Origin of the sequence: Variovorax sp. 679 (genome assembly GCF_003952185.1) — a bacterium.
GTDB lineage: Bacteria > Pseudomonadota > Gammaproteobacteria > Burkholderiales > Burkholderiaceae_C > Variovorax.
This window is the reverse complement of the sequence record NZ_RXFS01000013.1, coordinates 1-55,938: the sequence shown is the minus strand read 5'-3', so window position 1 is coordinate 55,938 and position 55,938 is coordinate 1. Positions and strand designations below refer to the sequence as shown.

Here is a 55,938-nt window from a genome sequence, read left to right as displayed (position 1 = left end):
CCGCGCGCGGATCGTGGCTGCTGCCGCCGCATCGCGCGGGCTGGATTCCGCCAGGCGTCCATCACAAGGTGAGCGTGAGCGGCGCCCTGAGCGGCTGGGGCGTCATGCTGCGGCCCGACGTCACCGCCGGGCTGCCGGAAGAGCCCTGCGTCATGGGCGTCGGCGAGGTGCTGCGCGCGCTGGTGCGCCGCGCATCGGGCTGGAGTGGCATCGAGCATCTGCAGCCCGAACAGGAGCGCCTTCTGGCGGTGCTGCTGGACGAGATCCGGCTAGGCCGGCGAGAGCCGCTCGCGCTGCCCATGCCGGCGGAACGCCGCCTGCTGGCGATGGCGAACCATCTGGTCGAGCACCCCGAAGACGAGCGAACGCTCGACCAGCTCGCGGCCTGGGCTGGCTTGTCGGCGCGAAGCGCGCGCAGGCACTTCGTCGCGCAGACGGGGATGAGCTTCGTCCAGTGGCGCCAGCAGGCCCGTCTTTCGATGGCACTGGAGAAGCTGGCCAACGGCGAACCCGTGGCCGTCGTCGCCGACGCGCTCGGCTATGCGACGCCCAGCAACTTCATCGCGATGTTCCGCAAGGCGTTCGGGGAATCGCCGGGCCGCTACTTCTCGCGGCGAGGCGACAGCAGCAGCGGCTGATGCCCGCGGTCGCTCAGGCGAGGATCACCCGCTCGCAGGCCTTGCGCAGCCCCGAGAGCCCCGGCAGCTCGCGCGCTTTTGCGTCAGTCACTACAACGTCGATGTCCGCCGTGCGCGAATAGGTCACGCGGCTGGCCTGGCCGATCTTGGCGTGGTCGGCTAGCAGCACCAGTTGCTGCGCCTGCTCGGCCATGGCCCGTGCCACGGTGGCCTCGTGGTGCTCGAAGCTCATGGCGCCGTGCTTCGCGTGCAGCCCCACCGGCGACAGCAGTGCGACGTCGGCGCGGTAGCGGTGGATGGCCTCCACCGTGGTGTCGCCGAAGGTGGCCTGGGTCTTCACGTCGATCTCGCCGCCCAGCAGGATGGTCTGGTTGCCGGTGAGCCGGCCTTCGCCCGCGCCAGCGAGCTTGAGCGCGATGCTCACCGAATTGGTGATGACGGTCATGCCGCTCAGCGTGGCGATTTCCTCCGCGCAGATCGACATGGTGCTGCCCGCGTCCATGAAGATCGTCTGGCCCGGCTGGAGCAGGGCGACGGCGGCCTTGGCGATGGCGCGTTTCTCGCGCTGCCGTGCCACCAGCCGCACCGCGAGCGGCGGCTCGGGCTCCGCCCTGATCGAGATGGCGCCGCCGTGCACGCGGCGCAGCTCGCCCAGTCCTTCGAGCTCGAGCAGGTCGCGGCGCACCGTTTCGCGCGACACCGCAAGGTCCTGCACGATGCGCTCCACGCTCAGTCGGGAGAAAGTGGCCAGCAGGCTGCGGATGCGCAGGAATCGTTCTTCTTGGAGCATTGGATGCGGCGTATGAAAAATGAAAGGGGCGGCGTCAGTTCGACGGCCGCCCCGGTCTGCATGTGTTTCGGGCAGGCACGGGAAGCCCGCGCCATTTTGCCGTTGCTCGTGCCGCCGGCCAGCGCCCCGATGCGGGCGCTGGCGCGGCCGCCGTGCGGTCAGAGGTCGGCGAGGCCCATGGCCGGGTCGCTCACCGAGTGCCTGCCGGTCTCGACGCGGCCGGCAAAGCGGCGGTAGAAGGCCGGATCGGCATCGCAGGTGACCGCGAAGTCATACCACTGGCCGCTGCTGGCCAGCACCCACGCCTGCTCGGCCTTGCCGCCGCCGCTCACGGTGGCGTTCCACGGGCCGTCGTCGCGGTAGGCCTTGGCGCGCACCGTGAACTTGCAGTTGCCGCTGCCGCCGTTGAGCATTTCCACCGAGACGTTGCCGTTGGTGACGTCGTAGCACACACGCACCTCGGGGTTGGGTGCGCCGCCGGCGCGAAGCCTGTTGAGGTCGCCCTTGAAGTGGCGGTGGAAGCCGTTGGGGCCGAGCACCCACAGGTCGTAGAAGCCGCTGTTGTCGGTCGCCGGGTTCCAGGTGTCGTCGAGCTGCTTGCCGGGCTCGACCATGTAGCGGCGCGGCAGGCGGTCGAGGTTGAGCTTGTCGTACACGTGGAAGACGGCGGCAGCCTTGCCGCTGTTCTTGAAGATCAGCCGCATCTGGCCCTTGATGGCGTCGGTGCGTCCGCTCACGTGCAGTTCATAGGGCAGGGCGCGCGAGGGGCGGGTGCCGGTGACCTGGCGCGGCAGCTGGGGGTCGAGCGGCAGGGGCACCTGCGGCAGCGCTTCCTGTTCGGTGCGCAGCTTGACGGCAGCGTCCTTGGTCGTGCGTCCCGCCAGAGTCGGAGGCGCTTCGTTGTTGGGCGTAGCGAAGTTGAACGCGCTCGTGAGGTCGCCGCACACTGCACGGCGGTAGGGCGAGATATTGGGCTCCTTGACGCCGAAGCACGCTTCCAGGAAGCGAATGACGGAAGTGTGATCGAACACCTGGGAATTGACCCAGCCCCCGCGGCTCCATGGGGAAATCACATACATGGGCACGCGCACGCCGGGGCCGTAGACGCGGCCGTCCGTCGATGGCGTGGAGCCTCCTACCAACGGATAGTTGTGGCGCTCGAAGGCAATGTCGCTATCGGACAGAGTGGTCTTGCCGGCAGCTGTCTTGTCCGGGTTGATCGAAGGTGCCGATGGCGAAGGCATGTGATCGAAGTAGCCGTCGTTCTCATCGAAGTTGACGAGCAGCACGGTCTTGCTCCAGACATCCGGTGCGGCGGTGAGCGCATCCAGTACTTCCTGTATGTACCAGGCGCCCTGCACCGGGCTCGAGGGGTTGGGGTGCTCCGAATATGCCTTGGGGGCCACGATCCACGACACCTGCCGCAGGTTGCCCTTCAGGATGTCCTGCTTGAAGGTGCCGAGAAAGCCGCCGTCCGGCATCGTGTTGGCAACGCCCTTGTAGAGCGGGTAGTTTGCGTCGTCGCTGACGGGGTCATACGCCGTCACCGTGGCATTCTGTGGAAAGTTGTCGCCGTCGTACCCCGCCTTGTTCTTACCCGATGCCCAGCTTGCTGCGCGGTACTGCTTGAACCCCGCGAGCGGGTTATCGGTGTAGTTGTCGGGCAGATTCTGGTAGACGATCCATTTCACATTGGCTTCTTCCAGTCGCTCCGGATAGGTCTTCCAGTCGCAACCGTAGGCGGATGTGTCCGTGTTGGTCGTCACGGGGTACTTGAGGTTCTCCCACGTGTTGTCGATCGACGCCACGCCTGCCAGGGCACCCGTGCTCAATTGACCCGATGGACCGTTGGTGCCTGTCCAGTGGAACAGCCGGTTCGAATTGGTGCCTGTGTGCATGCTGCAGTGATAGGCATCGCACAAGGTGAATGCATTGGCCAGTGCGAACTGGAACGGAACTTCGGCTTCCTTGAAATAGCCCATCGAAGCCGTGTTCTTGTAGCGAGGCCACTGGTAGATGCGCCCACCATCCCAGGCGTCCTGGCCGTCGCTCCACGAGTGCGGCGTGCCGTCCACGCGCTGCGCGTTGCCTGCACGGCCGTCGAGGTGGTAAGGCAGGATCGGCTTGCCGGCGCCGTCACTTTGCTGCCACACGTTCAGTCCCTTCGGCAGCGGAATGGTGAAGCGGTCACCGAACCCGCGCACGCCCAGCAGCGTGCCGAAGTAGTGGTCGAAGGAGCGGTTCTCCTGCATCAGGATCACGACGTGCTCGACGTCCTTGATCGTACCGGTCTTGTTGTTCGCCGGAAGGGCGAGTGCGCGGCGGATACTCGGAGGGAAGGCGCTGAGCGCGAGAGCTGCAGCGCCCGTGGTGGCAGTGCCTGTGAGGAATTTGCGACGCGAGTTCGTCATGGGCTTGTTGTTGTGCTTGGACATGGTGTGTATGGCTCGGCTCAGGGTGCGCAGCTCTTCACGGGAGCGGTGCCAGTGTCGGGTTGCGTCGGCGTGGTCGGCGGCGTCGGTGTGCCGCCGACGAAGCCGCTGCCACCGCCACCGCTTCCGCCGCAGGCGGAGAGGGCGCAGGCCAGGAGGAGCGCGGACGCAAGGCGCGCGCCGGAGAGAGCATTGATTTGCATGAATGGGTCCTCTTGTTTCGTTGTTGCCTCGAGGGCTCTTGGGCTGGGGAATCGGGGTCAGGGAAGCGTCGACAGCGGCTGGCCCGACTTGAAGATGCTGTTGAGCTCGTCGCTGGTGAGCGCACGGTTCCAGATCGCGAAGTCGTTGAATTCCATGGCGCCACGCGGCGAGGAGGTCTGGCGGTTGTAGTAAAGGCCGGAACCATCCTCGTTCAATCCGATGCCGTTCTTGAGGCCGCCGAGCTTGGCAACCAGTGTGGGAGACAGTGCCGCGCGGCCGGTCTGGACACCACGCACCGGATCGAATGCATAGCCATCTATCGTCTGCCCGGTCTTGTCGATCACCATGGCAACGTAGGCCCATTGGCCGGCACTCAGGTAGTGCATTCCCTTGACCTCGCCCCGGACGCCGGCACCGGTGCCGGTGTTGAAGCGGAGTTCGCAGCTGCCGAACAGGCCGATGGCAATGCCCTCGTTGGTGCCGGTGTCGTAGTTCTTGTTGCCGATCACCGTGCCGCCGTTGCTCACGCCCTGGCTGCAGGTGTTGTCGGTGCGCATCCAGAACCCGATGGTGAAGGCTGTGACGGCAGGGTTCGTCGTGACGTCGTTGTTCTGCACCAGGCGATAGCCGGCCATGCCGCTGGCGTTCTTCACCGTGCTGTCGACACGCAATGCCTTGGCCTTGTTGGGTGCCTGGAAGCCGTCATCGACCAGCGATCCACCGTTGGCGTCGGCCGCCCAGGGGGCGAGCGTCGAGGCATTCTTCGCGTCGACCGCCGGCAGCGCGTCGAGCGTGTAGTAGTTGACGAGCCCGTTCGCCAGCGTGGGCGCAAGCGTTACCGGAGCCTCCGGCTTGACGTAGGCGATCTGCGCGGGAAGCGCCACGCTGGCCTCGCCGGCGACGACCGTGTACTGGTAGGCGTAGACCCCGTCGCTGTCGGCGACGATGGGGTCGGTGTAGGTGGTGGTGCCGGCCGGCAGCGTGGCCACCAGCTTGCCGTCGCGCAGCACCTGCACCTGCGCGGTGGTTGCTCCGGCGAGCGTCCATGACAGCACGATGCTGCGCTTGTCCGCGCCCGTCTTCGCCGAGAGGCTGCGCAGCGAGGTGGAAGCCTGCAGGGCCTGGCCGCTGAAGCGGTAGTCGGCTGCGGCGGGCAGCGCGCCGAGATGGCGCAGCACGGTCGGCGCGATGTCGGTGGCTGACGCGAGCGTGAGCAGCGTGGCGTCGGCGGGAGCGGCCGCGCCGACGCCCGGTTGCGCCGCGAGCGTCTTGTTGCTGGCGATGAAGATGGTCTTGCCGTCGTTGTCCTGCAGGCCGGAGGCGCTGCCGAAGGTGTCGAGGCCGTGGCCGGTCGTGAGGATCACGAGCCAGTCTTCCTTCGAATCGTTGGCGGTGCGCTGCGCGATGCGCGCGAGCAACTGGCCCACGCCGGTGGCGGTGTCGGTGATCGCGCGCTGGTAGGCATCGCTCCTGAAGCCGCTGGCTGCTGCCGCGGCCGGCGCGCCGTACTGCGCCACCAGCAGGTCGTAGCCGGCATCGATGAGCTGTGCGGCGCGGTCGGTGACGCAGGCGTCGGCACCCGCGCAGTCGACGGCGCTGTCGACCGTGCCGGTTTCGTTCGCGAGCAGCAGCGGATAGAGCGCACCCGCCGTGACGGACGCCGTCTTGTAGCCGGCCGCCTTGTTGTTCTGCCTTGCGAGCGCGAAGACCGAGGGCGCGAGCTTGACGTCGATGCGCTGGTCGTTCGTGTCCCAGCGAACGCCGTGGCGCTGTGCCCATGTACCGGTCATCAGCGTGGCCCAGCCGGGGCCGTCGGTGGTGCGCTGTTCGCTCGGCGTGCCGTTGGCGCCGCCCGTCCAGGCCGGCGAGAGGCGCAGCGATTGCAATGCCGGCACCTTGTTCTGCGCCATGGCATCGCGAAGCGCCGCATGCGTGAGGCCGTCGATCTCGACGACGAGAGCCTTGGGCCCGCTCTTGCCCTGGTTGACGCTCGGCGCCGGAGTGTTCCCGCCACCTGGCGAAGGCGTGTTCACGGGTGGAAAGCCGATGCCGCCGCCGCCACCTCCACCGCCGCAGGCCGTGAGCAGCAGCAGGGCGCACATGCTTCCCCCTGCCAGCACGCGGTGCGTGTTCGTTCCTCTGATCATGTTTTCCCTCGAAGTCTTGAGTTGCCTGCCCTTCGGCCATGCCGAAGTACCGTGGGTATTCATCTGCGTTTTTGCAAACAAGTGCATTTGCAACAAAACGCACAAATACTCTGAATGCCTCAGATGTTGAGGTTTCCGGGTGACAACGGTTTGACAGATTCGTGAAGTTCGAGAGCCATGAAAAACGGGGCCCGAAGGCCCCGCGAGAGAGAAACAAATGAAAGAAAGGAAGAAGGAATGCGTGGGTTCAGCGGATGTGCGCTTCGTACTCCTTCTCGATCGCGGCGAGATTCGTCCAGAAGCCCTGCGGCTTGTTTCCCTCAAGGATCTCGATGAGCACATCGACATGCGCATGCCAGCCGCTCGCCACGCTGAGCATGTCCTTGCGGCTGGCCAGCCTCGTGTGCGTGAGCACGAGCTGCGTGGTGTCGCCCTTCGGCGTGAGCTCGAACGTGACCTGCGACGGTGCCGACCCTCCTTCGTCCCAGCTGATCGAAAGCAGCGTGGGCGGCTCCATGCGCAGCAGCCGCGACTTCTGCAGGATCGGCTCGCGACACTCGGCGAAGCGGTCCGGTGCCACTTCGCCGGTGAGCTTCGTGTGTTCGAAGCGCAGCTCGAAGAGCTCGCCGGGCGCTCGAGGCAGCGCGCCGCCGGCCAGCCATGCAGCGCGCTTGTCGGAGTCGGCGAGATAGGCCCATACGCGCTCGATGGGCGCGGGCAGCGTGCGTTCCATGCGAAGGGTGTCGGGCCCGGTCTGATTGCCCAGGCTGTGCTTGATCGTCATTTGCTGTTGCTCCTTGGGTTGGCTGAGAGGTGGTGGGGGCGGAGTGATCGGGCTCACTTGCGGGATGCCGCATCGCGCCGCAGTTCCTGCTCCAGCGCGTCGAGGCGATTGCTCCAGAAGCCTTCGTAGTGGCGCAGCCATGCGTCTGCCATGGCCAGCGCGGTGGGCTCGAGCCGGCAGACGTGCGCGCGGCCCTGCACGGTGCGAGACACCAGGCCCGCGCGCTCCAGCGTCTTCACGTGCTTGGATGCCCCTGCGAACGACATGTGGAAAGGCGCGCCCAGTTCGCCCACGCTGCATTCGCCATGCGACAGAAGCCGCAGCATCGTGCGGCGCGTGCTGTCGGCCAGGGCGTGGAAGACGGCATCGAGCCGTTCGTCTTCGAGTTCAAGTTCAACCATGAGGTTGAATATAGATGGAATCCGCTTGATATTCAACTGAATGGTTTAATTATCCTGGCGGTTACACCGGATACACCCGGGACGCGGAACGCCGTCGTGAGGCTGGATCGTCGGCAGTGGCACTCCTAGGATTCGCTTCGTCCATCCACTCGCAGAAAGAAAGAGAAAACGAAATGACCTCTCCCGTCCAGCGTCGCACCCTGTTGCTCGCCGCCTCCGTTCTGCCGCTTGCCGGCGCATGCACCGCGTGGTCCGGCACGGGCTCGCAGTCTTCGGCCGAGGCGCAGCTTGCGGCGCTCGAAAGCGCCTCGGGCGGACGCCTGGGCGTGGTCGGCTTCAACACCGGCAGCGGCGCGCGCATCCAGCACAGGCCGCACGAGCGCTTTCCGCTTTGCAGCACCTTCAAGCTGACCCTGGCGGCAGCCGTGCTCGAACGCAGCACCAGGGACAGCAGCCTGCTGTCGCGCCACCTGAACTACAGCAAGAGCGACCTGATCGCCTACTCGCCGATCACCGAGAAACATGTTTCCACCGGCATGACCGTGGCCGCGATGTGCGCGGCCACCATCCAGTACAGCGACAACGCGGCCGCCAATCTGCTGCTGAAGGAACTGGGCGGCCCGGCGGCCGTCACGGCCTTCGCGCGCGGCATCGGCGATCAGGTCTTCCGGCTCGACCGCATGGAGCCTGAGCTCAACACCAGCATCCCTGGCGACCCGCGCGACACGACCACGCCCGCCGCCATGTCCGACAGCCTGCAGCGCCTCGTGCTGGGCGACGCGCTCGGCGCGGCACAGCGCGAGCAGCTGAAGACCTGGCTTCTCGGCAACACCACCAACACCGAGCGATTCCTGGCGGGCGTTCCCACTGGCTGGAAGGTGGGCGACAAGACCGGATCAGGCTCGTACGGCTCCACGAACGACGTCGGCGTGCTGTGGCCGCCGGCCGGCGCGCCGATCGTGCTGTCTGTGTACCTGACCTTTCCGCAGAAGGACGCGAAGGGGCGCAACGACGTCGTTGCGTCGGCGACGCGCATCGCAGCGGCCGCGCTGGCAGCCTGACGACCGGCCGGCCCCTGCGGCGCGTGCTCAGCGCAGGCCGAACAGCGTGGCAGCGTTGCCCCAGGCGATGCGCTGCGCCACGTCGTCCGGCAGGTCGCCGAGCCAGGTCCGGTAGCCGCGCATCGTCTCGTCGTAGGCGCTCCAGCGCTGGTTGACCCAGGTGTCGGAGCCGACCATGAAGCGCCCCGGGTACATGAGGATCAGCGCGCGCCATTCGGGGCACAGCCTGCCGCCTTCGCAGGTGAGCCCCGGCCGGTAGGAGAGTTCGCCCATCAGCAGCGGATAGCGTTCCAGCAGCGCCCGCACCCGCTCGACCGGTGGGCCGCCGATGCCGGTATGAGCCCAGATCAGGCGCAGGGCCTGTCCCTTCGACGGGGCATTGGCCATCAGCAGGTCGATCGCCACGTCGTCGACGTGCGCGAGCACCGCCAGCTTCTTCTGCTCCGCCAGCACGATCAGTTTCTTCGCGACGGGGCCGTTGGCATCGGCGCTGTCGTACAGGTGGAACTCCCCGAGCCCGCGATAGGGACCGCTCGCGGTTCCGCGCGCGAGTTCGGCCTGCACCATCTCGTAGATGGTCTCGTCGCGGAACCAGTTGGTGTAGTCGTCGCGGTTGCGGTAGAGGCGCACGAAGGGCACGACAGTCACGCCTGCCTCGCGGGTCTCGCGTGCCGCAGCCAGCGTCTGGGTGCCCGCATTCGGGCGCGAGTTCGCGATGATCGCCCTGACGTCATTGCGTTTCATGCGCGCGAGCGCCTCGGAGGGAGGGAAGGGGCCCGTGTTGCCGTCCCAGGCTTCCTGGTTGTAGTGCAGGTGGGTGTCGAACAACGGGCCCTCGTATTGAGCCGGCGTTGCCTGCGCGACGGTTGAGAGGACGGCCAGAAGCATGGCGGCGGCAGGCGCGGTTGTTTTCATGCGGACCCTCTTGATGATCGAGCGATTATCCGGAGGGCGGAGATGTTCGCCGTCCGAAGCCTGATAAGACAGACCTATCAAGCGGTCGAATCAAACGATTGGCACCCGGAGCTTCATCCGGGAAACATGCGTTCCAGGCAGCTGCACTGCTGCCGAACCCGGTGCGTCATCCGGCGCGCCATTCAAACCAGGAACCAAAGACATGGCCAAGATTGTTTGTGTGCTTTACGACGACCCCGTCACCGGCTACCCCAAGACCTACGCCCGCGACGACCTGCCGCACCTGGAGCGTTACCCCGACGGGCAGACGCTGCCCACGCCGCGGCGCATCGACTTCCAGCCGGGCACGCTGCTGGGCAGCGTCTCGGGCGAGCTGGGCCTGCGCAAGTACCTTGAATCGAACGGCCACCAGCTGGTGGTCACCTCCAGCAAGGACGGCGCCGACAGCGTGCTCGACCGCGAACTGCACGATGCCGAGATCGTGATCTCGCAACCCTTCTGGCCCGCCTACATGACGGCCGAGCGCATCGCGAAGGCACCGAAGCTCAGGATGATCGTGACCGCCGGCATCGGCTCGGACCACACCGACCTGCAGGCCGCGATGGACCGCGGCATCACGGTGGCCGAGGTGACCTACTGCAACAGCAACAGCGTGGCCGAGCACGTCGTGATGATGACGCTGGGCCTGGTGCGCAACTACATCCCCTCGTACAACTGGGTGATCAAGGGCGGCTGGAACATCGCCGACTGCGTGGCCCGCTCGTACGACCTCGAGGGCATGAATGTGGGCACCGTGGCCGCGGGCCGCATCGGGCTGCGTGTGCTGCGCCTGCTCAAGCCCTTCGACGTGAAGCTGCACTACCTGGACCGCCACCGCCTGCCCGAGTCGGTGGAGAAGGAGCTCAACCTGACCCACCACACCAGCCTGGAGAGCCTGGCGAAGGTGTGCGACGTGGTGACGCTGAATTGCCCGCTGCACCCCGAGACGGAGCACATGATCAACACCGACACGCTGAAGAAGTTCAAGCGCGGCGCCTACCTGATCAACACCGCGCGCGGCAAGCTGTGCGACCGAGACGCGATCGCCGCCGCGCTGGAGAGCGGCCAGCTCGCGGGCTATGCGGGCGACGTGTGGTTCCCGCAGCCTGCGCCGGCCGACCATCCGTGGCGCACGATGCCGCACCACGGCATGACGCCGCACATCTCGGGCACCAGCCTGTCGGCGCAGGCGCGCTACGCGGCGGGCACGCGGGAGATCCTGGAGTGCTATTTCGAGAACCGGCCGATCCGCAACGAGTACCTGATCGTGCAGGGCGGCAAGCTGGCTGGCGTGGGAGCGCACTCGTACAGCGCGGGCAACGCGACCAAGGGGTCCGAAGAGGCCGCGCGCTTCGCGAAGAAGTAGGAAGAGAAGGACGCCCGCGTGCCTCTTCTTTCCTCTTCAGCGACGACTAAGGCCGCGCGCGTGTCGCGGCGTACCCGGATTGCCGGCATCCTGCTGGCGGGCCTTGGGGCGTTCGCGGCGCTGGCCACGGTGGGGGCGCTGGCGGCGAGCACGGGCCATGCCTGGGTGCTCGGCTCCTTCGGGGCATCGTGCGTGCTGCTGTTCGGTTTTCCGGATGCGGCGTTCTCGAGGCCCAGGAGTGTTATCGGCGGGCATCTGCTGTCGTCGACGGTCGGCCTGCTTTTCCTTCACTGGCTCGGACCGGGGTGGATAGCGATGGCCGCTGCGGGGGCCTGCGCCGCCATGCTCATGATGGCGACGGACACCGTGCATCCGCCCGCCGGCAGCAACCCGGTCATCGTCTTCCTGTCGCAGCCGGGCTGGGACTTCCTGGTGCTGCCGACATTGGCCGGCGCGTGCTTGCTGGTGGTGATTGCCCGGCTCTACGGCAAGTTCGTGCGAAGGTGAGTGTTCAGGGCGAAGGCAGGAAGCCGTCCACCCAGCCCTGCAGATCGAGTTCGCGGAACTGGCGCATGGCCGCATCCAGCAGCGGCGCGCGCGGCAGCTGCCCTGAAAGCACCAGGCCGATGTCGCGCTGGAGCTGCGGCGCCATCGGCACCGAACAGAGCTGCTGCGCCGGCTCCGTCAGGCACAGCACGCTGTGCGGCAGGATGCTGTAGAGGCCGGCCCGGCGCACATGCGCCCACAGCGCGGTCATGGAGTCGGTCTCGACCTGGGGCACGGCCTCCACACCCGCGGCGGCGAAGGCGGCATCCATGCCGCGGCGGCATTGCATGTTGGTGGTGAAAAGGCACAGCGGGAAGCCCGCCGCCTCCGACCACGACATCGACGTCACGCCTTCGAGCATCGACTTTTCGGCTGCGACGAACACATAGCGCTCGCGGAAGATGGGCAGGGTGGCGAAGGCGTCGAGCCGGTCGTCGTCGAGGTAGCTGAGGCCCAGGTCGAGTTCGAAGCCCTCGATCTTGCGCAGGATCTCTGTCGCCGACAGCGTGAAGATCTCGTGCCGCATGCGCGGGTACCGCTGCAGGCAGCACTGCGTGAGCATCGGCACCAGCGGCAGCGAGGCGGGAATCACCCCCATGCGCAGTGTGCCGACGGGGTCGTCCTCGCTGGCGCGGGCGTCCTGGCGCAGGTTCTCGCAATCGGCCAGCACGCGGCGTGCCCACGCGAGCACGCGTTCGCCGTCCTTGGTGAAGCCTTCGAAGCGCCGGCCGCGCTGGACGATGACGACGCCCAGTTCCTGCTCGATGCCACGGATCGCGCCCGAGAGCGCGGGCTGCGACACATTGCACGCGGCGGCGGCGCGGCCGAAGTGCTTTTCCTGTGCGAGCGCGACGACGTAACTCAGCTGTCGGATGAACATGGGTCGGGCGAGAGTGCCATCACTGTATTCTTGCGAATATAGCGAAATGAGAATATCCGGATAGTCGCGATACGCAAAAGTGGATCGCGCCGCGCCGGTTCCTGTCGCAATATCCGCCAACCTCCCGAAAGAATGGAAGCGACGATGAATCCTGATGCCGTTGCAAGCGCCGCACTTGGCGAAGTGCCCGGAAGGGGGATGTTCCCTGTCGGGAACAGCGTGCTGGAGATCCTGGGCCTTGTGCCACGGCCGGGCCTTTTCACGCTCGATGCGCTCGAAGGACAGGCCCGGCACGACCTGGGGCCCACGCAGGTGCTGTGCTATTCGGGCCGACCTGTCGCGCAGGTGGACAGCTATGCCGGTGCGCGGCTCGTCGATCTGCTCGACGCCTGCGGGCTCTCGGAGAGGCCGCGTTCGGAACTCAAGCGCTGCGTGGTCGTCGCGCGCGGCGACGACGGCTACCAGGCCATCTTCAGCTGGAACGAGCTCTACAACAGCACCATCGGCGAGAAGGTGCTGGTGCTTTACGAGAAGAACGGTGAGGCGCTGGATGCGCACCTGGGCACGATCTGCCTGATTTCCGCCAGCGATTCGCGCCTTGGGCCGCGCCACCTGCGCGGGCTGTCGCAGGTGACGGTGAAGATGCTCTGAGCCAGCGCAGGCTGGTGCTGGCCCCGCTCAGGTCTGTATGTACCCGGTGGGCCCGGCCGCTTCGGCCGATGGCTCCGGCTGGGGCTCGCCCAGCATCTCGCGCAAGCTCGACTCGATGGCGCGCGACATCGCGTCCAGGGCCAGGTCGTTGGGCTCGGTGCCGAAGGGCTCCTCGATCTCGGCGCCCAGCGCTTCCAGCGCGAAGAACGTGTAGGCGATGAAGGCGACCACCACCGGCGTCATCGCGCCGATCGCATCCACGAGCCCGAAGGGCAGCAGCATGCAGTACAGGTAGATGGTGCGGTGGATGATGACGGAGTAGGTGAACGGAATGGGTGTGCTGGCGATGCGCTCGCAGCCGCCCAGTGCTTCGGTCAGGCGCCCCAGCGGAAGCTCCATGGCCTGTACCAGCGCCGGGTCGAGCCGGCCTTGCCTGCGCTCGTCCCGCATCCATTCGCCCACCATCAGCAGCAGAACCGCCGGCTTGAAGCGCGCAGCATGCAGGCGGGCTCGGTCTTCGTCGAACAGCAGCCGGGCCAGGTCGGCCGCGGGATCGGTGCCGCGAAGCTGGTGGCGAAGCGCATGGACGAAGGCGATGAGGCGCATCGCGACCGTCCGGGCTTCGGAGGGGGCTTCCGTCAGGGTCAGCGCCTGGCGGACCAGCGTGCGTGTTTCGTTGAGCAGCGTGCCCCACAGCGTTCGGGCCTCCCAGAAGCGCGAATAGCTGGTGCTGTTGCGAAAGCCCAGGAAGATGGCCAGCGTCAGGCCGATGAGCGAGAAGGGCACGAAGTTGAGCGGCACCTTCCACTGGAACAGCCTGCCATGCAGCACCGTCACCAGCACCGCGAAGGCGGTGGTCCACAACAGCTGCGGCGCGATGTCCGACAGGACGGAGCCGCGCCATATGAAGAGCATGCGCAGCCAGTGGGGGCGGGGTCGGACGATCATCGGTCGGCGATTATCCCTGCGACCGGTGGCGCAGGGGCTGCTACAGCACGAACCAGCCCACCGCGACGTAGTGACTCGCCGTCCCGGCCAGCACGAACAGGTGCCATGCCCCATGCGCATGCCGGAAGCCCTGCCGGTTGCTATAGAAGACGGTGCCTGCCGTGTAGAACGCGCCGCCGACCAGCAGCCACACGAGGCCTGCCGTGTCGAGCCGTGCGGCCAGCGGCACGGCCGCCAGCACGCCGAGCCAGCCCAGGCCGATATAGAGCGGCAGCGAAGGTTTCCTGGGCGCGCCGTTCTTCGCCGGCATCAGCTCGCGCCATATGCCGAAAAGCGCCGCGCTCCAGATCGTGGACAACAGCAGCCAGCCCCACAGGCCTTGCAGCGTGACCAGCGCGAAGGGCGTGTAGGTGCCCGCGATCAGCAGGTAGATGGCGCAATGGTCTGCGCGCTCCCACACGCGCTTGAGGCGCCCGCGCGTGCTGTGGAAGAGAGTGGAGGCCGCGTAGAGCGCCACGGCCGAGAGCGAGAACACCAGCGCCCCCGCGATGCGCGCGGGGTCGCCGGTGGGCACGGTCTTCACGAGCAGCAGCGCCATCGCTGGCAGCGCCAGAAGCAGGCCAAGCAGGTGGCTGTAGCCGTTGAGCCGTTCGCCCGGGTACATCGCGCCTCGCTTCGCCTCCGGCGCCTCAGCGGCCGGTTTCCTTCAGGTACGTAGCACGGGCAGCGAATGCCGTGTTCGCGAAGTCCGAGAACACGCCGTCGATGCCAGCGCGGAAGTACGCGAGGTACTCGGCCGTCGGGTCGCCCTTGTAGACGCCGGCAAGGTACTTCGCCTCGTTGCGGAAGGTGTAGCTGTGTACGAAAAGGCCGGCTTTGTGCGCGTCGGCGATCAGGCTGGTGGGCTTGATGGTGTTCACGTCGGCCAGGCCCTTGTTGACCGCGACGTAGGGCACGATGGTGTGCGCCATGACCTGCGGCTTCCACGGGCCGACGCCGTCGGCGTAAGTCTTGATCTCGGCCAGTCCGGCGGGCGTGAGCATCTCGCCAAAGAACTTCGGATTGCCGGCCAGCGTCCAGCTGTAGGGACGGCCATCGATGAAGGTGTATTCGTCGTTGGTGACGTAGATCATCTCGCCGGTCTGGTAGTTGACTTCGTTGCCGTCCACCAGTTGTACCGCCCGCGCCTTCATGCCGGCAGAGCGCAGGTACTTCAGGCTCTCCGGCTCGAAGCTCTGCACAAAGATCGGCGCGTCCTTGCGGTTGAGGTCGTTGAAGTTCATGACCTTCAGCAGCGCGTCTTCTAGCGGATGGCTGCCCGCCGGGCCGCAACCGTTGGCGATGGCTTGCGCGTTGTTCCAGATCGGATTCTTGGTTTCCGGGTACACGGTGAGCTTGCGGCCGGTGGAGGCGCTCTTGGCCTTCGCGATGTCGAGCAGTTCCTGGAAACTGATGATCGGTAGCTTGCCGTTGAGGTCGGTGGGGCGTTGGTCCTTGGCGTCGTAGGTGGTGCCGCGGATCCACTGGCGCAGCTCGTCCATCGTGAAGTCTGTGATGGACCAGTCGCCAGTGTGGTCCTGTCCGTCGACGATGAGCGACTTGAGCACGGACTTCGGATCGTTCGGATCGGTCAGGTCGCTCCAATATTGAGCGGGGCCGTTCTCGGGCGTGACTGGATACTTCACGTTGACCTTCACGCCCGGCACAGTGCGTTGGCGCGAGGCCACGGTGGTGTTGGTCTTGGCGACGTCGGCGATGTTGGTGTTGTCGCTCAGCCAGGGGTTGTGGCGCGCGACGAGCACGCAGTCCTTGGTGAGGTGCAGGTCGGTCTCGAGCGAATCGGCGCCGGCATCGGCCGCGGCTTCGTAGGCGGTCTTCGTTTCCTCGGGGTACAGGCCCGGCAGGCCGCGATGGCCGATGACCAGCGGCACGGAGCCGTCGAGCGTGCCCAGCGGCGCGGGAGCGGGAGGAGCCGGCGCGGGGGCGGGTGCCGGCGCGGGGGGAAGGACCGGAAGCGAGATGCCTCCTCCGTTGCCGCCGCCGCAGGCGGCTATCACCAGGCTGCCGCCGATGGCTGCGATGGTGGCGAGAACGGGACGGGGCGCGGGCGCGGGAACGCTCTTTTTCATATGTGGTTCTTGGGTGTTTGGTGAAAGAGACACGAAAGCGGCCGGATGCTAGGTTTGCCCCGTGACGGGACAGTGACCAGCCCCGGGGTCCTGCTGCCTGCTGCGCCGGAAGCGGCCTTGCCTAAGTACCGGTGTGGCCGCCCGTACGGCTGGTGCGCGCGAACGAGCTCGGCGACTGCCCCACCGAGCGGCTGAAGGCCGTGCTGAACGCACTTGCCGACTGATAGCCGATGGCATGCGCTACCTCGCCCAGCGAAAGACCGTCGTGCCACAGCATGTCCCTGGCGAGAGCCATGCGCCATCGCAGCACGTACTCCATCGGAGGCACGCCGAGGATCCGCGTGAAGTGCGCGGCAAACGCGGCGCGCGACATCCCCACTTCCTTCGCAAGATCCTCGATGGTCCAGCGCCGTGCCACGTCCTCGTGGATGAGCCGCAGCGCCGGTGCCATTCGCGCGTTCGCCAGGCCCGCCAGCAGCCCGGAGCTCTGCGCTTCTTCTTGCGCGGGCTGCCAGCGCAGCGCCTCGATCAGCATGATCTCGACGAAGCGCTGCAGGATGGCATCGCCGCCTGGCCTCGGCGTGGTGTTCTCTTCATCGATGGCGCGTGCGATCCAGCCCAGGCGCGCCGCGCCGCTGTCGGTGGCCTTGATGCGGACCACCTCCGGCAGGAGCCCGACGAGCAGCGGGGCGCTCGTCGGGTCGAACAGGAAGTAGCCGCCGAGCATCCTGACTGCCGCCTCGTCCTCCTGAGTGCCGTGCCGGATTTCTCCCACGGGGCTCGCGTCCGCGACGCGCATGGTGGGTCGCTCCATGGCCTCTAGGTCGCTGCCCATGCGGAATCCGGGCGTCGCGGGCAGCAGGATGTAGTCGCCGGACTCCATCAGGAAGGGCTCCGCCGAGCCAAGGCTCAGCCAGCAGGAGCCCTTCAGCATCAGGCAGAAGCTGGGGTGTCCATGGTTCGGGTACTGCACCGCCCAACTGCCCGCGCCGCTGATGAATTTCGACAGCACGGTCCGCGGACGGAGCAAGGCCACGATGGAAGCCAGTGGGTCGGGGTTGAGACGATCGCGCATGAAATAGAGATTGCACGCTATGGATCGTCTCTGTCAAGAAACCTAGCATCGCCCGGTCTTGAAAGGAAATCGAACTTGAAAACCGCACTCATCACCGGCTGCTCCTCGGGCTACGGCAAGGCCACCGCGGAGCACTTCCTGAAACAGGGCTGGAACGTCGTCGCGACGATGCGCAAGCCCGACCCGGCACTGCTGGGCGAGCCATCTGAGCGCCTGCGCGTGGTCCGCCTCGACGTGACGGACGCCGACAGCATCGCGCAGGCCATCGGCCAGAGCGTGGCCGCCTTCGGCCACCTCGACGTGCTGGTGAACAACGCCGGCATCGGCCTGTTCTCGGCCTTCGAGTCAACGCCGATGGACACCATCCGCGAAGTGTTCGAGACGAACACCTTCGGCGTGATGGCAATGACGCAGGCGATGGTTCCGCTCATGCGCGAGCGCGGGGAGGGGGCCATCGTCAACGTGACTTCCAGCGTCTGCTTCGCGGGCATGCCGCTGGTCGCGCCCTATGCGGCGAGCAAGTTCGCCATCGAAGGCTTCACCGAGGCCCTGTTCTTCGAACTCGAATCGGTCGGCGTGCGCGTCAGGCTCGTCGAGCCCGGCTACGGCCCCGGCACGGCCTTCACGGCCAACGGCATGGAGCGCATGAACGGTTTGATCTCACCGCCGTACCAGGCCTACGCGGGGCAGCTCATGGCGCAGTTCGCAAATGCCGGTGCGGTGACGACGCCGGATCAGGTCGCAGCGGCTGTCTTCGCCGCGGCGACGGAAGAGTCGGAAACGCTGCGCTTCCCGGCCGGACCGGACAGCGCCCACCTGGCGAATGCGCGCTGGAACAGCACCGACGAGCAGTTCCTGGCTGGCATGCGCTCGATGCTGCGCATGAAGAGGTGAGCCGGGTCCGAAGGCTCAGCGCCGCGTGCCCACCAGCACCGGCTGGAAGAATGCATCGTCGATGCGTCGCACGTCCTGAAGCCCCGCCTCCCGCATGAGCTCGCACAGCCGCGTCGTCGTCACGGCGTAGTAGCGCGAGCGCATCACGCGCGTGCTCACGGCCTGCGTGGCGAGGTCTTCCGTGACGAAGAAGAAGCCCAGGTCGTAGTGCTCGCCGGTGCCGCCGTTGTCGAAGTCCCAGACCTGGAACAGCACGTGGCGCTGACCGTCGGCCACGCGTGCTCCGTAGTGCTTCACGATGTTGCTGCCGCGCTCTTCCTTCGCGTAGTCGCGCACGCTGACCACGCAGCCGCCGCCTGGGCGCAGGCAGTCGGTCATCTGGCGCAGGGCCGTCAGCAGGTCGGCGTCGGTCTGCAGGTGCGGCATCGAGTTGTCGCACGAGATGACGATGTCGAAGCCGCCACCGTGGTGCGTGTGCGCTTCCCTCATGTCGCACACCGAGAGCGCGACCTCGAGGCCGCGCTGGCTCGCCTCCCGGCGCGCGCGCTCGACCTCGTTGGCCGACAGGTCGGACGCCGTCACCGCATAGCCCAGCGCCGCGAGCCCCAGCATCTGCGTGCCGATACCGCACGACACATCGAGCACCTTGCGGCGGGTGCCTGCGCCGGGCCATTCGGCCTCTACGAGCTGCGAGAGCTTGTCGCCCTGTACGCGAATGCTCTCGTTCCAGTCCGGATAGATCAGGTGATAGAGCGGTGCGAGTTCGTCGTAGAAGTCATCGGTCATGCGTGCATTGTGCAGAAGCGGCGCATGGCCCTTCGCATCAACGTGGCACCTTGCCCATGGTGTCCGGTGCGCGGAGGAAGTCGAAGTCGACGCCCTTGTCGGCCTGCGTCACGGTCTGCAGGAACAGCTTCCTGTAGCCGCGCTCGGCCGTGGGCTCGACCATCGCGGTCTCCTTCGCGCGGCGCGCCAGTTCGTCGTCGGCCACCAGCAGCGAGATCTCGCGGTTCGCCACGCTGAGCCGGATGCGGTCGCCGCTGCGCACGTAGGCCAGCGGTCCGCCGATGGCCGACTCCGGCGTCACGTGCAGCACGATGGTGCCGAAGGCGGTGCCGCTCATGCGGCCGTCGGAGATGCGCACCATGTCCTTCACGCCGGCGCGCGCGAGCTTGCGCGGGATGGGGATGTAGCCTGCCTCGGGCATGCCAGGGGCGCCCTTGGGGCCGATGTTCTTGAGCACCAGCACGTCCTGCGGCGCGACGTCGAGCGTGTCGCTGTCGATGCGCAGGGCCAGGTCCTCGGCGTTCTCGAAGACCACGGCGCGGCCCTCGTGCTCCATCAGCGCCGGGTCGGCGGCCGACTGCTTGATGATCGCGCCGCCCGGCGCCAGGTTGCCCCAGAGCACGGCGATGCCGCCTTGCGGATAGATCGGCTGGCTGGCCGGGCGCACCACGTCCTGCCTGAAGCCCGGCCCGGCGCGCTCGATCTCCTCGCCCAGCGTGCGGCCCGTGACGGTGAGCGCATCGAGGTGCAGCAGCGGCTTCAGTTCGCGCAGCAGCGTGGCCATGCCACCAGCGGCGTGGAAGTCTTCCATGTAGTGCTGGCCCGAGGGCTTCAGGTCGAGGAGCACCGGCGTCTCGCGGCCCATGCGGTCGAGCGCGAGCAGGTCGATGTCCAGGCCCATGCGCCCGGCGATGGCCGCGAGGTGCACGATGCCGTTGGTCGAGCCGCCGATGGCCAGCAGCACGCGCATCGCGTTCTCGAAGGCCGCGGGGGTCAGCACCTTGTCGATGGTGAGGCGGTCGCGCGCGATCTGCACGGCCTGCGCGCCGGTCTGCTCGGCGATGCGGATGCGGTCGGCCGTCACCGCCGGCGGCGAGGCCCCGCCCGGCACCGTCATGCCAAGCGCCTCGGCGATGCAGGCCATGGTGCTCGCCGTGCCCATGACCGAGCAGGTGCCCACGCTCGCCACCAGCTGGTTGTTGACGTCGGCGGTTTCCTCGGCGTCGATCTCGCCCGCGCGGTACCTGGCCCAGTAGCGTCGGCAGTCGGTGCATGCACCCACGCGCTCGCCACGGTGGCTGCCCGTGAGCATCGAACCGGTGATGAGCTGGATAGTGGGCAGGCCGGCCGATGCGGCACCCATGAGCTGCGCCGGCACGGTCTTGTCGCAGCCGCCGATCAGCACCACGGCGTCCATGGGCTGGGCGCGCACCATCTCCTCGGTGTCCATGGCCATCAGGTTGCGCAGGTACATGCTGGTCGGCGCGGCGAAGCTCTCGTGCACCGAGATGGTCGGGAACTCCATCGGCAGGCCGCCCGCGAGCATCACGCCGCGCTTCACCGCATCGATGAGCTGCGGCGCGTTGCCGTGGCAGGGGTTGTAGGCGCTGCCGGTGTTGGCGATGCCGACCACCGGGCGGTCGAGCGCGGCGTCGGTGAAGCCCGCGCCCTTGATGAAGGCCTTGCGCAGGAAGAGCGAGAAGCCACGGTCGCCGTAGCTGGTAAGGTCCTTGCGCATGCCGGCGTTGCCGTCGGCTGCACTGTCGTCGGGCTCGAAGGGGGAATCGGACATGGGGTGTGGGGCTCGTTGTGGATGTTTTTTGCAGGTGGCGCTTGCGTTAGGCCAGCGCCGCCTCGTAGACCGCGAGGTCGCCCGGCGAGAAGCAGCAGAAGACGACTTCTTCCACTGTCGTGGTGCCCGCCAATGCCTCGCGCACGGTGTCTACGGTAACCTTCGCCGCCAGCTCGACGGGGTAGCCGTAGATGCCGGTGCTGATGCTCGGAAACGCGATGCTGCGCACACCTTGCGCGGCGGCCAGCGCCATCGAGCGCCGGTAGCACGACGCGAGCAGCTCGGGCTCGCCCGATTCGCCGCCGCGCCACACCGGGCCGACCGTGTGAATGATGAAGCGCGCGGGCAGGCGATAGCCCTTCGTGAGCTTCGCATCGCCCGTCTTGCACCCGCCCAGCAGCCGGCATTCATGCACCAGCTCGGGCCCGGCCGCGCGGTGGATCGCGCCGTCCACGCCACCGCCGCCGAGCAGCGAGGAGTTGGCGGCGTTGACGATGGCGTCGACCTGCAGCGTCGTGATGTCGGCGCGGATGGCACGCAGTGTGGCTGTCATGGTGCAGTCGCACGGCCAAGTTGAATCGCGGCCAGAGTGAACGACAGCGTGGCGGCAATGGAAGCCACCGTGCGCACATGGTTCCAGCGCAGCCAAGGCTCCACATACGCCGGCCACTGCACCGCGGCGACGGCCGCGGTGGCGTCGGCCCGCGCAAGCGCGTCGTTCATCGGCACGTTGACGATGCGCGTCAGCGCGAACGAGCCCACCACATAAGCGAGCGCGCCCACGATGAGCCAGACCGAGGTCCAGCCGGCAGGCGCCAGCACCGCCCGCAGCCCCAGCACCACGCCCAGCAGCGCGGTGCCCACGAAGACGCCCAGGAACACCGGGTTGAGGATGACGACGTTGATGTGCTGCATCGCGGCCATGCCCTGCTCGGGCGGCATGCGCGAGAGCGCTTTCATGATCGTGTTCGAGAAGGCGAAGAACAGGCCCGCGATGAGGCCCGATCCGAGGGCGGCGAGCACGGTGAGCGGAAGCAGGTAGGCATTCAGGAACGACATGCGGGGTCTCCTCCGGTTCTGGTGGTCTGGTGGGCAGGCATCGTAGGCGCGCGGGCTGGAGTCGGGCAAACCCGCTCCCGATGTTTGTATCAAATCCTTACGATTCCCGCGCCGGACGAATTCGCCCGGTGTCCGCCCGCAGCCATGGCGCCGATCTTGCATACGGCCGGACTGTTTTCAACCCGAGGGAGAGTCGATGAAAAGCTTGTTGCCGTGGCGCCGCGCCGGTCTTCTTTTTTGCGTGGCGCTCGCCGCAGCGGTGCCCGCTCATGCCCAGGTCCTGCAGTTCAAGTGGGGCCATGTCTACGAGCCCACGAGCATCTTCCACCAGCAGGCCGAACTGGCGGCGCGCAAGATCGCCGAGCAGTCCGACGGCAAGATCAAGATCGAAGTGGTGCCGTCCTCCAGGCTGGGGCAGGAGGGCGACTTTCCGCTGATGCTGGCGAACGACTCGGTGCAGATCGCCTACGTCGGGCAGGCCACGCTGGCCGAGGGCTATCCGCCGCTGAGCCTGGGGAGCTATCCCTTCGCCTTCAAGGACCTCGACCACATGCGCAAGTACCTGGCGAGCCCGCTGCTGGCCGAGCTGATGAAGGGCTACAACGAGAAGAGCGGCAACCGCATGGTCGCTTCCGTCTACTACGGTGCGCGCCAGGTCACTTCGGCGAAGCCGCTGGCCAGGCCCGAGGACTTCCGCGACCTGCGCCTGTACGTACCCGCCGCCGCGGCCTACCAGCTCTTCGCCACCGCGCTCGACGCCAAGCCGGTGACGCTGCCCTTCATGAGCCTCTACGGCTCGCTCAAGAAGAACGAGGTGGAGGCGCAGGAAAACCCGCTGGACATCGTCAAGTCGAAGAAGCTCTACGAAGTGCAGAAGTACGTGCTGCTCACGGCGCACGTCTACGACACGCTGGGCGTCGTCATCGGCAAGGCCGCGTGGGGCAAGCTGACGCCGCAGCAGCAGACGATGGTGGAGAAGGTGCTGGTCGAAACCGCGAAGTGGACCAACGTCGGCGTGATCGCCGGCGAGTTGGAAGACGAGAAGTTCCTGCGCGACAAGGGCATGACCGTGTCGCCGGCCAACCGGCAGCTTTTCCTGGAGCGGGTCGTCAAGCGCTCCACGCCCGAGCAACTCGGGGCGCGGCCGGGCGACTACGCGCGGCTGCAGGCGCTGACGAACTAGGGCGTTTCGACGAAGGCGCGCTGCAGCGCCACCGACAGCTCAGCCACCAGCGCCTCGCGCTGCGGCGACGGGCGCCAGAAGCTGCGCGTGGCGATGCCGCCGGCCTCCCACTCGGGATGGTTGCGCGCCGGTTGCGCATCGCGCACTGCGGCTGCTGCGGCCCGCGTGGGAGCGTCGCCGTCCCTGGGCGACTCGGCGGCGATGCGCTGCGTGGCCGCATGGCCGCGCTGCTCCAGCGCCTGCGTGAGCTTCAGCTGCCACGCGACCAGCGTGAACAGCACGCCGTCTTCCACCGTGAGCTCGTGCACGTCGCGCAGCTTGTTGGCCAGCTTGCGGCCCAGCGGCCCCCAGCCTTGCGACACCGCACCGCCGATGGCACCGCCGAGCGCCGCGCCCGCGCCGAGCGAGATGCCGGCCACGGCCAGGTCGGCCACCACGCCCACCGCGGCACCGATGACCGCGCCCTTGCCGAGGCGCAGGCCCGCGTCCTTCATGGCCTCGGGGCTGAAGAAATCGAGCGTCCAGCGGCCTTCGATGATCGGCAAGGGTGCTTCGTCCGCATCGCCCTGGCGAAAGCCGTAGAGCGCGAGCAGGTCGTCGGTGCAGCGCTGGGCCTTGTCGAACACTGCCTTCCGCAGCGCGGCGACGAGCGTCTTGCGGCGTGCCTCGTCGGCGAATTCGGTGGACGACACCGTGCGCCGCACCGCGGCGGCATCGACCAGCAGGGCGGCGATGCGCGTGCATGCCGACTGCCGGCGCTCGGCAGCTTCGGCGGCCAGCGCATCGACGACGCCGCGCAGCAGCTCGCGGCGATCGCGCAGCAGCGTGGCAAGGTCGTCGTACAGGTCCTGCTCGGCGCCGACGAAGGGCGCCGCCGCATCGAAGCGCACCTGCACGTGCAGGCCGTAGGCCGAGAGCAGTTCCTTCCATGCCGGCTCGCGGCTCGCGGCGTCGCGCACGAAATTCAGCACCGGCAGAACGGGGCGCGCGCAGGAGTTGAGCAGCTCTATTTCGTCGCGGAACTTGGGCAGCACCGGCTCGCGCACGTCGATGACCAGGAAGGCGGCGTCGATGTCGAGCATGGTGCGCAGCACCTTGGCCTCCTGCTCGAACACGCCGTGGGCCTCGGGGCCCCGCAGGAACTGGCGGATGCGCTCCGGAGGCGTCGCCTGCGCGTCGAAGCCGGCGAGGTGCTCGCGCAATGCGACGGCGTCTTCCAGACCGGGCGTGTCGAAGAAGCGAACGGCGGCTTCACCGTTCACGTCGAGATCGGCCGACTCGACATGGCGCGTCGTGCCGGGGCGCTGCGACACCTCGCCGAAGTCGACGCGACGCGTGAGCGTGCGCAGCAGCGAGGTCTTGCCCGCGTTGGTGTGGCCGACGACGGCGATGCGGATGGGTTGCTGCTGCTGCGTCATGGGGCAATGTCCAGGCGGTCGCTGGCGGTGATGCGCTCCAGGCCGGTGTCCTGCAGCCAGTCGAGCCAGCGTTGCGCGGCGGCAGTGCTGGGCGCATCGGCGAGCCACAGGCGGCATTCGCCGCAATGCATCAGCACTTCGCGCAGGAAGCGCTCGGTGCCGCGGTCGGGGCTGGATGCGGCGTGGCAGACGAGCAGCACGGTGCGCGGACGGGCCTGGGCCAACTGGTCGAGCAGGGCACGGCGCGCTGGGGCGCTTCCGTCGATGCGCTGCGCCTGCGCCGCGAGGTCGGCGGGGAGCGCGGCCGGGGGCCAGGGCATGTCGGGCGGTAATTCGAAGCCGACGACGAAGAGGGTGTCCCGCAGTTGCGAGGCCGGCAGGCTCGCGGGCATGGCGCCACGCAGGCGGCCCGGATCGGCGTCGACGATGGCCGCCGGCGCCATCGCGGCGAAGCGGGCCAGCAGCTTGCGGTAGTAGGGCTCGTGCCAGTCTGGCTGCAGGGCCTTGCGGCGGCTGCGCAGGACGGCTGCGCTGAGAAGCACGAGCACAAGGCGCGGCAGCAATCCGTAGACGACGATGCAGCCGGTGAGCCACAGCGCCCACGTGCGCTGGCCTGCGGCGCCGGGTGAAGCGGCCAGCACGGTGGCGGCATCGGGCACGGGAAAGCCGAGCTTCGCGGGCGCCCAGCCCAGCGCCTGCACGGCGCGCACGAAGAACTCCGGATCGAGGATCGTCGTCTCCCAGCTCAGCGTGTAGCTGCGGAATGCGAGCGCGAAGAGCATCGCGGCCAGCACCACCGCGAACGACAGCGACCAGATGCCGTGGCTCACGAGTCCGAAGGCCCATGGCAGCAGCTTCGCGCGCGACAGCAGGCCCGTGGCCGCGCGCACCAGCGTCGGCGCCTGTCCGCGCTTGCCGCCCGCCACGCGCGCGGTGAGCGACAGCCAGATCCAGCCGAGCGATGCGGTGTTGAACGAGCCGAGCGGCAGCCACAGGCCGGCGAGCCACAGCACCAGCGTGAGCGCATGCAGGCCCAGCAGGCTCGCGAGCGCGACGATCACGTTGATGTGGCGCTCGCCGCCGCCGACCACGTTGCCCGCCAGCCCGAGGCCCGCAACCACGATCAGCGCCGCGAGCCCGAGCAGCACCCAGGGTGCCCATTGCCGGGCGCGCGCGAGTTCAGGTTGAAGGCCGATGCGCTCGCCGAGCAGCAGCGCGCGTTCGGTGATCTGTCCATGCGCATCGGCTGCGCGGGAAGAGGCCAGGCGCAGGGCCTGCGCGTCGTCGAGCGGACCGTTCTGCTCGGTCCATCGGATCGCCTCGGTGATCACCGCATCCGGGAAGGCAGGTTCTCGCAGCGCGGTGTTGGTCAACAGGTTCCCTTCGCAGCCAGTCGTTGTCGCTCAATGAGGCCCCGCGTGGTGCGGGGGCGCGCAAATTATGCCCCGCACATTCCGGCGGGCCACGATGAGGAACGGGGCCGCGAAGGGCCCCGTTTCGTGGGATGCGCATGGACCTAGCGAAGGCCGAAGAACGAAAGCACGGCCACCACGACCACGACCAGGCCGACGATGTAGATGATGGAATTCACGCGGGGACTCCTCTGCTGTGTTGAAGACGAGTCCAGCATTGCGCCGCCTTCGCGGCGGCACTGTCGGCAGGAGGCGGCGGGCGTTGTAGGCGCGTGCGAAGCATCGCCCCACGACATGTCCCGCATCGTCAGCGCTTCCGGGCCGGGCCGAGCGTGCGTTCCAGCAGCCACAGCATTGCCGCGCGGGTTTCCTCCAGGTTCGCGCCCGCGTCGATGGCCAGCGCGGCCCGGTCGAAGGCAGCCGCGAGCAGCGGGGTGAGCGCGTCGAGCGACGCCTCGTCCTTGCCAACGCCCGCGCGCGCCAGCCCTTCGCGAAGCGAGGCGGCCGAAGTCGCGTTGTCCATGGCAACGATTTCTTCCATGCCCAGCACCGCGGGCCCGTCGATCAGCAGCAGCCGCGTGCGGCCCGGCGCCGTCATCGCGTTCAGGTAGGCCTTGCTGCCTTCGAGCAGGGCCTCGCGCGGCGCGAGCTGCTCGGGCGCGGCCGCCTCGATGTCGGCGGCCACGGCCTGGCCCTCGCGCAACAGCACCTGCCGGAACAGGTCGCGCTTGTCGGTGAAGTGGTGGTACAGCGCGCCGCGCGTGATGCCCGCCGCGAGCGCGATCTCCGGCGTGGATGTGTCGCCGTAGCCCTTGCCGACGAAGAGGGCACGTGCCGCCTCGATCAGCGCGAGGCGCGTGGTCTCGGTGCGTTCGCGGTTGGTCCTGACCGTTGCCGATGTGGTCTTGCTCATTTACATGCAGCCTGTCTGTAAGTTATATTCAATTTACATGCAGTCTGTATGTTAAATGAAAGGACTCATCGTGAAAGTGACGAGCTACTACCCCGTTCTCATGACCAACGACGTTGCAGGAACCGCGGATTTCTACAAGACGCACTTCGGCTTTGCGCCGCTCTTCACCAGCGACTGGTACGTGCACCTGCAACTGGCGGACGAGCCCTCGGTGAACCTCGCCGTGCTCGACGGCCGGCACGAAACCATTCCGGCCGCCGCGCGCGGACAGGTGGCGGGCGGCACGCTGCTGAACTTCGAGGTGGACGACCCTGATGCGGTGCACGACCGGCTGAAGGCCGCCGGCCTGCCGATCCTGCTGCCGCTGCGCGACGAGGCCTTCGGGCAGCGCCACTTCATCACGCGCGACCCGAACGGCGTGCTGATCGACATCATCAAGCCGATCCCGCCGAGCGGGGAGTTCGTTGCGCAATACGAGGCCGGCGCATTGCCGACCTGAGGGCCGCTCAGGCGCGCAGTGCCTCGTCTCCCTCGAGGCTGTCGCCCAGGAAGCCGCCGCTCTGGTGGGCCCACAGTCGCGCGTACAGGCCACCTTGCGCCATCAGCGTGCGGTGGTCGCCTTCTTCCACCACGCGGCCTTCATCGAGCACGATGAGCCGGTCCATCGCCGCGATGGTCGACAGCCGGTGCGCGATCGCGATCACGGTCTTGCCTTCCATCAGCGCATAGAGGCTCTGCTGGATGGCGGCCTCCACCTCGGAGTCGAGCGCGCTGGTGGCCTCGTCGAGCAGCAGGATCGGCGCGTCCTTCAGCATCACGCGCGCAATCGCCACGCGCTGGCGCTGGCCGCCCGAGAGCTTCACGCCGCGCTCGCCCACGTGCGCCTCGTAGCCGCGCCGGCCGCTCGCGTCGCCCAGCGTCTGGATGAAGTCGTGCGCCTCGGCGCGCTTCGCCGCCGCCTCGATCTGCTCCTTCGTGGCGTCGGGCCGGCCGTAGGCGACGTTGTCGGCCACCGAGCGGTGCATGAGCGAGGTGTCCTGCGTGACCATGCCGATGTGGCTGCGCAGCGAGTCCTGCGTGACGTGCGCGATGTCCTGCCCGTCGATCAGGATGCGGCCGCCTTCGAGGTCGTGGAAGCGCAGCAGAAGGTTGACCAGCGTCGACTTGCCGGCGCCCGAGCGGCCGACCAGGCCGATCTTCTCGCCGGGCTTCACCGTCAGGTTCAGGTCGTCGATGACGCGGCGGCCCGCGTCGCCATAGCGGAAGCTCGCGTGCTCGAAACGCACTTCGCCGCGCGGCACTTCGAGCGCCTTTGCGTCGGCCGCGTCGAGCACTGTGCGCGGGCGCGACAGCGTCTTCATGCCGTCCTGCACCGTGCCGATGTTCTCGAACAGGCTGGTCATCTCCCACATGATCCAGTGCGACATGCCCTGCAGCCGCAGCGCCATCGCCGTGGCTGCTGCCACCGCGCCCACGCCGACCGCGCCATGCGACCACAGCCACAGCGCCACGCCCGCCATGCCGGCCGTGAGGCCCATGCTCAGCGTGTGGTTGACGATCTCGAAGGCGCTCACCAGGCGCATCTGGCCGTAGCCCGTCTTCATGAACTCGCGCATCGCGTCGCGCGCGAAGCCGGCCTCGCGCTGCGTGTGCGAGAACAGCTTGACGGTCGCGATGTTGGTGTAGGCGTCGGTCACGCGGCCGGTCATCAGCGAGCGGGCGTCGGCCTGCTCCTTGCCGACCTTGCCCAGGCGCGGCACGAAATACACGAGCGAGCCGATGTACAGCGCAAGCCAGATCAGGAAGGGCCAGACCAGCTGCGCGTCGAGCACGCCCACCAGGATGATCATGGTGGCCACGTACACGCCCATCGCCACCAGCACGTCGGCCAGCACGAACACGGTGTCGCGCACCGCCAGCGCGGTCTGCATGACCTTGGCCGTGATGCGGCCCGCGAACTCGTCCTGGTAGAAGGCCATGCTCTGGCCCAGCATCAGCCGGTGGAAGTTCCAGCGCAGGCGCATCGGCAGGTTCACCGCGAGCGTCTGGTGCTTCACGATGGTCTGCAGCGCCACCACGAGGATGCTGATCACCAGGAAGACGCCCAGCCACGTGAGCGTGGTGCCGCGGTCTTGCCAGAGGCGCGACGGCTCCTGCCCGGCGAGCCAGTCGACGATGCGGCCGAGGATCGCGAACAGCGCCGCCTCGAAGATCGACATGGCGGCGGTGAGCGCCGCCATCGCCGCGATCTTGCCGCGCACGCCATGCGTGCAGGCCCAGAGAAAGGCGAGGAAGCCCTGCGGCGGCATCGCAGGCTCGGCGGCAGGGTAGGGATGAAGGAGTTTTTCGAAGAAGCGGAACAAGGGCGGTGTCTCCCGGAGTGCTCAGGACTTTAGCCGTGCATGCATGACCTTGCCCCGAAAAGGTGCGTTCTTCAGGAAGCCTTCAGCGGGCTCCATGCCGCCGAGCCGCTCGCCCAGGAAGTCGATGAAAGTACGCAGTTTGGGCGACATGTACTGCCTGCTGGTGTACACCGCGAAGAGCGTGACGGGCGTGGCCTCGAACTCGGGCAGCAGCCGCACCAGCCGGCCCTGCGCGATGTCGTCGTCGATCAGCCACGTCGGCATGTAGGCGATGCCCATGTCCGCGCGCACCGCGTGCAGCGTGAGCGTGGTGTCGTCGGAGCGCATGGCCGGCACCAGCCGCAGCGGAAACATCCGCCCGCCCGGCCCCTTGAGCGCGAGGTTGTCCAGGTTCACGTAGCTCGGCACGATGGCGCCCAGCTTCGCGAGATCGGCCGGCACCGCGGGCACGTCGCCCATGCGCTCCAGGTAGGCCGGCGTGCCGGCGAGGAAGAAGGGCACGCGGCACAGCGGCCGGGCGATCAGGGCGGGAGAGGGCTCCTGCGTGGCGCGCAAGGCCAGGTCGTAGCCGTCGGCAGCGAGATCGACCTTGCGGTTTTCCAGGTGCATGTCGACCAGCACTTCCGGGTACTTCTCGCGGTAGTCGGCCAGCACCCGGGCGAAGCGCGGCGTGGCGCACCACACGGGCGCGCTCACCTTGAGCTGGCCGCGCGGCGTGTCGTTGGTCTGGCCGATGGCGGCTTCGGCCGCGTCGAGCAGGTCGAGCGCGCGACGGCTCTGCTCGTACCAGGCGGTGCCGGCCTCGGTCAGGCTCAGGTGGCGACTGGAGCGGTGCAGCAGCCGCGCGCCGAGCGATTTCTCGAGCTGCGCCACATGCTTGCTGGCCATCGGCGGCGACATGCCCAGTCGGTCGGCCGCCGCGACGAAGCTGCCGGCCTCCACCACTTCGCGAAACACCCGCAGGCTGGTCATCCGGTCCATGTGAACGTCCTTGAAGCTTTCTTGTGAGGAACTGATTCGATGCATCGTAGCCTGTCGATTTCTTCCAGGGAAATGTCTAGAGTCGATGCAACGCTTTCAAGGAGCATCGACTTGACCCACGACAACGCCACCAACACTTCTCGTTTGCCCACGTACTTCATCTCGCACGGCGGCGGCCCCTGGCCCTGGATGAAGAAGGAAATGGGCCCGACCTACGACCAGCTCGCAGCCTCGCTGGCCGACATGCCGTGCCAGATCGGCCGCAAGCCGAGCGCCATCCTCATGGTGTCGGCGCACTGGGAGTCGCCGGTCTTCACGGTGCAGGGCAACCCCAGGCCGCCCATGATCTACGACTACGGCGGCTTCCCGGCCCACACCTACGAGGTGCACTACGACTCGCCGGGCTCACCCGAACTCGCACAGCGCGTGCAGTCGCTGATCGCCGCCGCCGGCCTGCCGGTGCAGATCGATCCCGAGCGCGGCTACGACCACGGCATGTTCTCGCCCATGGCCGCGATCTACCCGAAGGCCGACGTGCCTGTGGTGCAGCTGTCATTGCGCCGCGGGCTCGACCCGGCCGAGCACCTGGCGCTGGGCCGCGCGATTGCGCCACTGCGCGACGAGAACGTGCTGATCGTCGGCAGCGGGCTGAGCTATCACAACCTGCGCAACTTCGGCCCGCAGGCACACGGCGTGTCGAAGGCTTTCGACGATTGGCTCGACGCGGCGGTGGTGAAGAGCTCTGCCGGCGAGCGCAATGCGCAATTGCTCGACTGGGAGTCAGCCCCCGCGGCGCGCATGGCGCATCCGCGCGAGGAGCACCTGATTCCGCTGATGGTGGCGGTTGGTGCGGCCGAGGGCGAGGGCGGCGAGCGCGTGTATCACGAGGATGCGTTCATGGGCGGTTTGGTGGTGTCGAGCTTCCGCTTCGGGGCTTGAGGCTTCAGCCCCGCCGCACCCCATCAGCATCCACCAGCCCCACGCGCGTCTGCCTTCCCCAGGTGCCGCGCCCGGTCAGGAACATCCACCATCCCCACGCAGCACCCGTGTGCCGCAGGATCTGGAAGGTGAAGGGCTCGACCAGCGCGGCCGCGAAGGCCTGTGCGAAGCCGGCCTTGCTGCTGCCGGAGCCGATCCAGCGCCGGTACAGGTACACCGACCACAGATGGAAGGCGAGGTCGAGCACGATCTTCGCGCCGATCACTCCGGCCACCGGTGCCAGCACGCCGAGGTTGCCGCGCACCAGGTACACCAGCAGCAGCCCGAAGGCCGCGAGGCCGTAGAGCGGCTGCAGCGTGTCGACTGCCTTCACGGGCAGCATCGCGACACCGAGCCAGCCGTAGCGCCGGTCGCCGACCATCGATCGGTACCAGAACTGCGTCTGCAGGAAGCCGCCGAACCAGCGGCGGCGCTGGCGCAGGAAGGCGCCGGTGCTGCTCGGCGCGTCGGTGTGCGCCTGTGCGTCGCCGAGCACGCGCACGGTCCACGGCAGGCCGTGCGCCTGGGCGTGGCGGTGCAGGCGGTGGATGAGTTCGTAGTCTTCCACCAGGCAGTCGGTGTCGAAGCCGCCCACGGCGCGCACCGCCTCGGTGCGAAAGCCGGCGAAGGCGCCCGAGATCAGCAGCAGTCCGTTGACCCGCATCCATGCATAGCGCGAGAGGAAATTGCGGATGTACTCATACGTCTGGAACCACTGGAAGCAGCGGCCGGCCAGCGTGCGACTGCACACGGGCGTGATGACGCCGGTGGCGGCGACGAGTTCCGGCTCTTCGGAGAAGGCGCGGCGGACGGCGCCGATGGCGTGGCTGTCGAGCAGCGTGTCGCCGTCGACCGTGAGCACGGTGTCGGTGTCGATGCACAGGACGGCCGCGTTCAGCGCGACGGCCTTGCCGCCGTGCGGCAGGCGCAGCCAATACAGGGAAGGATGCGTGGCGCTGGGTGCGCTCAGTTCACCGAGGCCCGGTGCGACGAGACCGTATTGCGTGACCAGCAGCCCGGCCGTGCCGTCGGTCGATCCGTCGTCGGCGATCACGATGCGGTCGGGTGCGTCGGTCTGGGCCAGCAGGGCGGCCAGCGTCACGGGCAGCACGGCCGCCTCGTTGTGCGAGGCGACGATCACGCCCAGCGTGTTGCGCCGCGTCGCGGTCGCAGAGGAAGGCGAGGGCCGCAGCCGCAGGATCGGCAGCGTCATCCACGCGACGAACAGCAGCAGCACGGTGTCGTAGAGCACGTAGGCCACGCCCACCGACCAGGCCCCGACGTCCACGGCCTTGAAGGCCATGGCGAAGAGCAGTGCCCAAAGCACGAGCACGCTGCCGTGGATGAGCCAGCTTCGCAGCGGGGTGCCGGGTGGAGACAGGCGAGGCGATGCGGCCACGAAGGCGCTTTGGAGAGGATCGTTCAAGGGATGTCGTCCGGGCGGCTGTCGGTCGGTGGTTCGCTGGTACGTAAAGACTCGGCCTGCGGTTTCGAAAAGCCCGGGGAATGCCGGGACAATCGCACGCGCTCCCGACTGAGTCGGCCCACGCCCGAAAATTCCCCGCATGCTCGCACAAACCCGCTACACCCGGACCGCGATCGCGCTGCACTGGCTGATTGCCGTGCTCATGATCGCCAACATCGCCCTGATCCTGCTGGTCGACCAATACCCTGACGACTGGGTGCGCCCCGCCATCGATACCCACAAGTCGATAGGCATCACGGTGCTGGGCCTGGTCATCATGCGCATCCTCTGGCGCGCCACGCACAAGCCGCCGGCGATGCCGGGCTCCTTCGGCGCGCTGGAGCGCTTCGCGGCGCATGCTGCACACGGCGCGCTGTACCTGTTGATGATCCTGCTGCCGCTGTCGGGCTGGATGCACGACTCGGCCTGGAAAGACGCCTCCACTCACCCGATGCAGCTGTTCGGCCTGTTCGAATGGCCGCGCATCGGCTGGATCATGGCCATCGAGCCCACGCTGAAGGAAACCTTGCACACCGTGCTGGGCGGCGTGCATGCCTGGGCGGGCTACGTGCTCTACGTGATCTTCGCGCTGCACGTGCTGGGCGCGCTCAAGCATCAATTCTTCGACGGCGAGCCCGAGCTGCAGAGGATGTGGCCATGACGACACGTCAGGAAGCCGAGGCCCGCGAGGCCATCGCGCGCATCGATGCGCTGTCGACTCATCTCGACCCTGTGCACGACGGCGTGCGCGTGCGCTGGCGCCGATTCGGTACGGACACGAGCCAGCCCCCGCTGGTGCTGCTGCACGGCGGTCACGGCAGCTGGATGCACTGGCTGCGCAATGCAGAGGCACTTTCGGCCGGCCGCACGTTGTGGCTGCCCGACATGCCGGGCTTCAACGAATCCGACGCACCGCCGCGCGTGGCACCGGGTGAAGACTCGTTGCAGCCGCTGCTCGCCGCGCTTGGCGGAACGCTCGACCAGCTCGTCGGCGCTGGCACTCCGATCGACCTCGGCGGCTTTTCCTTCGGCGGGCTGACCGCGGCGCGCTTCGCCGTGCAGCGTGGTGCCATTCGCCGATTGGCGCTGGTGGGCAGCGGCGGCCACGGAACGCTCCGGCGCATGACGGCGCAGATGATCAACTGGCGCGCCGCCCCCGACCGCGAGACGGAGCGCGCCGCGCTGCTGAACAACCTGGCCGCGCTGATGCTGCACGACCCTGCCGCCATCGATGCGTTGGCCTTCGAGATCCACGACATCTCCTGCCACGGCACGCGCTTTCGCAGCAAGGAGGTGTCGCAATCGGGCGGGCTGCAGCAGGCGCTCGGCACATTGAATGTGCCGACGCTGCTGCTGTGGGGCGAATTCGACGTCACCGCCGACCCACGCCCGCTGGTCGCGCAACTGGCTGTTGAAGGGCCTGCGCGCGAGGGCGTGGTGGTCGACGGTGCCGGCCACTGGGCGCAGTACGAGCGCGCCGACGAGGTCAACGCGCGGCTGCAGGCGTTCTTCCGCTGAGTCCTGTCACTGCTGCTGTTTCACCAGCCCCAGCTTCCGGATGATGTCGCCCCACTGGTCGTAGGTCGCGCGCGTCAACTCGGCAAGTTGCTGCGGGCTCGACGATTCAGCCTCGTACGCGCCCTGTCGGAAGAAGTCGCGCGTGGCCGGCATCGCCAGCACCTGCGCCAGCGCGGCGTTGAGCTTCTCGACCACCGGCGCCGGCATGCGCGCCGGTCCGTAGAAGCCCAGCCAGCTCGGCATGTCGACGCCGCTCACGCCTTGCTCACCCATGGTGGGCACGTCGGGCAGCATCGGGCTGCGCTTCGGCGCCGCCACGGCCAGCATGCGCACCTTGCCGGTGGCTGTGTTCTGGATGGCGTTGGGTGCGGCGTCGAAGTAGTACTGCACGCGGCCCGCGAGAAAGTCCTTGGCCGCATCGGCGCCGCCCTTGTAGGGCACGTGCACCACGTCCAGCCCGGCCTGCCGCGCGAAGGCCTCGCCGTAGATATGCGACGAGGTGCCGGTGCCGAAGGAGGCGTAGCTCATCTTCCCCGGGTTGGCCTTGATGTACGCCACCAGCTCCTGCACCGTGCGCGCCGGCACGCTCGCGTGCACGGTCAGCACCAGCGGGCCGCGAGCGCCGAGGGAGATCGGCGTGAGGTCCTTGAACGGGTCGTAGCGCACCTGCGCCAGCGTCTGCGGGTTCTGCGCCACCACCGAGGAGGGCGCGTACATGAAGGTGTAGCCGTCGGGCGCGGAGCGGATCACTTCCTCGGTCGCGAGGATGAAGCTCGCGCCCGGACGGTTCTCGACGATCACCGGCGTCTGCAGCACCTCGCCGAGCTTGTTGGCGACGAAGCGCGCCTGCGCATCCGACGCGCCGCCGGCCGCAAGGCCCAGCACGATGCGGATCGTGCGGCCCTTCTCCGGAAATGGCGCGGCGGCGTGCGCTGCCAGCCATGGCGTGGCGGCGCCGAGTGCAAGCCAGGCGGCGAAGCGGCGGCGATGAAGAGGGGCGCGCATGCCGCTCACTGCTTGACCAGTCCGACCTGCTGCACCATCGCGCCCCAGCTGTCATAGGTCGATCGCGTGATGCCCGCGAATTCCTCGGGCGTGGTGGCGCCGGCCTCGTAGCCGCCGCTTCGATAGAACTCCTGCACCTGCGGCATTGCCAGTACCTTCACCAGCGCTGCGTTGAGCTTCGCGACCACCGGCGCCGGCATGCGCGCCGGCCCGTAGAAGCCCAGCCAGCTCGGCAGGTCGAGCCCCGCGTAGCCCTGCTCGGCGAAGGTGGGCACGTCGGGCAGCGCGGCGATGCGCGCGCCGGCGGCCACCGCGAGGATCTTCACCTTGCCGGTTGAGGCGGTGATGATGGCCGACGAGGCCGAGTCGAACATGTACTGCACGCGCCCGCCGATCAGGTCCTTCGCGGCATCGGAGCCGCCCTTGTACGGAATGTGCACCGCGTCGATGCCCGTCTTCTTCACGAAGGCTTCGCCGTAGATGTGCGAGGAGGTACCCGCGCCGAACGAGGCGTAGCTCACCTTGCCAGGGTGCGACTTCACGTAGGCCACGAGCTCCTTCACGTTGTTGACCGGCACGCTGGTGCTCAGCGACAGCACCAGCGGCCCGCGCCCGCCCATCGAGATGGCGGTGAAGTCCTTGAACGGGTCGTAGGGCACCTGCGCGAAGGTGTGCGGGTTCTGCGCCATGGTGGACGAGGGCGCGTACAGCAGCGTGTAGCCGTCGGGCTGGGCGCGCGACACCTCGTTGGCCGCCAGCATGGTGCTGGCGCCGGGCTTGTTGTCGACGATCACGCTGGTGCCCAGCACCTCGCCGAGCTTCTGCGCAACGATGCGCGCCTGCGCGTCGGTGCCGCCGCCGGCAGTGAAGCCCACGACGATGCGGATGGGTTTGCCGCGCGCCGGGAAGTCCTGCGCCATGGCCAGCGGCGCAAGGCCCAGCAGGGCCGCGGCGCTGAGGGCCGAGCCGAATGCACGGCGGGTGCCGTGAAGTTTCTTCATCGATGTCTCCGTTGGAATGCTTCTTCCAATATTGATCTTGAAATCCATAAAAATCCATATTCACTAGGGAATACCCCAGATATTTGTCTTTTGAGTTTGACAAAATGGAAAGTGAAATCAAAATACAGCGAAACAAGCCAAGCCAAGAACGCATTCATGAAAACTGTCGTCCGTACCGACGAGCGCATCCTGTCCTCCGACATCTTCGACCGCGACAGCCGCGTCAAGCGACCTGATCACGGCAGTTGGGCCGAGCCCGGCAAGAGCATTCCGGTCTATCACCGCTGCGGCGTGCTGGTGGTCGGCGGCGGCCCGTCGGGCACCGCCGCCGCCGCGGCCGCAGCCCGGGCGGGTGCCGACGTGGCGCTGCTCGAGCGCTACAACCACCTGGGAGGCCTGTCGACCGGCGGCCTCGTCATCTGGATCGACCGCATGACCGACTGGGAGGGCAAGCTGGTGATCCGCGGCTTCGCGGAAGAGCTGTTCGACCGCCTGCCGGCCGAGGCCATCGCCGGTCCGGTGCGCGAAGACTGGGGCTCGCAGGACACGGCCAAGGCCGCGCACTGGTCGCAGCGCACCGCCGCCTACCACGGCATCGTCACCTGGTCGCCCACCATCGACCCCGAGCGGCTGAAGCTGCTCTCGCAGGAGATCGTGCTGGAGCGCAAGGTCAAGCTCATCTACCACTCGTGGGCCGCCATTCCCATCGTGCAGGACGGCGCCGTCAAGGGCGTGGTGTTCGAGAGCAAGGAAGGCCGCATGGCCATCATGGCCGACGTGGTGGTCGACGCCACCGGCGACGGCGACCTGTTCGCCCGCGCCGGCGCCGACTACGTGAACGACATCGAGGAGGCCGACGTGCATCACTGCATGAACACCTCCTGGCTCTTCGGCGGCGTGGACATGAACCGCTGGATCGAGTTCAAGGCCGGCCAGCCCGAAGCCTTCACCGCCTTCATGGCGGGCGGGCGCGAGCAGTGCGGCCTGTTCGAGCGGCCCTTCGTCTCGTGGCGCAACGACGTGGCCCTCTTCATGGGACCGCGCCAGTCGGGCTACTCGGCGCTCGACGTGGACGACCTCACCGCCGTGGAAGTGCGCTCGCACCGCGCCATGGCCGCGCACCTCGACTACTTCCGCGCCCACGCGCCGGGCTTCGAGGACGCCTACCTGATGCTGAGCGCGCCGCAGATCGGCGTGCGCCATGCGCGGCGCCTGAGCGGCGTGGGCGCAGTGCTGCGCAGCCAGTGGCCCGACGGCGTGCCGCTGGCGGACGAGGTCGGCGTGTCGCCAGCGGTCTCGCCCAAGTTCCCGAACATCTCCATTCCCTACGGCGCACTGGTGCCGCGGAAGCTCGACGGCCTGCTGGCCTGCGGCCGCCACATCTCCTGCGACCGCAACTCGCACGGCTTCATGCGCGAGATCCCGCAATGCTGGATCACCGGCCAGGCCGCGGGCGTGGCGGCGGCGCTGGCCTCGCGTGGCGGCATCGAACCGCGCTTCATCGACGTGGGCGCGCTGCAGTCCGCGCTGCTGGAGCAGGGCGTGTATCTGCGCGCCGGTGCCGGGCAGAGCGCGGCGACCTCGCTCGCCACGGCCGAGGCCGGCACCTGAGCCATCGGCCATGAGCCCGGACGCCCTCTCTTCGCAAGCCTCTACATTGGAGCGTCTTGCAAAGGGTTCCTCCATGTCCACTGACAAAAACGACACCTCCTTTTCCGCGGCCGAGCAGGCCGACGCGCGCGGCGAGCGCTCCGACACCGTGAGCGCGCTGGAGCGCGGCATCTCGGTGCTGCGCTGCTTCAGCGAAGAACGCCCGGTGCTGGGCCATGCCGATCTGGCGCGCATGACCGGCATTCCTCGCCCCACCGTCAACCGGCTGGTCGCCACGCTGCTCTCGCTGGGCATGCTCAAGCCGGCGCAGGCGGCCGACCGCTTCATGCTCGGGCCGGGCGTGGTGTCGCTGTCGCGCGTGTTCCTCGGCAGCCTCGACGTGCGCGCTGCGGCGCGGCCCAGCATGCAGGCGATGGCGGAGGAGGTCGGTGCCTCGGTCTACCTGGCCGTGCGCGACGGCATGGAGATGGTGCTGATCGAAGCCTGCCGCCCGCGCTCGTCGATGCTGTCCGCCCGGCTCGACGTGGGCTCGCGCGCGCCGCTGGCCAATTCGGCGCTCGGCCGCTCCTATCTCTCGGCATTGCCCGAGGCCCAGCGCAACCAGTTGATCGATTCGATGCGCCTGCTGCGCGGCCCCGAGTGGGACAGCATCGCGCCGAACATGAACCGCGCCATCGGCGAATCCAAGCGGCTGGGCTATTGCCTGTCGCTCGGCGAGTTCCACCGCGAGATCAACTCGGTGTCGGTGCCGCTCATCGGCCCCGATGGCGAGGTAATGGCGCTCAACGGCGGCGGCGCCGCCTTCGTCTTCACCGAGGAGCGCCTGCGCAACGAACTCGCACCGCGCCTGCACGACATCGCGCTGAGCATCGCGCGCGACATCGGCGGCCACGTACCGACACCCTCGCCGGGCTAGCAGTCCCGGCCGGGGTTCATTCCCCACGACACAGAAGAACGGAGACACAGGTCATGCACCTGAGCGATGAAGAAAAAGCCATGTACGACGGCCGCGACGGTCCCGCCGTGCAGAAGGCGATGGACCTGCTGATGCGCTACGGCGAAGCCTTGGGGGCAGAGCGGTTGGTCGAGACGCGCAACGTCTGCGCCACCATCACCTCGACCACGCCCTTCCAGCGCGACTTCGCGCTCGCCAAGGGCGGCGGCATGGACGCGGTGTTCTCCGAATTCAGCCTCGACAGCCAGGAGACCGTCGAGATCCCCAAGTTCAAGGTCTTCACCAGCCACCTGCAGCTGGGCTTCGACCCTGGCCAGCCCGAACGCATGGGCGTGAGCGAGGAGATCGTGCGCTTCTACGAGAAGAGCGAGCGCCACGCCGCCGGCCTCGGCGCGCAGATCATGAACACCTGCACGCCCTACCAGGTCGGCAACATCCCGACGCGCGGCGAGCACTGCGCGTGGATGGAATCGTCGGCGGTGGTGTATTGCAATTCGGTGCTGGGCGCGCGCACCAACACCGAAGGCCGCGAGAGCACCGGCGCCGCCATGCTCACCGGCCGCATTCCGTATTGGGGCTACCACCTCGACCAGAACCGCCGCGCCACGCACGTGGTCGAGCTCGAAATCGAGGTCGAGTCGGTGCAGGACTGGGGCCTGCTCGGCTATTACATCGGCGAGCACGTGCAGGAGCGCGTGCCGGTGGTGCACAGCCGGCGAGGCATCTCGCGGGTGCCGAACCTGCCGAGGCTCAAGCACTTCGGCGCCGCGGCGTCGTCTTCGGGCGGCGTGGAGATGTATCACATCGCCGGCGTCACGCCCGAGGCGCTGACGCTCGAACAGGCGCTCGGCGGAAAGGCGCCCGTGGAGGTGCTGCGCTACGGCGAGGCAGAGCGCCGCGCCACCTACGAGAAGATCAACACCACGGGCAAGGACGCCGAGGTGCAGTACGTGATGCTGGGCTGCCCGCACTACACCATCGAGCAGATCTGGGAGGCCGCGCAGCTCATCGAAGGGCGCAAGGTGCATCCGAGTTGCGAGCTGTGGATCTTCACTCCGCGCGCCATCAAGTCGCTGGCCGACCGCAACGGCTACACGAAGATCATCGAGGACGCGGGCGGCATCATCATGGGCGACAGCTGTTCTGCCATGAGCCGCGCCATGCCCAAGGGTACGAAGACTGTGGCGCTCGATTCGGCCAAGCAGGCCCACTACCTGCCCGCCATCCTCGGCGTGCAGGCCTGGTTCGGCAGCACCGCCGAATGCATCGACGCTGCCTGCACGGGCCGCTGGAACGGAGGCTACGCATGAGCGACGCAGTCATCACCGAGCAAACCATCGTGATCCGCGGCCGCAAGGTGGTGGGCGGCGTGGCCGAGGGCGAGGCGCTGGTCACGCGCGACCGCATCTCGGGCTGGGGCGGCATCGATCCGCGCACCGGCACCGTCATCGAGACACGACATGAACTGCGCGGCCGGAGCTTCGCGGGCAAGGTGCTGGTGTTTCCGGGGGCCAAGGGCTCCTCGGGCTGGTCGGCGATGTTCCACATGACGCGCCTCATGAACTCGGCGCCGGCCGCGTTCCTGTTCAACGAGATGACGACCAAGATGGCGCTGGGCGCCGTGGTCACGCATTCACCCGCGATGACCGACTTCGAACGCGACCCGCTCGAATGCATCGAAACCGGCGACTGGGTGCGGGTGGACGCCGATCGCGGCGTGGTCGAGATCACCAAGAAAAACAAATCCGGAGACGGCCCATGACCCGCCCCCTGCGCAGCAACTTCCCGCGCGGCTCCTACCTCTGGTCGGTGCGCAACGCGCACTGGCGCGCGCTCGGCATTCCGGAGGAGGACTGCGAGAAGCCCAAGATCGCCGTCGTCAACAGTTCCTCGGAGCTGGCTGCCTGCTTCAGCCACCTCGACCGCGTGGCTGTGGAAGTCAAGGCCGCCATTCGCGCCGCGGGCGGCGTGCCCTTCGAGATCCGCACCGCCGCGCCCAGCGACTTCATCACCGGCGCGGGCGCGCGCGGCGCCTACATGCTCGGCGCGCGCGACCTCGTGACCAACGACATCGAGGTGGCGGTCGAAGGCGCGCAGCTCGACGGCATGGTCTGCCTCACCTCGTGCGACAAGACGGTGCCGGGTCAGCTCATGGCGGCCGCGCGGCTCAACATCCCGACGCTGCTGGTGCCCTGCGGCTACCAGCCCAGCGGCGAGTACAAGGGCCACCACATGGACATCGAGGAGGTGTTCATCGGTGCGATGCATGCGGTCACCGGGAATCTTCCGGTGGAGGAACTCGTGGGCATGAGCCGCGAGGCCATCCGCGGCCCCGGCGTCTGCTCGGGCCTGGGTACCGCGAATTCGATGCACATCGTCTGCGAGGCGCTGGGCCTGGCCCTGCCTGGCAGCGCGCCGGTGGCGGCGCTGAGCCCGAAGATGATGGCCGACGTTCGCGCGGCCGGCTCACGCATCGTGCAGATGGTGCTCGACGACCTGAAGCCGCGCGACATCCTCAGGCGCGGCGCATTCGTCAACGCTGTGCGGGCGGTGCTGTCCATCGGCGGCTCGCTCAACACGGCCAAGCACCTGCAGGCGGTGGCGACCGAGGGCGAGTGCGGCGTCGATGTCTACGGGCTCTTCGAAAGCCTCGGCCCGACGACGCCCGTGCTGGCCGGCGTGCGGCCCATCGGCGGGCATTCCATCGAAGCCTTCGAGGCTGCGGGCGGCTGCCGTGCGCTGATGAAACAGCTCGAGCCGCTGCTCGACACCGGCGTGCTCACCGTCACCGGCGGCACTGTCGCTGACAACCTGCGCAACGCCGAAGTGGCAGACGCCGAAGTGATCCGCCCCGTCGACCGCCCCGTCGCGCCGCTGCCGGCCATCGTGCTGCTGCGTGGCAACCTCGCGCCCGAGTCGGGCCTCATCAAGACCGGCATCGCCGAGCGCAAGGTGCGCCGCTTCACCGGACCGGCCGTGTGCTTCTGGACTTCGGACGCAGCGATTGCCGCGCTGAAGAAGGGCGAGATCGTGCCCGGCCAGGTGATCGTGATGCGCGGCGCCGGTGCCTGCGGCGGCCCGGCCATGGGCGGGGGCGCATCGCGCGTGGTCTTCGCGGTCGACGGTGCGGGGCTGGGCGACCAGGTCGCGCTGCTGACCGATGGGCACCTCTCGGGCCTCGTCTGCAAGGGCCTCGTGGTGGCCGAGGTGTCGCCCGAAGCAGCGCTCGGCGGCCCGCTCGGGCTGGTGCGCGACGGCGACACGATCACCATCGACCTCGACGCGCGCCGCCTCGACATCGACCTGGCCGATGCCGAGCTCCAGGCCCGTCGCGCCGACTGGCAGGCACCGCCGCCGGCCTTCGACACCGGCTGGCTGCAGCAGTACCGGCGCAACGTGAGCCCGCTTTCCAAGGGCGCGGTGCTCGTGCGCACCGAACGCCCCGAGTCCCCGGGCTAGGCCCTTTTTCACCCCGGCTTTCGCCAACCGGTGCGGACTCCCGTTCGCACCCGGTGGCGCAGCCCTGCGCGGTCGTTCCGAGTTTTTCAACCCAAGAGAAGAAGCAGGAGACAAGAAACCATGAAGAGACTTTTGATGTGGTCGGCGCTGGGACTGGCCGGCACCGGCGTGGCGCATGCGCAATCCAGCGTCACCGTTTTCGGCGTGATGGACCTCGGCATCCAGTACACCAACGGCGTCGGTGGTGGCTCCGTGAAAGCGCTGTCGAACGGCGGGCTCTCGACCAGCCGGCTCGGCTTTCGCGGCACGGAAGACCTGGGCGGCGGCCTGCGCGCGGGCTTCTGGCTCGAAGGCAGCCTGAACCCCGACACCGGCACCGGCCGGCCGAGCAATTCCAACAACCAGACGAGCGGCGCGGGCACGGCGGGGCCGATCACCTTCGACCGCATGTCCTTCGTGAGCCTCTCGTCCGACACGCTCGGCGAGGTGCGGCTGGGCCACGACTTCATTCCCACGCACTACAACAGCATCTACTTCGACCCCTTCAACGCCAACGGCGTGGCGCGCGCGGGCAACCTCACCTTCGCGGGCGCGGGCACCGGGCCGTTGCCCACGGCCATCACCGGCAGCAACACCGTGAGCTACTGGCTGCCGCCCAACCTCGGCGGCTTCTACGGCATGGCGATGATCGGCACCGGCGAGAACGACTCCACCGCAGCGAACCGCGACGACGGCAATTTCGGCGGTGCGCGCTTCGGCTTCGCCTCGGGCGCGTTCGACATCGCGGCGGCCGTGACGCGCTCGCATTTCAAGTCGACCGCCACCATCGGCAACTACACGCACGCCAACATCGGCGGCTCGTGGGACGCGGGCTTCGCGAAATTCTTCGCGCTGTACAACGCGGTGACGGTGAAGCTCGCGACCGGCACGGTGCGCAAGAACACGACGGAGATCGGCGCGCACATCCCGGCCTTCGAGGTCGGGCGCATCCGCATCAGCTACGCCTACCTCGACGACCGCAGCGACGAGAGCCTGCGCAACGCCAACGGCATGCCGCGCAACCGCGACGACGCGCGGCAGTTCGGCATCGGCTACGTGCACAACCTGTCGAAGCGCACCGCGCTCTACGGCACCTACGCGCGGCTGATGAACAGCGGGCAGGCGCGCTACGTGGTCAGCGGCGGCGTGGCACCGGCGGCCGGGCAGCGCTCATCGGGGTGGGAATTCGGCGTCCGGCATCTCTTCTGAAGCGGAGGCTCGTCATGCGACGCAGAACCCTGACCCTGGCGGCCCTGGCCGCGACGACGCTGCCCGGCACGGCGGCATGGAGCGCCGACGCGTATCCGAACAAGCCGCTGAAGCTGATCGTCGGCTTCGCCGCGGGCGGCGGCGCCGACGTGCTCACGCGCATCATCGCGGAGGGGCTGGCCAAGCAGCTCGGCCAGCAGGTGATCGTGGAGAACCGCCCCGGCGCCGACGGCGTGCTCGCCGCGCAAGCCACTTCGTCGGCCAGGCCCGACGGCTACACGCTGCTGATGGGCACCAACACCGCGATGGTGGCCGCGCCCACGCTGCGGCCGACACCGCCCTACGACCCTTTCAAGGCCTTCACGCCGATCAGCTCGGCCGGGCAGTTCTCGATGTTCCTGGTGGTGCCGACCAGCCTGCCGGCGAAGAGCGTGAACGAGCTGCTGGCGCTGGTGGCGTCGAAGCCCGGGGCGCTCAACTCGGCATCGAGCAACAGCGCCTCGGAGCTCGCGATGCTGCAGCTGCTGGGCGACCGCAAGGTGGTCAACGCGCGCTACAAGGGCGACATGCAGGCCATGACCGACCTGCTGGGCGGGCAGATCCAGATGATGTTCACCACCGGCACGCTGGCGCCGGGCTTCGTGAAGGAAGGGCGCATCCGCGCGCTGGTGACGCTGCTGCCGCAGCGCAGCGGCCTGTTGCCCGACGTGCCCACGGGCGGCGAACTGGGGCTGGGCAAGCTCACCATCACGCCGTGGGCCGGCTTCTTCGGGCCGCCGGGGCTGCCGCAGGCGATCACCGACCGGCTTTCGCAGGAACTGCAGAACACGCTGAAGCGCCCCGAGGTGCATGCGCAGCTGGTGCAGCAGGGCTTCGAGGGCTACGGCATGAGCCCCGCGAAGTTCGCCGAGTTCTTCCGCACGCAGTACGACGCCTTCGGCGCCACCGTGCGCGAGCACAACGTCAAGTTCGAATAGCGTCGGCCTCACGGCGCCAGAAGGCCGCGTCGGGAAAGCTGCCCGAGCCGGCCGCCGCGTTGTCCGCCATGTGCTCGCGGCGGCTGGTGCCCGGGATCGTGCAGGTCACGGCCGGATGGCTCAGCACGAACTTCAGCAGCACCTGCGCCCAGCTCGCGCAGCCGATCTCGCCGGCCCAGGCGGGCAGCGGCTTGTCGCGCAGCCGGCGCAGCAGCCCGCCGCCGCCGAAAGGCATGTTGACGATCACCGCCACGCCGCGCTCGGCGGCCAGCGGCAGCAGGCGCTGCTCGGCCTCGCGCGCGTCCAGCGAGTAGTTGATCTGCAGGAAGTCGAGCTTCTCGGCCTTCAGCACGGCCTCGACTTCGCCGTAGGCCGAGGCGGTGTAGTGCGTGATGCCGACGTAGCGCACGCGGCCCTGTTCCTTCCAGCCGCGCAACGTGGCGAGGTGGGTGCGCCAGTCGACGAGGTTGTGCACCTGCATCAGGTCCATGCGCTGCGTGCGCAGCCGCGCGAACGACTGTTCCATCTGCGCGATGCCGGCCTCGCGGCCCGAGGTCCAGACCTTGGTGGCGAGGAAGGCCTTGCCTTGCTGCTGTTTCGACGCGGCCAGCAGCTCGCCGGTGGTTTCCTCGGAGCGGCCGTACATCGGCGAACTGTCGATCACCGTGCCGCCGGCCGCGAACAGGGCGTCGAGCACGCCGGGAAGGCGCTTGTACTCCTCGCTGCCGGGGCGCTGGTCGAAGCCGATCCAGGTGCCGCAGCCGATCATGGGCAAGGCTTCCTGGGTGGAGGGGATGGGGCGGGTGTTCATCGTCTTCGTCGGCGTGGGCTTGAGCGGCGGTTGCTGCTGCTGCGCGAAGGATGGAACCGCGGCGCCCACAGGCAGCGCCGCGAGGAGCCGCAGGAATCGGGCGCGGGAGAGACGCGGAACAGGCGCAGAGGGCAGGCCGGTGGATGTCATGGCGCGGAGCAGCCACCATACACCGCACCACCGGATTCGCCAATCGAGGCCGCGGCGCACCGGGTGCAGATGGCCGCCCGGTCGCCGGCTGGTTCAGGTGCCGCTGGGCCGGTTCATGTACGCCAGCGTGCTGCCCACCAGTGCGCGCACGCCCACCCGCATCGCCGATTCGTCGATGACGAATTCCGACGAGTGGTTGGGCGCGCCGTGCTTGTCGCCGAAGGGCGAGGCGTTCAGATGCCAGAACACCACCGGGATGTTCTTGCCGAACGAGCCGAAGTCTTCCGAGCCCATGCTGGGCTGCGACTCGCGCGCTTTGCCCGCACCGGCTGCGGTTTCCAGCGCCTGTGCCACCACCTGCGTGGCCGCAGGATCGCTCACCAGCACCTCGTAGCCGGTGTCGATGGTCACCTCGGCGGTCAGGCCGTGGCTTTCGGCGATCTTCTGCGCCTTCAGCCGGATGTTGTCGTGCGCGATCTTCTGGTTCTTCTGCGACAGCGAGCGCACGGTGCCGGCAATCTCCGCCGTGTCGGGCAGGATGTTCACCCGGTTGCCGCTTTGCAGCAGCCCCACGGTCACGACGGTGGGGCCGTCGAGCGGGTCGATCTGGTGGCTCACGATGTTCTGCAGCGCCAGCACGATCTCCGCGGCCGCGATGGTGGGTTCCTTGGCTGTCCAGGGCGACGAGCCATGCCCGCCCTTGCCCTTGAGCGAAATCCTGAAGGCGTCGCCGCTGGCCATGAAGCCGCCCCGCCGGTAGCTGATGGTGCCCGAGGGGCCGCGCGCATTGATGTGCTGGCCCATCACGATGTCGACTTTCGGGTTGTCGAGCACGCCGGCCTTGACCATTTCAGGCGCACCGCTGAGCACCGGTCCCGGGCCTTGCTCCTCGGCCGGCTGGAACAGGAACACCACGGTGCCCGGCAGTTCCGCGCGCATTTTCGAGAACGCCTGCGCCGCGCCCAGCAGCATCGCGACATGGGTGTCGTGGCCGCAGGCGTGCGACACGGGCACTTCGCTGTTCAGCCAGGGCGCCTTGTCGGTCGACTTGAAAGGCAGGTCGTTGCGCTCGAGAACGGGAAGCGCGTCCATATCGGCGCGCAGGGCGACCACCGGGCCCGGCTTGCCGCCGCGCAGCACGGCCTTGATACCGGTCTTGGCCACGCCGGGCTGCACTTCGATGCCCGGCATCTTCGCAAGCGCGGCCGCGATGTAGGCGGCTGTCCGCACCTCCTGGTAGGAGAGTTCGGGGTGCTGGTGAATATGGCGGCGCCATTCGATCACCTGCGCTTCGGAGGCATCGGCCAGGGCCAGCGCGCGCGTAGCGAGCGCGTTGCCGCTGTCCGGCGCGGTTTGGGCGAAGGCGGCACCGTTCAGGAAGCTGCCGGACAGCATCAGCAGGGCGAGGCGGGAGCGGATGTTCATGGGAGGCTCGTGCAAGGAATGTGAAAGAACCGCTGCGGACCATAGCGAAAGCAGGGGTGAAGGAAAAGATCCTGAAAACTGCAGAGCGATCAAAATTGCTGATCGCACATCCGCCATACCCTTCATGAACCTGAAGCACCTCAAGATCTTCGAAGCGGTCGCCGAGGCCGGCAGCATTCGCGCCGCGGCACGCGGCTCCGCGCTGACGCAGCCCGCCATGACCTACGCCATTCGCGAATTGGAGCAGAGCGTGGGCGCGCAACTGCTGGTGCGCAGCGCCAAGGGCGTGGTGCCGACCGAGATCGGGCAGGCGTTGCTGCGGCGTGCGCGGCTGCTGTCGAATGAGGTGCGCCGCGCCGAAGAAGAAATTGCCCAGTTGCGCGACCGCGCGGGCGGCCTGTTGCGCGTGGCATTCAGTTCGTTCGCTATGGAGCAATTGCTGCCGAGCGCGTTGCTGGACTTTCGCCGCCAGTGGCCCGGCGTGGCGCTTGAACTGCAGGAGCTCAGCGGCGCCGACGTGAAGGGGCTGTGGGACCGCGGCGACTTCGATTTCGCGATCCTCGGCGAACTGGAGCCGGCGGCGGACGACGGCCTTCACCGCGAGGTGCTGCTGAACTTTCCGCTCACGGCCATTGCCCGCGCGGGCCATCCGCTGGCACGGGTGCGATCGATGGCGCGGCTGCAGGAGGCGATGTGGGTGGTGCCGCCGTATGGCGCCGAACTGCTTAAACGAAACTTCGCGGCCCTTGGCATGCCGGCACCGCGCGATGTCGTGATCTGCCATTCGTGGCAACTGGGCGCCACGCTCGTGCGCAAGGCCGATGCGCTGACGCTCGCTTCGGCGTCGCTGTTCGCGCGCTCGACGGCGCGCAAGGGGCTGGTTGCTCTGCGGCTGGCGGACAGGCTGCCCAATGTGCACGTTTCGCTGCTCATGCGCGACCGTGCCTCGCTCACGCCCGCGGCGCAGGCTTTCTCGCAGGGGCTGCGTGCGGTGGCGCACGCGGTGCAGCCGCCAGGGCGCTGAACAGGATCGGAGGCGTGCAGGCCGGCGCAGGTGGCGCCCGTCGCCCCTGAAAGCCGCTTTCTTGCCGCGGCCTGTGGAATACTGTATAAAAACACAGTTAACAGTCTTCACCATGGGCCTTCCTTTCCTCGACTCCTTTTCCGCTGCCGCTGGCCGTGGCGTCTGGCATGCCGACGAACTCGGCCTGGCCGACGCGCAGGTCGTTGCCACCGGCCACGCCGCGCTCGACGCCGAGTTGCCGGGCGGCGGCTGGCCGGTCGGCGCGATGACGGAACTGCTGCTGCCCGCGCCCGAGGCCCATGTCTGGCGGCTGCTGCTGCCCGCGCTGGCGCAGGCGGTGCAGGCACGGGGCGGCCCGGTGGTGCTGATCGGCGCGCCCTACGAACCCTGCGGGCCATCGCTCGCCGCGCAGGGGCTGCCGGTGGAAGCTCTGATGTGGGTGCGCAGCGAGGCCCCGGCCGCGCGGCTGTGGGCTTGCGAGCAGGCGCTGCGCTGCGCGGACATCGCCGCCGTCGTGGCCTGGCTGCCGCAGGCGCGGGTGGGCGAGCTGCGGCGGCTGCAGCTGGCGGCCGCGCAGCACGAAGTGCTGCTGTTCGTGTGCCGCGGCGAATCGGTCGCGCAGTCGGCCTCGCCGGCGCGGCTGCGCATTCGTGCCGATCGCAGCGAAGCCGATGCGTCGCAGATCGAGCTGCACATCCTCAAGCGGCGCGGCCCGCCGCTGGCCGCGCCGGTGATGCTGTCGGCGCGCAACGAGCGCATGACCGCATTGCTGGCCGCCGCCCGGCTGCGGCGCAAGCTGCGCCTGCAGGCGCAAGGCACGGTGCCTGTCGGCGGGGTATCGGCAGCGTCGGCCACGGTGGTGCGCATCGACGCATGGAAAGGAGGCCCGGATGCACTGGATCGCCTTGCAGTGGTTGCCTGAAGCAGATACGCCCGACACACCTGGTGCCCCGACGACGCTGCCCACGCCCGAAGCCCTGGGCTGGTGGGCACTGCAATACACGCCCCACGTCGCCTGGCAGGACGAGGCGCTGATGCTCGAAGTCTCCGCCTGCGAGCGCCTGTGGGGTGGGCGGATGCAGCTGATGCGCCTGCTGGTGGCCGACAACCCCGCGCCCGATGCGCGCATGCTGGGTGCGCAGGGCGCCACGAGCCTGATCGCGCTGGCGCGGCTGCGCCTGTTCGCGCGCGACGAGAAGCGGCCGAAGGACGTGCCGGCCGGCCTGCCGCTCTACACGCTGAGTGCCGCGCACGAGCATCTCGACCTGCTGGAGCGCCTCGGATGCCGCACCTGGGGCGAGGTGGCGGCGCTGCCGCGCGGCGGGCTCACGCGGCGCTTCGGTGCCGGCCTGCGCGAGGCGCTCGACATCGCCTGGGGCCTGCGTCCCGAAAGCCATGCCTGGCTAACGTTGCCCGACGTGTTCGAGCAGAAGCTGGAACTTCCCGCGCTGGCCGAGACCGCGCCCGAACTCATGTGGTCGGCCAACCGGCTGCTGACGGCACTGCAGTTCTGGCTGCGCGCCCGCCAGCGCGGCGCGCGCGCGCTCGAGCTGCAATGGACGCTCGACCTCAGGCGACTCAACGGCGTGAACCTGCCGCCGCACGAGCAGCTCATCGTGCGCACGGCCGAGCCCACGCAGGACATGGCGCACCTGCGCCGCCTGCTGTCCGAAAAACTGGCCCTCGCCACGCTGGCCGCGCCCGCGAGCTGGCTCAGCCTGCGCACGCTCGAAACCGATCCGTGGGCCGGCGCCAGCACCAGCTTCCTGCCGGAGGACAACCGCAAAGGCGACAGGCTGCACGAGATGGTCGAGCGGCTCAGCGTGCGGCTCGGGCCACAGCAGGTGGTGGTGCCTGTGGCGCAGGCCGACCACCGGCCCGAGCGCAAGCAGGCATGGCGGCCCGCGCTGCAGAAGCAGGCCAGGCTGGACGACAAGGCCCGAAAGGAAGCGAAGGCCGCCGCGGCCGCAGCCTCGCAGCCCGATGCCGTCTACCCGCCGTGGCTGCTGCCGGAACCGTTGCTGCTGGAGATGGACGGCGAGCGCCCGTGCTATTGCGGCCCGTTGAGCAGATTGGTTGGCCCGCAGCGTGTCGAAACGGGCTGGTGGGGCGACAAGGAAGACGGCGGCCAGCCCGCGATGCGCGACTACTACGTCGCGGAAAGCCCCGAGGCCGGGCTGGTGTGGATCTTTCGCGAGCGGCCAGCCGCGCGCTTTTCTTCCGGCGAGGTGCGCTGGTACCTGCAGGGGTTCTATGCCTGACCTGAGCGGCAAGCAGAGCCGGGCCCGCATGCCCGCCAATGTGCATGTGCTCCCGCAGCGGTCAAGGCCGGTGCCGGGCCTGCCGGAATATGCCGAGCTGCACAGCCTCACGAACTTCAGCTTCCAGCGCGGCGCATCGATGCCCGAGGACATGGTGGAGCGCGCGTACCACCTGAGGTATGTGGCCCTGGCGATCACCGACGAATGCTCGGTCGCGGGCATCGTGCGTGCCCATGTCGCGCTGCGCGATCTGCCCGCGAAGCTGGACGAGTACGAACGCAAGCACCCTGAAAAGCCGCCGATCCCACGCAATCCGGATTTCCGCCTGCTGTTCGGCAGCGAGTTCCAGTTCGAGCGCTTCAAGCTCGTGGTGATCGCGAACGACACCGAAGGCTGGGGCAATCTTTGCGAGTTCATTACCGTCGCGCGCAACACCGAATTGCCCAAGGGCGAGTACCGCGTGAGCTGGGATGGCAGCGACGTGGCCTCGCTGCAGCACTGCCAGGTTCTTTTCGCGCCGGACCGCAACCCCGGCGGCGCGATGGACACGGCCACGCTGCACGAAGACCTGATGGCCGCCAAGGCGCTGTACGGCGAGAACCTCTGGCTGGCCGTGGAGCTGTTCAACGAGCTCGACGACGACCTCTGGCTCGTCACGCTGATGCAGGCGGGGGAGGACATCGGCGTGCCGCTGGTGGCTGCCGGCGACGTGCGCATGCACATGCGGTCGCAGAAGCCGCTGCACGACGTGCTGACGGCCGTGCGCGAGGGGAAGACGGTGGCGGAGTGCGGTTTTGCATTGCAATCGAATGCCGAGCGGCATCTGAGGCAGCGGGTGCGGCTGGCCGAGCTTTATCTGCCGCAGATGCTGGCGAACACGCTGGTGGTGGCGCAGCGGTGCAGGTTCGATCCGAATGTGATCCGGGAGAACTACAAGTACCCGCTGGAAAGCGTCGGCAGCCATGAGACACCGGCGCAGACGCTGGTGCGCAAGACGTGGGAGGGGGCCCGAGGACGGTATCCGCAGGGTGTTCCCGAAGTGGTGCGGGCGCAGCTCCAGAAAGAGCTCGACCTCATCCTTGAGCTCGAGTACGAGATGTTCTTCCTCACGGTGGAGGACATCGTGCGCTTCGCCCGCTCGCAAGCCATCCTCTGCCAGGGGCGGGGCTCTTCGGCCAATTCCGCGGTTTGCTATTGCCTGGGCATCACGGCGATCAATCCGGAGAAGGGGCATCTGCTGTTCGAGCGCTTCCTGAGCCGCCATCGCCGCGAGCCGCCCGACATCGACGTCGACTTCGAGCACCAGCGCCGTGAAGAGGTCATCCAGTACATCTACGAAAAATACGGTCGCGAGCGCGCCGCCATCGCCGCCGTCGTCATCTGCTATCGCGCGCGCAGCGCATTGCGCGACGTGGGCAAGGCCATCGGCATCGACGAGCGGCTGATCGACGAGTTCGCGAAAGACCACTACTGGTTCGACGACACCGTGCTCGGCGAGCAGTTGCGACAGGCCGCCGCGCGTGTCGGTGTGGAGGAGGACGAACTCAAGCTGATGCACTGGATCGAGATGACGCAGCGGCTCAAGGGCTTCCCGCGCCACCTGAGCCAGCACGTGGGCGGCTTCGTGCTTACGCACACGAAGCTCACGCGGCTGGTACCGGTCGAGAAGGCGTCGATGGAGAACCGCTCCGTCATCCAGTGGGAGAAGGACGACCTCGAGGCGATGGGCATGCTCAAGGTCGATGTGCTGGCGCTCGGCATGCTCAGCGCCATTCGGCGCGGGCTGGAGCACATGAACCGCTGGCGCAACTCGACGCTGGAGATGCACCAGATACCGAGCGACGACCAGAAGGTGTTCGACATGATCTGCGACGCCGACACCATCGGCGTGTTCCAGATCGAGAGCAGGGCGCAGATGTCGATGCTTCCGCGCCTGAAGCCGCGCACCTATGAAGACCTGGTGATCGAGGTCGCCATCGTGCGGCCGGGGCCGATACAGGGGGGCATGGTGCATCCGTATCTCAAGCAACGGGAGCGCAAGAGCAAAGGGCTGGAAATCCGCTACGAGAAAGACGAACTGCGCCCCGCGCTGGAGCGCACGCTGGGCATTCCGATCTTCCAGGAGCAGGTGATGCAGATCGCGATGATCGCGGCCAAGTTCTCCGCTGACGAGGCCGATCAGCTGCGTCGCGCCATGGCGGCATGGAAACGCAAGGGGGGGCTCGATAAGTTCCACGACAAGCTGGTCAATGGCATGGTCGATAACGAATACCCCAGGGCATTCGCCGAAGCCATCTTCAAGCAGGTCATGGGCTTTGGCGACTACGGCTTCCCCGAAAGCCACGCCGCCAGCTTCGCGCTGCTGGTGACGGTGAGCAGCTGGCTCAAGAACTACGAGCCGGCCTGCTTCCTCGCCGCGCTGCTCGATTCGCAGCCGATGGGCTTCTACAGCCCCTCGCAGCTGGTGCAGGACGCACGCCGGCATGGCGTCGAAGTGCGCCCCGTCGACGTCACGCGCAGCGGGATCGACACCACGCTCGAAGCCCGTGATCTTGATGCACCGCGTTCTTCGGGCATCGACCCACGCTACGTCGACCGCCTGGGCAACGAGAACCAGCCCGCGGTGCGGCTGGGCCTGAACCGCATTTCCAGCCTCAGCAAGGGCGGCGCCGGGCGTCTGCTCGAGGCACGCGCGCAGGCGCCCTTCACGAGCACCGAAGACCTCGCCCTGCGCGCCGAACTCGACGGCAAGGACATGGCCGCGCTGGCCGCGGCCGATGCACTGATGTCGCTCTCGGGTCATCGGCGCCAGCAGGTGTGGGACGCGACCGCGCAACGTCGGGCGCCGGCCCTGCTGCGCGGCGTGCCGATCAACGAGCAGGCGCTGCTGTTGCCGGCCGCGTCCGAGGGCGAGGAGATCGTCGGCGACTACGCGGCGCTCAGGCTCACGCTACGGCGCCATCCGCTCGCGCTGCTGCGCCCGCGCCTGGCGCGCATGAAGCTCATGAGCGCGGAAGAACTGCGTGCGCTGCCCAGCGGTCAGACGGCGCGCGCCTGCGGCATCGTCAAGGGACGACAGCGACCCCAGACGGCCAACGGCACCATCTTCGTCACGCTGGAGGACGAGACCGGCAACGTCAACGTGATCGTCTGGAACCATGTCATCGAGGCCTGGCGTGAGCCGCTGCTCAAGTCGCACCTGCTCGCGGTGCAGGGCACATGGCAACGCGACGACGACAGCGGTGGCAAGGTACAGCACCTGATCGCCACCGGCTTCAGGGACCTGACGCCGCTCATGGGCCGGCTCGCGCAGAGCAATACGAGCCGGGACTTTCACTGAGGCGGGAAGGGAAGCTCCGGATGCAACCGATCGTTCCATGCCTCGCGCCTTCCACCGCTTTTCGCTAACCTGTTTCCGCCATGCCCGCACCAGCCGTTCTCGATCCCGTCGTCGCCATGCCCATCGGCCCGCCGCCACCTGCGCCCGACGTGCCGGTGCCCATGCCTCCGCCATCGCAGCCGCCCGTGCCGTTGCCCGAGGGCGATCCACCTCCGACAGTGCCGCCCGTGACCGACCCCGGCTTTCCACCGCCGGTGGTGGAACCTCCGTCGCCGATGCAGACGGCCGTGCCCTTCGGCAAGCTGCACGCGCGGCGCCTGCGCGAGATCTACCGCTCGGCCGGCTGGCCGTGCTGCGACACCATCGAAGTCGAGCTGCTCGCCGGCGGCTATCTGGAGCGGATGCGCACGGTGCACGGCCACGAGACGCTGCGCGTGACCGACAGCGGCATCGCGCGCATCGCCACCACGCTCACCGTCAACCGCGCTGCGCTGTCGCCGCATGAAGCCCTGGTGGAGCGCGTGGCGCGCGAGATGACGCGCGGCGGTCGCATCGCATGGCGCGGCCTGGGCCTGCGCGCCCGCCTGCCGCCGCTGGAAGAAGGCGGCAAGCCGCGCTGGTGCGTGGCGCGGCCCGATGTGTTCTCGATCCGCAATACCAGTGTGGAGGCCTACGCACACCCCATCGTGCACGAGGTGAAGGTGAGCCGGGCCGACCTGCTGGGCGATCTGCGCAAGCCCGACAAGCGCGCGGCGTATCTCGATCTGGGCGGCGAGTGCTGGTACGTGCTGGGCAACGACGCGAAGGGGCGTTGCATCGCCAAGGCCGAGGAGATCCCGGCCGAGTGCGGCGTGATGGTGCTGGAGGGCGAGCGCCTCGTCGTGGCTCGCGCGGCCGTGCATCGCGCCTTCGATCGCATTCCGTTCGCGGTGTGGCTCGCGTTGGCCAAGGCCCGGCCGGTCGAGGGCTTCGAGGACGATGCGCAGGACATGCTGATCTGAGACCTCGTCCTGGCGCTGTTCCGGTCAGGTGATGTCGTCGTAGCTCCGATGCGCGATGGCAACGACGTCGTCGGGCAGGAACTGGCTCTTCATCTGCCGCAGGCCTTCTTCGCGGTCTTCCGTGCTGGCCGCGGCATCGAACATCTGGTCGCAGTACTCGAGCAGGTCTTTCACGATGCGCTCGTAGCGGTAGTAGGCGAGGGCGACCAGATCGAGATCCCCCGGACCGTAGCCCTCGTAGAACAGCGCTTCTTCCCGCGGTTGGTTCCACACGTGACCGACTCCGCCGCCGATGAACATCAGGTCGCGTTCCTTAGGGGCGAGGATGAGCGTGTCCCAGTCGATGATCGAGAGGCGGTCAGCGTCGCCGACGAGCACGTTGCCCGCGTGCAGGTCGGAGTGGCACAGCACCAGCTGCGGCGGGCGCTCGAGCAGGATGGAAGCCAGTTGCTCGCTGCGGTAGACGATGGTGTCGATCTCTTCGGCGTGCTCTTCCCAGAACGCGAGAAAGCGTTCGACGATGCCATCGCCCTTCACGCCGTTGATGAAGCGTCGCTGGTAGCGGCGGACGCCTTCGCGCCAGCGGTGGTCGTAGCGTTCCTTGGGGATGCTGGCCGACAGCACTTCGGGCAGCTCCGCCTTGTGTATCGCGCTCAACGTCGCTCCAAGTGCGGCCCATTGCCGATCCGTCAAGGCGCGCTCGAAACCGTTGCTGCCGTTGAAGAAGGGATAGAGCGCCCAGTCGAAGCCATGGGCTTGCACGCTCAGCTGCCGGTTCGTCGTGGGCAGCGGCGCCATCACGGCCTCGATGCCTTTCTCGTGATGGAGGAAAGCGGGGACCGTGACGACCGGCTTGTCGAAATCGCCACGGCGCAGTTTGAGGAAGTACACGGTGCCGTCGCTCGCGTCGATGCGGAAGGCGGCGGAGTTCACGTCCGCGCCGAGGGGCAGGAATTCGATGCGGATGTCGCGCAGGCCGTAGGCATCGGCGAGGCATTGCGCGACGGCTTCGCGCGGTAGGTCGGGGGGCGTCAGCATCCGGGGACTGTAGCGCCGGATGAGTGGCCCGCTTCAGTGCAACGGGTAGGAACCCAGCAGTTCGTGGCGAAACGGGAACGTGAAGTGCGAGCGGACCAGGTGGAATTCGGTTGCCGACCAGCCGATGGGTTTCAGGGATCTGGGGCTTGCAGCGCGCCTGGAATTTCGCGCGATGGTGATGTGCGGCTTCCAACCCTGCTCACGGACGAGAAGGGGGAAGCCGGCTCGCAGCAATGCGTGGCTGATGTCGTGCTGGAGGTTTCGCAAGCCCTCATGCTCCGACAACTGCATCACAGAGACATCGTTGGCCCAGGTGCGCGAACTGTCGAGCGTGAGTTGCAGCGGTCGCACCGGCACTTCGGCCAACGCCAAGCGCAGGCGCTGTTCGGCGTCGCCTTGCTGGTCGTCGAGGTACTGCAGCGTCAGGTGCAGGCGCTCTGAGGGCGGCAAGGAGCAGCCTTTTGGCCACAACCAGTCCTTGCGATGCGCTTCGATTTCGGCCTGTACCTGCGTGGTGGGGAAGAGTCCGACGAGAAGTTGGTTGTGCTCGGTCATGGCGTGCTCCTTCAGGTGGTTTCAGGATTTCGGCGGCCACCAGCTCTCGGCCGTCGTACGGATGACGCGCGCTGCCTGGGCGCGGATGTCGTCTTTGCCTTCGCGCCCTTCGTCATGACTCCTGTCGCGGGCCACCTTGAATGGCCAGGTCGAAATGCGGCCTGTGCGGGTGCGGGTTGGCTGCAACCTGTGCAGCCGGGAGAAAAAAAGAACCTGCGCGCTGGGCGCAGGCGGACTGGCGGTGGTCATTGGTGTCGCCTCGATGCTGTTCTTGGAGACGACGAATTTTAGAGAAATACTGTATGTATG

52 protein-coding genes (1 of these 52 only partly in view) are annotated in these 55,938 nt (G+C 68.0%); 23 read left to right on the top strand and 29 right to left on the bottom strand.

The window, feature by feature from the left end:
- Positions 1–638, top strand: partial view of a helix-turn-helix transcriptional regulator gene (locus EJO71_RS28400; protein ID WP_125952002.1) — the 3' portion only. It extends 166 nt beyond the left edge of the window; the window shows 638 of its 804 coding nt (coding positions 167–804); the start codon falls outside the window, past its left edge; it ends in the stop codon at positions 636–638.
- A gap of 13 nt (positions 639–651) precedes the next feature.
- Here EJO71_RS28400 and EJO71_RS28395 read toward each other — a convergent pair whose 3' ends face one another.
- From EJO71_RS28395 to EJO71_RS28370, 6 genes are all read right to left on the bottom strand, one after another.
- Entirely contained in the window at positions 652–1,428 is a 777-nt protein-coding gene (locus tag EJO71_RS28395; RefSeq protein WP_125952001.1) for a DeoR/GlpR family DNA-binding transcription regulator, read from the bottom strand.
- Positions 1,429–1,586: 158 nt separating this feature from the next.
- Positions 1,587–3,839, bottom strand: a complete 2,253-nt coding sequence (locus EJO71_RS28390; protein WP_125952140.1) for a phospholipase C, phosphocholine-specific — start codon at positions 3,837–3,839, stop codon at positions 1,587–1,589.
- 41 nt (positions 3,840–3,880) lie between these two features.
- The gene (locus EJO71_RS28385) at positions 3,881–4,063 is read right to left on the bottom strand and encodes a hypothetical protein (protein ID WP_125952000.1); all 183 of its coding nucleotides are present in this window, start codon (positions 4,061–4,063) and stop codon (positions 3,881–3,883) included.
- Between the two features lie 57 nt (positions 4,064–4,120).
- Positions 4,121–6,211: a LamG domain-containing protein gene (locus EJO71_RS28380; RefSeq protein ID WP_240651546.1), complete on the bottom strand. Its 2,091-nt coding sequence runs from the start codon at positions 6,209–6,211 to the stop codon at positions 4,121–4,123.
- Between the two features lie 247 nt (positions 6,212–6,458).
- A complete protein-coding gene (locus tag EJO71_RS28375) occupies positions 6,459–6,995 on the bottom strand; it encodes an SRPBCC family protein (RefSeq protein WP_125951999.1) in 537 nt (178 codons plus the stop codon).
- 53 nt (positions 6,996–7,048) lie between these two features.
- The gene (locus EJO71_RS28370) at positions 7,049–7,396 is read right to left on the bottom strand and encodes a metalloregulator ArsR/SmtB family transcription factor (RefSeq protein ID WP_125951998.1); all 348 of its coding nucleotides are present in this window, start codon (positions 7,394–7,396) and stop codon (positions 7,049–7,051) included.
- 173 nt (positions 7,397–7,569) lie between these two features.
- Here EJO71_RS28370 and bla point away from each other — a divergent pair, with 173 nt between their 5' ends.
- Entirely contained in the window at positions 7,570–8,457 is an 888-nt protein-coding gene (bla, locus tag EJO71_RS28365; RefSeq protein ID WP_125951997.1) for a class A beta-lactamase, read from the top strand.
- Between the two features lie 27 nt (positions 8,458–8,484).
- Here the strand turns inward: bla and EJO71_RS28360 are convergent, their stop codons facing one another.
- Positions 8,485–9,345, bottom strand: a complete 861-nt coding sequence (locus tag EJO71_RS28360) for an amidohydrolase family protein (RefSeq protein WP_240651550.1) — start codon at positions 9,343–9,345, stop codon at positions 8,485–8,487.
- 229 nt (positions 9,346–9,574) lie between these two features.
- Here EJO71_RS28360 and EJO71_RS28355 point away from each other — a divergent pair, with 229 nt between their 5' ends.
- Complete coding sequence (locus EJO71_RS28355; RefSeq protein ID WP_125951995.1) at positions 9,575–10,777, top strand: NAD-dependent formate dehydrogenase; 1,203 nt, start codon at positions 9,575–9,577, stop codon at positions 10,775–10,777.
- Positions 10,778–10,795: 18 nt separating this feature from the next.
- Positions 10,796–11,284, top strand: coding sequence for an HPP family protein (locus tag EJO71_RS28350; protein ID WP_125951994.1), 489 nt, complete (start codon positions 10,796–10,798; stop codon positions 11,282–11,284).
- A 4-nt stretch (positions 11,285–11,288) separates the two neighbouring features.
- On the opposite strand, the gene EJO71_RS28345 is transcribed toward EJO71_RS28350, so the two are convergent.
- The gene (locus EJO71_RS28345) at positions 11,289–12,203 is read right to left on the bottom strand and encodes a LysR family transcriptional regulator (protein WP_125951993.1); all 915 of its coding nucleotides are present in this window, start codon (positions 12,201–12,203) and stop codon (positions 11,289–11,291) included.
- Between the two features lie 198 nt (positions 12,204–12,401).
- On the opposite strand from EJO71_RS28345, the gene EJO71_RS28340 reads away from it, so the two are divergent.
- On the top strand, positions 12,402–12,854 hold the full coding sequence (locus tag EJO71_RS28340; protein WP_125951992.1) for an oxidoreductase: 453 nt from the start codon (positions 12,402–12,404) through the stop codon (positions 12,852–12,854).
- A 27-nt stretch (positions 12,855–12,881) separates the two neighbouring features.
- On the opposite strand, the gene EJO71_RS28335 is transcribed toward EJO71_RS28340, so the two are convergent.
- The 4 genes from EJO71_RS28335 to EJO71_RS28320 all read right to left on the bottom strand — a co-directional run bounded on the left by EJO71_RS28335 (position 12,882) and on the right by EJO71_RS28320 (position 17,006).
- Positions 12,882–13,802 (bottom strand): bestrophin family ion channel, encoded by a 921-nt coding sequence (locus tag EJO71_RS28335; RefSeq protein WP_125951991.1) that lies wholly within the window; start codon positions 13,800–13,802, stop codon positions 12,882–12,884.
- 40 nt (positions 13,803–13,842) lie between these two features.
- Positions 13,843–14,466: a hemolysin III family protein gene (locus EJO71_RS28330; protein WP_125951990.1), complete on the bottom strand. Its 624-nt coding sequence runs from the start codon at positions 14,464–14,466 to the stop codon at positions 13,843–13,845.
- Positions 14,467–14,491: 25 nt separating this feature from the next.
- Complete coding sequence (locus EJO71_RS28325; RefSeq protein WP_125951989.1) at positions 14,492–15,931, bottom strand: glycerophosphodiester phosphodiesterase family protein; 1,440 nt, start codon at positions 15,929–15,931, stop codon at positions 14,492–14,494.
- A gap of 121 nt (positions 15,932–16,052) precedes the next feature.
- Entirely contained in the window at positions 16,053–17,006 is a 954-nt protein-coding gene (locus EJO71_RS28320; RefSeq protein WP_125951988.1) for an AraC family transcriptional regulator, read from the bottom strand.
- 75 nt (positions 17,007–17,081) lie between these two features.
- Here EJO71_RS28320 and EJO71_RS28315 point away from each other — a divergent pair, with 75 nt between their 5' ends.
- Positions 17,082–17,900, top strand: coding sequence for an SDR family oxidoreductase (locus tag EJO71_RS28315; protein WP_125951987.1), 819 nt, complete (start codon positions 17,082–17,084; stop codon positions 17,898–17,900).
- Between the two features lie 15 nt (positions 17,901–17,915).
- Here the strand turns inward: EJO71_RS28315 and EJO71_RS28310 are convergent, their stop codons facing one another.
- The 4 genes from EJO71_RS28310 to EJO71_RS28295 are packed head-to-tail and all read right to left on the bottom strand — an operon-like array spanning position 17,916 to position 21,537.
- Positions 17,916–18,686 (bottom strand): class I SAM-dependent methyltransferase, encoded by a 771-nt coding sequence (locus EJO71_RS28310; protein WP_125951986.1) that lies wholly within the window; start codon positions 18,684–18,686, stop codon positions 17,916–17,918.
- A gap of 37 nt (positions 18,687–18,723) precedes the next feature.
- Positions 18,724–20,478 (bottom strand): IlvD/Edd family dehydratase, encoded by a 1,755-nt coding sequence (locus EJO71_RS28305; RefSeq protein WP_125951985.1) that lies wholly within the window; start codon positions 20,476–20,478, stop codon positions 18,724–18,726.
- 46 nt (positions 20,479–20,524) lie between these two features.
- Positions 20,525–21,031: an O-acetyl-ADP-ribose deacetylase gene (locus EJO71_RS28300; protein WP_125951984.1), complete on the bottom strand. Its 507-nt coding sequence runs from the start codon at positions 21,029–21,031 to the stop codon at positions 20,525–20,527.
- Positions 21,028–21,537, bottom strand: a complete 510-nt coding sequence (locus tag EJO71_RS28295) for an anthrone oxygenase family protein (RefSeq protein ID WP_125951983.1) — start codon at positions 21,535–21,537, stop codon at positions 21,028–21,030. Before EJO71_RS28295 ends, EJO71_RS28300 begins: the two co-directional genes overlap by 4 nt.
- Positions 21,538–21,733: 196 nt before the next feature.
- On the opposite strand from EJO71_RS28295, the gene EJO71_RS28290 reads away from it, so the two are divergent.
- Positions 21,734–22,720, top strand: a complete 987-nt coding sequence (locus EJO71_RS28290) for a sialic acid TRAP transporter substrate-binding protein SiaP (protein ID WP_125951982.1) — start codon at positions 21,734–21,736, stop codon at positions 22,718–22,720.
- Here EJO71_RS28290 and EJO71_RS28285 read toward each other — a convergent pair.
- The 3 genes from EJO71_RS28285 to EJO71_RS28275 all read right to left on the bottom strand — a co-directional run bounded on the left by EJO71_RS28285 (position 22,717) and on the right by EJO71_RS28275 (position 26,463).
- A complete protein-coding gene (locus tag EJO71_RS28285; RefSeq protein ID WP_125951981.1) occupies positions 22,717–24,138 on the bottom strand; it encodes a GTPase/DUF3482 domain-containing protein in 1,422 nt (473 codons plus the stop codon). The two genes, EJO71_RS28290 and EJO71_RS28285, sit on opposite strands and share 4 nt — an antisense overlap.
- Positions 24,135–25,511: a DUF2868 domain-containing protein gene (locus EJO71_RS28280; RefSeq protein WP_125951980.1), complete on the bottom strand. Its 1,377-nt coding sequence runs from the start codon at positions 25,509–25,511 to the stop codon at positions 24,135–24,137. Before EJO71_RS28280 ends, EJO71_RS28285 begins: the two co-directional genes overlap by 4 nt.
- 346 nt (positions 25,512–25,857) lie before the next feature.
- Entirely contained in the window at positions 25,858–26,463 is a 606-nt protein-coding gene (locus tag EJO71_RS28275; RefSeq protein ID WP_125951979.1) for a TetR/AcrR family transcriptional regulator, read from the bottom strand.
- Positions 26,464–26,518: 55 nt separating this feature from the next.
- Between EJO71_RS28275 and EJO71_RS28270 the strand changes: the two genes are divergently transcribed.
- Positions 26,519–26,962 carry a VOC family protein gene (locus EJO71_RS28270; protein WP_240651545.1) on the top strand — a complete coding sequence of 148 codons (444 nt, stop codon included), beginning with the start codon at positions 26,519–26,521 and terminating at the stop codon, positions 26,960–26,962.
- Positions 26,963–26,969: 7 nt separating this feature from the next.
- On the opposite strand, the gene EJO71_RS28265 is transcribed toward EJO71_RS28270, so the two are convergent.
- Together EJO71_RS28265 and EJO71_RS28260 are read right to left on the bottom strand one after the other, a co-directional pair.
- Entirely contained in the window at positions 26,970–28,826 is a 1,857-nt protein-coding gene (locus EJO71_RS28265; RefSeq protein WP_125951977.1) for an ABC transporter ATP-binding protein, read from the bottom strand.
- Positions 28,827–28,847: 21 nt separating this feature from the next.
- The gene (locus EJO71_RS28260; protein WP_125951976.1) at positions 28,848–29,807 is read right to left on the bottom strand and encodes a LysR family transcriptional regulator; all 960 of its coding nucleotides are present in this window, start codon (positions 29,805–29,807) and stop codon (positions 28,848–28,850) included.
- A 111-nt stretch (positions 29,808–29,918) separates the two neighbouring features.
- Between EJO71_RS28260 and EJO71_RS28255 the strand changes: the two genes are divergently transcribed.
- Positions 29,919–30,746 carry a class III extradiol ring-cleavage dioxygenase gene (locus tag EJO71_RS28255; protein ID WP_125951975.1) on the top strand — a complete coding sequence of 276 codons (828 nt, stop codon included), beginning with the start codon at positions 29,919–29,921 and terminating at the stop codon, positions 30,744–30,746.
- A 4-nt stretch (positions 30,747–30,750) separates the two neighbouring features.
- Here EJO71_RS28255 and EJO71_RS28250 read toward each other — a convergent pair whose 3' ends face one another.
- Complete coding sequence (locus EJO71_RS28250) at positions 30,751–32,211, bottom strand: glycosyltransferase (RefSeq protein ID WP_125951974.1); 1,461 nt, start codon at positions 32,209–32,211, stop codon at positions 30,751–30,753.
- Between the two features lie 139 nt (positions 32,212–32,350).
- Here EJO71_RS28250 and EJO71_RS28245 point away from each other — a divergent pair, with 139 nt between their 5' ends.
- Both EJO71_RS28245 and EJO71_RS28240 read left to right on the top strand, forming a co-directional pair.
- Positions 32,351–32,911, top strand: coding sequence for a cytochrome b/b6 domain-containing protein (locus tag EJO71_RS28245; RefSeq protein ID WP_125951973.1), 561 nt, complete (start codon positions 32,351–32,353; stop codon positions 32,909–32,911).
- On the top strand, positions 32,908–33,768 hold the full coding sequence (locus EJO71_RS28240; RefSeq protein ID WP_125951972.1) for an alpha/beta fold hydrolase: 861 nt from the start codon (positions 32,908–32,910) through the stop codon (positions 33,766–33,768). The genes EJO71_RS28245 and EJO71_RS28240 overlap by 4 nt, the downstream gene beginning before the upstream one ends.
- Before the next feature lie 6 nt (positions 33,769–33,774).
- Here EJO71_RS28240 and EJO71_RS28235 read toward each other — a convergent pair whose 3' ends face one another.
- Both EJO71_RS28235 and EJO71_RS28230 read right to left on the bottom strand, forming a co-directional pair.
- Positions 33,775–34,773, bottom strand: coding sequence for a tripartite tricarboxylate transporter substrate binding protein (locus EJO71_RS28235; RefSeq protein ID WP_125951971.1), 999 nt, complete (start codon positions 34,771–34,773; stop codon positions 33,775–33,777).
- A gap of 5 nt (positions 34,774–34,778) precedes the next feature.
- Positions 34,779–35,774: a tripartite tricarboxylate transporter substrate binding protein gene (locus tag EJO71_RS28230; RefSeq protein WP_125951970.1), complete on the bottom strand. Its 996-nt coding sequence runs from the start codon at positions 35,772–35,774 to the stop codon at positions 34,779–34,781.
- 156 nt (positions 35,775–35,930) lie between these two features.
- On the opposite strand from EJO71_RS28230, the gene EJO71_RS28225 reads away from it, so the two are divergent.
- The 7 genes from EJO71_RS28225 to EJO71_RS28195 all read left to right on the top strand — a co-directional run bounded on the left by EJO71_RS28225 (position 35,931) and on the right by EJO71_RS28195 (position 44,024).
- A complete protein-coding gene (locus EJO71_RS28225) occupies positions 35,931–37,385 on the top strand; it encodes an FAD-dependent oxidoreductase (protein WP_125951969.1) in 1,455 nt (484 codons plus the stop codon).
- Between the two features lie 73 nt (positions 37,386–37,458).
- Positions 37,459–38,301 carry an IclR family transcriptional regulator gene (locus EJO71_RS28220; protein ID WP_125951968.1) on the top strand — a complete coding sequence of 281 codons (843 nt, stop codon included), beginning with the start codon at positions 37,459–37,461 and terminating at the stop codon, positions 38,299–38,301.
- Positions 38,302–38,354: 53 nt separating this feature from the next.
- Complete coding sequence (locus tag EJO71_RS28215) at positions 38,355–39,650, top strand: aconitase X catalytic domain-containing protein (RefSeq protein WP_125951967.1); 1,296 nt, start codon at positions 38,355–38,357, stop codon at positions 39,648–39,650.
- Positions 39,647–40,102 (top strand): DUF126 domain-containing protein, encoded by a 456-nt coding sequence (locus tag EJO71_RS28210; protein WP_125951966.1) that lies wholly within the window; start codon positions 39,647–39,649, stop codon positions 40,100–40,102. The genes EJO71_RS28215 and EJO71_RS28210 overlap by 4 nt, the downstream gene beginning before the upstream one ends.
- Positions 40,099–41,799 carry a dihydroxy-acid dehydratase gene (gene ilvD, locus EJO71_RS28205; protein ID WP_125951965.1) on the top strand — a complete coding sequence of 567 codons (1,701 nt, stop codon included), beginning with the start codon at positions 40,099–40,101 and terminating at the stop codon, positions 41,797–41,799. Before EJO71_RS28210 ends, ilvD begins: the two co-directional genes overlap by 4 nt.
- Positions 41,800–41,919: 120 nt before the next feature.
- On the top strand, positions 41,920–43,047 hold the full coding sequence (locus tag EJO71_RS28200; protein WP_125951964.1) for a porin: 1,128 nt from the start codon (positions 41,920–41,922) through the stop codon (positions 43,045–43,047).
- A gap of 14 nt (positions 43,048–43,061) precedes the next feature.
- On the top strand, positions 43,062–44,024 hold the full coding sequence (locus tag EJO71_RS28195; protein ID WP_125951963.1) for a tripartite tricarboxylate transporter substrate binding protein: 963 nt from the start codon (positions 43,062–43,064) through the stop codon (positions 44,022–44,024).
- Here EJO71_RS28195 and EJO71_RS28190 read toward each other — a convergent pair.
- Both EJO71_RS28190 and EJO71_RS28185 read right to left on the bottom strand, forming a co-directional pair.
- Complete coding sequence (locus EJO71_RS28190) at positions 44,011–44,835, bottom strand: aldo/keto reductase (RefSeq protein ID WP_240651549.1); 825 nt, start codon at positions 44,833–44,835, stop codon at positions 44,011–44,013. The two genes, EJO71_RS28195 and EJO71_RS28190, sit on opposite strands and share 14 nt — an antisense overlap.
- Positions 44,836–45,078: 243 nt before the next feature.
- A complete protein-coding gene (locus EJO71_RS28185; protein ID WP_240651544.1) occupies positions 45,079–46,410 on the bottom strand; it encodes an amidohydrolase in 1,332 nt (443 codons plus the stop codon).
- 124 nt (positions 46,411–46,534) lie between these two features.
- On the opposite strand from EJO71_RS28185, the gene EJO71_RS28180 reads away from it, so the two are divergent.
- From EJO71_RS28180 to EJO71_RS28160, 5 genes are all read left to right on the top strand, one after another.
- Positions 46,535–47,434, top strand: a complete 900-nt coding sequence (locus EJO71_RS28180; RefSeq protein ID WP_164546921.1) for a LysR substrate-binding domain-containing protein — start codon at positions 46,535–46,537, stop codon at positions 47,432–47,434.
- Between the two features lie 112 nt (positions 47,435–47,546).
- Positions 47,547–48,356 carry a translesion DNA synthesis-associated protein ImuA gene (gene imuA / locus EJO71_RS28175; protein ID WP_125951960.1) on the top strand — a complete coding sequence of 270 codons (810 nt, stop codon included), beginning with the start codon at positions 47,547–47,549 and terminating at the stop codon, positions 48,354–48,356.
- On the top strand, positions 48,325–49,695 hold the full coding sequence (locus tag EJO71_RS28170; protein WP_125951959.1) for a DNA polymerase Y family protein: 1,371 nt from the start codon (positions 48,325–48,327) through the stop codon (positions 49,693–49,695). The genes imuA and EJO71_RS28170 overlap by 32 nt, the downstream gene beginning before the upstream one ends.
- Positions 49,688–53,035, top strand: coding sequence for an error-prone DNA polymerase (locus EJO71_RS28165; protein WP_125951958.1), 3,348 nt, complete (start codon positions 49,688–49,690; stop codon positions 53,033–53,035). The genes EJO71_RS28170 and EJO71_RS28165 overlap by 8 nt, the downstream gene beginning before the upstream one ends.
- 80 nt (positions 53,036–53,115) lie before the next feature.
- Positions 53,116–54,036, top strand: a complete 921-nt coding sequence (locus EJO71_RS28160) for a hypothetical protein (protein WP_125951957.1) — start codon at positions 53,116–53,118, stop codon at positions 54,034–54,036.
- A gap of 24 nt (positions 54,037–54,060) precedes the next feature.
- Here the strand turns inward: EJO71_RS28160 and EJO71_RS28155 are convergent, their stop codons facing one another.
- From EJO71_RS28155 to EJO71_RS28145, 3 genes are all read right to left on the bottom strand, one after another.
- Entirely contained in the window at positions 54,061–55,074 is a 1,014-nt protein-coding gene (locus tag EJO71_RS28155) for an aminoglycoside phosphotransferase family protein (RefSeq protein ID WP_125951956.1), read from the bottom strand.
- Positions 55,075–55,107: 33 nt separating this feature from the next.
- On the bottom strand, positions 55,108–55,629 hold the full coding sequence (locus tag EJO71_RS28150; RefSeq protein WP_125951955.1) for a 2'-5' RNA ligase family protein: 522 nt from the start codon (positions 55,627–55,629) through the stop codon (positions 55,108–55,110).
- 21 nt (positions 55,630–55,650) lie between these two features.
- Positions 55,651–55,938, bottom strand: a 288-nt coding sequence (locus EJO71_RS28145) for a hypothetical protein (protein ID WP_240651543.1), incomplete at its 5' end; no start/stop codon positions are given.

Bases quoted from the DNA above. Each gene is read 5' to 3' on its own strand.
- EJO71_RS28160 (WP_125951957.1), top strand. From the start codon at position 53,116: ATGCCCGCACCAGCCGTTCTCGATCCCGTCGTCGCCATGCCCATCGGC.
- EJO71_RS28295 (WP_125951983.1), bottom strand. From the start codon at position 21,537: ATGTCGTTCCTGAATGCCTACCTGCTTCCGCTCACCGTGCTCGCCGCC.
- EJO71_RS28290 (WP_125951982.1), top strand. From the start codon at position 21,734: ATGAAAAGCTTGTTGCCGTGGCGCCGCGCCGGTCTTCTTTTTTGCGTG.
- bla (WP_125951997.1), top strand. From the start codon at position 7,570: ATGACCTCTCCCGTCCAGCGTCGCACCCTGTTGCTCGCCGCCTCCGTT.
- EJO71_RS28260 (WP_125951976.1), bottom strand. From the start codon at position 29,807: ATGGACCGGATGACCAGCCTGCGGGTGTTTCGCGAAGTGGTGGAGGCC.
- EJO71_RS28310 (WP_125951986.1), bottom strand. From the start codon at position 18,686: ATGACCGATGACTTCTACGACGAACTCGCACCGCTCTATCACCTGATC.
- EJO71_RS28270 (WP_240651545.1), top strand. From the start codon at position 26,519: ATGAAAGGACTCATCGTGAAAGTGACGAGCTACTACCCCGTTCTCATG.
- EJO71_RS28375 (WP_125951999.1), bottom strand. From the start codon at position 6,995: ATGACGATCAAGCACAGCCTGGGCAATCAGACCGGGCCCGACACCCTT.
- EJO71_RS28165 (WP_125951958.1), top strand. From the start codon at position 49,688: ATGCCTGACCTGAGCGGCAAGCAGAGCCGGGCCCGCATGCCCGCCAAT.
- EJO71_RS28245 (WP_125951973.1), top strand. From the start codon at position 32,351: ATGCTCGCACAAACCCGCTACACCCGGACCGCGATCGCGCTGCACTGG.
- EJO71_RS28185 (WP_240651544.1), bottom strand. From the start codon at position 46,410: ATGAACATCCGCTCCCGCCTCGCCCTGCTGATGCTGTCCGGCAGCTTC.
- EJO71_RS28300 (WP_125951984.1), bottom strand. From the start codon at position 21,031: ATGACAGCCACACTGCGTGCCATCCGCGCCGACATCACGACGCTGCAG.
- EJO71_RS28380 (WP_240651546.1), bottom strand. From the start codon at position 6,211: ATGATCAGAGGAACGAACACGCACCGCGTGCTGGCAGGGGGAAGCATG.
- EJO71_RS28335 (WP_125951991.1), bottom strand. From the start codon at position 13,802: ATGATCGTCCGACCCCGCCCCCACTGGCTGCGCATGCTCTTCATATGG.
- EJO71_RS28340 (WP_125951992.1), top strand. From the start codon at position 12,402: ATGTTCCCTGTCGGGAACAGCGTGCTGGAGATCCTGGGCCTTGTGCCA.
- EJO71_RS28235 (WP_125951971.1), bottom strand. From the start codon at position 34,773: ATGCGCGCCCCTCTTCATCGCCGCCGCTTCGCCGCCTGGCTTGCACTC.
- EJO71_RS28240 (WP_125951972.1), top strand. From the start codon at position 32,908: ATGACGACACGTCAGGAAGCCGAGGCCCGCGAGGCCATCGCGCGCATC.
- EJO71_RS28305 (WP_125951985.1), bottom strand. From the start codon at position 20,478: ATGTCCGATTCCCCCTTCGAGCCCGACGACAGTGCAGCCGACGGCAAC.
- EJO71_RS28370 (WP_125951998.1), bottom strand. From the start codon at position 7,396: ATGGTTGAACTTGAACTCGAAGACGAACGGCTCGATGCCGTCTTCCAC.
- EJO71_RS28170 (WP_125951959.1), top strand. From the start codon at position 48,325: ATGCACTGGATCGCCTTGCAGTGGTTGCCTGAAGCAGATACGCCCGAC.
- EJO71_RS28325 (WP_125951989.1), bottom strand. From the start codon at position 15,931: ATGAAAAAGAGCGTTCCCGCGCCCGCGCCCCGTCCCGTTCTCGCCACC.
- EJO71_RS28195 (WP_125951963.1), top strand. From the start codon at position 43,062: ATGCGACGCAGAACCCTGACCCTGGCGGCCCTGGCCGCGACGACGCTG.
- EJO71_RS28285 (WP_125951981.1), bottom strand. From the start codon at position 24,138: ATGACGCAGCAGCAGCAACCCATCCGCATCGCCGTCGTCGGCCACACC.
- EJO71_RS28320 (WP_125951988.1), bottom strand. From the start codon at position 17,006: ATGCGCGATCGTCTCAACCCCGACCCACTGGCTTCCATCGTGGCCTTG.
- EJO71_RS28210 (WP_125951966.1), top strand. From the start codon at position 39,647: ATGAGCGACGCAGTCATCACCGAGCAAACCATCGTGATCCGCGGCCGC.
- EJO71_RS28190 (WP_240651549.1), bottom strand. From the start codon at position 44,835: ATGAACACCCGCCCCATCCCCTCCACCCAGGAAGCCTTGCCCATGATC.
- EJO71_RS28395 (WP_125952001.1), bottom strand. From the start codon at position 1,428: ATGCTCCAAGAAGAACGATTCCTGCGCATCCGCAGCCTGCTGGCCACT.
- EJO71_RS28360 (WP_240651550.1), bottom strand. From the start codon at position 9,345: ATGCTTCTGGCCGTCCTCTCAACCGTCGCGCAGGCAACGCCGGCTCAA.
- EJO71_RS28230 (WP_125951970.1), bottom strand. From the start codon at position 35,774: ATGAAGAAACTTCACGGCACCCGCCGTGCATTCGGCTCGGCCCTCAGC.
- EJO71_RS28225 (WP_125951969.1), top strand. From the start codon at position 35,931: ATGAAAACTGTCGTCCGTACCGACGAGCGCATCCTGTCCTCCGACATC.
- EJO71_RS28390 (WP_125952140.1), bottom strand. From the start codon at position 3,839: ATGACGAACTCGCGTCGCAAATTCCTCACAGGCACTGCCACCACGGGC.
- EJO71_RS28200 (WP_125951964.1), top strand. From the start codon at position 41,920: ATGAAGAGACTTTTGATGTGGTCGGCGCTGGGACTGGCCGGCACCGGC.
- EJO71_RS28355 (WP_125951995.1), top strand. From the start codon at position 9,575: ATGGCCAAGATTGTTTGTGTGCTTTACGACGACCCCGTCACCGGCTAC.
- imuA (WP_125951960.1), top strand. From the start codon at position 47,547: ATGGGCCTTCCTTTCCTCGACTCCTTTTCCGCTGCCGCTGGCCGTGGC.
- EJO71_RS28345 (WP_125951993.1), bottom strand. From the start codon at position 12,203: ATGTTCATCCGACAGCTGAGTTACGTCGTCGCGCTCGCACAGGAAAAG.
- EJO71_RS28150 (WP_125951955.1), bottom strand. From the start codon at position 55,629: ATGACCGAGCACAACCAACTTCTCGTCGGACTCTTCCCCACCACGCAG.
- EJO71_RS28220 (WP_125951968.1), top strand. From the start codon at position 37,459: ATGTCCACTGACAAAAACGACACCTCCTTTTCCGCGGCCGAGCAGGCC.
- EJO71_RS28215 (WP_125951967.1), top strand. From the start codon at position 38,355: ATGCACCTGAGCGATGAAGAAAAAGCCATGTACGACGGCCGCGACGGT.
- EJO71_RS28180 (WP_164546921.1), top strand. From the start codon at position 46,535: ATGAACCTGAAGCACCTCAAGATCTTCGAAGCGGTCGCCGAGGCCGGC.
- EJO71_RS28155 (WP_125951956.1), bottom strand. From the start codon at position 55,074: ATGCTGACGCCCCCCGACCTACCGCGCGAAGCCGTCGCGCAATGCCTC.
- EJO71_RS28275 (WP_125951979.1), bottom strand. From the start codon at position 26,463: ATGAGCAAGACCACATCGGCAACGGTCAGGACCAACCGCGAACGCACC.
- ilvD (WP_125951965.1), top strand. From the start codon at position 40,099: ATGACCCGCCCCCTGCGCAGCAACTTCCCGCGCGGCTCCTACCTCTGG.
- EJO71_RS28330 (WP_125951990.1), bottom strand. From the start codon at position 14,466: ATGTACCCGGGCGAACGGCTCAACGGCTACAGCCACCTGCTTGGCCTG.
- EJO71_RS28385 (WP_125952000.1), bottom strand. From the start codon at position 4,063: ATGCAAATCAATGCTCTCTCCGGCGCGCGCCTTGCGTCCGCGCTCCTC.